46 protein-coding genes (2 of these 46 cut by a window edge) are annotated in these 57,671 nt (G+C 45.4%); 37 read left to right on the forward strand and 9 right to left on the reverse strand.

The features are described from left to right. The 7 genes from AC1DM9_RS11585 to thiI form a co-directional block, all read left to right on the forward strand. Positions 1–468 carry the 3' portion of a response regulator gene (locus AC1DM9_RS11585; protein WP_477510056.1) on the forward strand. Its footprint begins 231 nt before the window's first position, so only the last 468 of its 699 coding nucleotides appear in the window; its start codon lies beyond the left edge, outside the window; it ends in the stop codon at positions 466–468. A gap of 83 nt (positions 469–551) precedes the next feature. Continuing rightward, positions 552–1,262: a YwaF family protein gene (locus AC1DM9_RS11590; RefSeq protein WP_477510057.1), complete on the forward strand. Its 711-nt coding sequence runs from the start codon at positions 552–554 to the stop codon at positions 1,260–1,262. A 42-nt stretch (positions 1,263–1,304) separates the two neighbouring features. Then, entirely contained in the window at positions 1,305–2,918 is a 1,614-nt protein-coding gene (locus AC1DM9_RS11595; protein ID WP_477580082.1) for a DUF2339 domain-containing protein, read from the forward strand. 170 nt (positions 2,919–3,088) lie between these two features. After that, entirely contained in the window at positions 3,089–3,691 is a 603-nt protein-coding gene (locus AC1DM9_RS11600; protein WP_339208690.1) for a nitroreductase family protein, read from the forward strand. A 289-nt stretch (positions 3,692–3,980) separates the two neighbouring features. Continuing rightward, positions 3,981–4,658 (forward strand): lytic transglycosylase domain-containing protein, encoded by a 678-nt coding sequence (locus AC1DM9_RS11605; RefSeq protein ID WP_477510059.1) that lies wholly within the window; start codon positions 3,981–3,983, stop codon positions 4,656–4,658. A 92-nt stretch (positions 4,659–4,750) separates the two neighbouring features. Further along, complete coding sequence (locus tag AC1DM9_RS11610) at positions 4,751–5,899, forward strand: cysteine desulfurase family protein (protein ID WP_477580084.1); 1,149 nt, start codon at positions 4,751–4,753, stop codon at positions 5,897–5,899. Between the two features lie 2 nt (positions 5,900–5,901). Further along, on the forward strand, positions 5,902–7,122 hold the full coding sequence (gene thiI, locus AC1DM9_RS11615; RefSeq protein WP_441882935.1) for a tRNA uracil 4-sulfurtransferase ThiI: 1,221 nt from the start codon (positions 5,902–5,904) through the stop codon (positions 7,120–7,122). Between the two features lie 60 nt (positions 7,123–7,182). Here thiI and AC1DM9_RS11620 read toward each other — a convergent pair whose 3' ends face one another. The 5 genes from AC1DM9_RS11620 to AC1DM9_RS11640 form a co-directional block, all read right to left on the reverse strand. Beyond that, positions 7,183–8,742: an ABC transporter substrate-binding protein gene (locus tag AC1DM9_RS11620; RefSeq protein ID WP_477580086.1), complete on the reverse strand. Its 1,560-nt coding sequence runs from the start codon at positions 8,740–8,742 to the stop codon at positions 7,183–7,185. A 49-nt stretch (positions 8,743–8,791) separates the two neighbouring features. Continuing rightward, positions 8,792–9,682 carry a carbohydrate ABC transporter permease gene (locus AC1DM9_RS11625; RefSeq protein ID WP_441882939.1) on the reverse strand — a complete coding sequence of 297 codons (891 nt, stop codon included), beginning with the start codon at positions 9,680–9,682 and terminating at the stop codon, positions 8,792–8,794. Positions 9,683–9,699: 17 nt separating this feature from the next. Beyond that, the gene (locus AC1DM9_RS11630; protein WP_441882941.1) at positions 9,700–10,677 is read right to left on the reverse strand and encodes an ABC transporter permease; all 978 of its coding nucleotides are present in this window, start codon (positions 10,675–10,677) and stop codon (positions 9,700–9,702) included. A gap of 211 nt (positions 10,678–10,888) precedes the next feature. Next, positions 10,889–13,225 (reverse strand): helix-turn-helix domain-containing protein, encoded by a 2,337-nt coding sequence (locus AC1DM9_RS11635; protein ID WP_477580088.1) that lies wholly within the window; start codon positions 13,223–13,225, stop codon positions 10,889–10,891. Positions 13,226–13,255: 30 nt separating this feature from the next. Continuing rightward, a complete protein-coding gene (locus tag AC1DM9_RS11640; protein WP_477580090.1) occupies positions 13,256–15,328 on the reverse strand; it encodes a right-handed parallel beta-helix repeat-containing protein in 2,073 nt (690 codons plus the stop codon). Between the two features lie 203 nt (positions 15,329–15,531). On the opposite strand from AC1DM9_RS11640, the gene galA reads away from it, so the two are divergent. The 3 genes from galA to AC1DM9_RS11655 all read left to right on the forward strand — a co-directional run bounded on the left by galA (position 15,532) and on the right by AC1DM9_RS11655 (position 23,895). Beyond that, positions 15,532–17,895 (forward strand): beta-galactosidase GalA, encoded by a 2,364-nt coding sequence (galA, locus tag AC1DM9_RS11645; RefSeq protein ID WP_477550781.1) that lies wholly within the window; start codon positions 15,532–15,534, stop codon positions 17,893–17,895. A gap of 53 nt (positions 17,896–17,948) precedes the next feature. Continuing rightward, entirely contained in the window at positions 17,949–20,210 is a 2,262-nt protein-coding gene (locus AC1DM9_RS11650) for a glycoside hydrolase family protein (RefSeq protein WP_477580092.1), read from the forward strand. Between the two features lie 298 nt (positions 20,211–20,508). Further along, positions 20,509–23,895, forward strand: coding sequence for an NPCBM/NEW2 domain-containing protein (locus AC1DM9_RS11655; RefSeq protein WP_477580094.1), 3,387 nt, complete (start codon positions 20,509–20,511; stop codon positions 23,893–23,895). Between the two features lie 69 nt (positions 23,896–23,964). Here AC1DM9_RS11655 and AC1DM9_RS11660 read toward each other — a convergent pair whose 3' ends face one another. Beyond that, complete coding sequence (locus AC1DM9_RS11660) at positions 23,965–24,672, reverse strand: TerC family protein (RefSeq protein WP_477550784.1); 708 nt, start codon at positions 24,670–24,672, stop codon at positions 23,965–23,967. A gap of 139 nt (positions 24,673–24,811) precedes the next feature. On the opposite strand from AC1DM9_RS11660, the gene AC1DM9_RS11665 reads away from it, so the two are divergent. The 7 genes from AC1DM9_RS11665 to AC1DM9_RS11695 all read left to right on the forward strand — a co-directional run bounded on the left by AC1DM9_RS11665 (position 24,812) and on the right by AC1DM9_RS11695 (position 30,157). After that, complete coding sequence (locus AC1DM9_RS11665; RefSeq protein WP_441882955.1) at positions 24,812–25,474, forward strand: TerC family protein; 663 nt, start codon at positions 24,812–24,814, stop codon at positions 25,472–25,474. Between the two features lie 168 nt (positions 25,475–25,642). After that, the gene (locus AC1DM9_RS11670; RefSeq protein ID WP_054027942.1) at positions 25,643–26,125 is read left to right on the forward strand and encodes a hypothetical protein; all 483 of its coding nucleotides are present in this window, start codon (positions 25,643–25,645) and stop codon (positions 26,123–26,125) included. A gap of 39 nt (positions 26,126–26,164) precedes the next feature. Then, a complete protein-coding gene (gene typA / locus AC1DM9_RS11675; protein WP_441882957.1) occupies positions 26,165–28,006 on the forward strand; it encodes a translational GTPase TypA in 1,842 nt (613 codons plus the stop codon). Positions 28,007–28,185: 179 nt separating this feature from the next. Next, positions 28,186–28,497 carry a YlaH-like family protein gene (locus AC1DM9_RS11680; RefSeq protein ID WP_076268136.1) on the forward strand — a complete coding sequence of 104 codons (312 nt, stop codon included), beginning with the start codon at positions 28,186–28,188 and terminating at the stop codon, positions 28,495–28,497. Further along, the gene (locus AC1DM9_RS11685; protein WP_430060796.1) at positions 28,494–28,766 is read left to right on the forward strand and encodes a hypothetical protein; all 273 of its coding nucleotides are present in this window, start codon (positions 28,494–28,496) and stop codon (positions 28,764–28,766) included. The genes AC1DM9_RS11680 and AC1DM9_RS11685 overlap by 4 nt, the downstream gene beginning before the upstream one ends. Before the next feature lie 17 nt (positions 28,767–28,783). After that, positions 28,784–29,833 carry an LCP family protein gene (locus tag AC1DM9_RS11690; RefSeq protein ID WP_475448788.1) on the forward strand — a complete coding sequence of 350 codons (1,050 nt, stop codon included), beginning with the start codon at positions 28,784–28,786 and terminating at the stop codon, positions 29,831–29,833. 81 nt (positions 29,834–29,914) lie between these two features. After that, positions 29,915–30,157 (forward strand): hypothetical protein, encoded by a 243-nt coding sequence (locus tag AC1DM9_RS11695; RefSeq protein ID WP_477550785.1) that lies wholly within the window; start codon positions 29,915–29,917, stop codon positions 30,155–30,157. A 39-nt stretch (positions 30,158–30,196) separates the two neighbouring features. Here the strand turns inward: AC1DM9_RS11695 and AC1DM9_RS11700 are convergent, their stop codons facing one another. After that, positions 30,197–30,733 (reverse strand): YhcN/YlaJ family sporulation lipoprotein, encoded by a 537-nt coding sequence (locus AC1DM9_RS11700; RefSeq protein WP_441882964.1) that lies wholly within the window; start codon positions 30,731–30,733, stop codon positions 30,197–30,199. A gap of 118 nt (positions 30,734–30,851) precedes the next feature. On the opposite strand from AC1DM9_RS11700, the gene AC1DM9_RS11705 reads away from it, so the two are divergent. Beyond that, on the forward strand, positions 30,852–32,183 hold the full coding sequence (locus AC1DM9_RS11705; protein WP_076268141.1) for a PhoH family protein: 1,332 nt from the start codon (positions 30,852–30,854) through the stop codon (positions 32,181–32,183). A gap of 122 nt (positions 32,184–32,305) precedes the next feature. Further along, positions 32,306–33,595 carry an ABC transporter substrate-binding protein gene (locus AC1DM9_RS11710; RefSeq protein WP_477580096.1) on the forward strand — a complete coding sequence of 430 codons (1,290 nt, stop codon included), beginning with the start codon at positions 32,306–32,308 and terminating at the stop codon, positions 33,593–33,595. A 74-nt stretch (positions 33,596–33,669) separates the two neighbouring features. Here AC1DM9_RS11710 and AC1DM9_RS11715 read toward each other — a convergent pair whose 3' ends face one another. After that, positions 33,670–34,776 carry a coiled-coil domain-containing protein gene (locus AC1DM9_RS11715; RefSeq protein WP_477580098.1) on the reverse strand — a complete coding sequence of 369 codons (1,107 nt, stop codon included), beginning with the start codon at positions 34,774–34,776 and terminating at the stop codon, positions 33,670–33,672. 73 nt (positions 34,777–34,849) lie between these two features. Here AC1DM9_RS11715 and AC1DM9_RS11720 point away from each other — a divergent pair, with 73 nt between their 5' ends. After that, entirely contained in the window at positions 34,850–36,004 is a 1,155-nt protein-coding gene (locus AC1DM9_RS11720) for a class I SAM-dependent methyltransferase (protein WP_477580100.1), read from the forward strand. A 185-nt stretch (positions 36,005–36,189) separates the two neighbouring features. Here AC1DM9_RS11720 and AC1DM9_RS11725 read toward each other — a convergent pair whose 3' ends face one another. Then, positions 36,190–36,426 (reverse strand): DUF2626 domain-containing protein, encoded by a 237-nt coding sequence (locus AC1DM9_RS11725; RefSeq protein WP_053375484.1) that lies wholly within the window; start codon positions 36,424–36,426, stop codon positions 36,190–36,192. 276 nt (positions 36,427–36,702) lie between these two features. Here AC1DM9_RS11725 and AC1DM9_RS11730 point away from each other — a divergent pair, with 276 nt between their 5' ends. The 17 genes from AC1DM9_RS11730 to murB all read left to right on the forward strand — a co-directional run. After that, complete coding sequence (locus tag AC1DM9_RS11730; RefSeq protein ID WP_477510071.1) at positions 36,703–37,353, forward strand: RsfA family transcriptional regulator; 651 nt, start codon at positions 36,703–36,705, stop codon at positions 37,351–37,353. Positions 37,354–37,531: 178 nt separating this feature from the next. Further along, positions 37,532–38,533: a ketopantoate reductase family protein gene (locus AC1DM9_RS11735; protein WP_477580102.1), complete on the forward strand. Its 1,002-nt coding sequence runs from the start codon at positions 37,532–37,534 to the stop codon at positions 38,531–38,533. Between the two features lie 6 nt (positions 38,534–38,539). Further along, on the forward strand, positions 38,540–38,935 hold the full coding sequence (locus AC1DM9_RS11740) for a DUF3397 domain-containing protein (RefSeq protein WP_339208710.1): 396 nt from the start codon (positions 38,540–38,542) through the stop codon (positions 38,933–38,935). A 148-nt stretch (positions 38,936–39,083) separates the two neighbouring features. Beyond that, positions 39,084–40,724, forward strand: a complete 1,641-nt coding sequence (gene bshC, locus AC1DM9_RS11745; protein WP_477580104.1) for a bacillithiol biosynthesis cysteine-adding enzyme BshC — start codon at positions 39,084–39,086, stop codon at positions 40,722–40,724. Between the two features lie 20 nt (positions 40,725–40,744). Then, a complete protein-coding gene (locus AC1DM9_RS11750) occupies positions 40,745–42,010 on the forward strand; it encodes an adenosylhomocysteinase (protein WP_477580106.1) in 1,266 nt (421 codons plus the stop codon). A 175-nt stretch (positions 42,011–42,185) separates the two neighbouring features. Further along, positions 42,186–43,196, forward strand: a complete 1,011-nt coding sequence (locus AC1DM9_RS11755) for a DUF4349 domain-containing protein (RefSeq protein ID WP_477580108.1) — start codon at positions 42,186–42,188, stop codon at positions 43,194–43,196. Between the two features lie 142 nt (positions 43,197–43,338). After that, entirely contained in the window at positions 43,339–43,776 is a 438-nt protein-coding gene (gene mraZ / locus AC1DM9_RS11760; RefSeq protein WP_076268151.1) for a division/cell wall cluster transcriptional repressor MraZ, read from the forward strand. A gap of 29 nt (positions 43,777–43,805) precedes the next feature. Then, on the forward strand, positions 43,806–44,756 hold the full coding sequence (rsmH, locus tag AC1DM9_RS11765) for a 16S rRNA (cytosine(1402)-N(4))-methyltransferase RsmH (RefSeq protein WP_179089802.1): 951 nt from the start codon (positions 43,806–43,808) through the stop codon (positions 44,754–44,756). Between the two features lie 23 nt (positions 44,757–44,779). Then, positions 44,780–45,172: a cell division protein FtsL gene (gene ftsL / locus AC1DM9_RS11770; protein ID WP_256710903.1), complete on the forward strand. Its 393-nt coding sequence runs from the start codon at positions 44,780–44,782 to the stop codon at positions 45,170–45,172. A gap of 98 nt (positions 45,173–45,270) precedes the next feature. Beyond that, positions 45,271–47,520, forward strand: a complete 2,250-nt coding sequence (locus AC1DM9_RS11775; protein ID WP_477580110.1) for a penicillin-binding transpeptidase domain-containing protein — start codon at positions 45,271–45,273, stop codon at positions 47,518–47,520. Between the two features lie 137 nt (positions 47,521–47,657). Further along, complete coding sequence (locus AC1DM9_RS11780; protein ID WP_339208717.1) at positions 47,658–49,598, forward strand: stage V sporulation protein D; 1,941 nt, start codon at positions 47,658–47,660, stop codon at positions 49,596–49,598. A 74-nt stretch (positions 49,599–49,672) separates the two neighbouring features. Continuing rightward, positions 49,673–51,160, forward strand: coding sequence for a UDP-N-acetylmuramoyl-L-alanyl-D-glutamate--2,6-diaminopimelate ligase (locus AC1DM9_RS11785; RefSeq protein WP_477580159.1), 1,488 nt, complete (start codon positions 49,673–49,675; stop codon positions 51,158–51,160). Continuing rightward, complete coding sequence (locus tag AC1DM9_RS11790) at positions 51,157–52,572, forward strand: UDP-N-acetylmuramoyl-tripeptide--D-alanyl-D-alanine ligase (protein ID WP_477580112.1); 1,416 nt, start codon at positions 51,157–51,159, stop codon at positions 52,570–52,572. Before AC1DM9_RS11785 ends, AC1DM9_RS11790 begins: the two co-directional genes overlap by 4 nt. A 4-nt stretch (positions 52,573–52,576) precedes the next feature. Then, positions 52,577–53,536 (forward strand): phospho-N-acetylmuramoyl-pentapeptide-transferase, encoded by a 960-nt coding sequence (mraY, locus tag AC1DM9_RS11795; RefSeq protein ID WP_076268158.1) that lies wholly within the window; start codon positions 52,577–52,579, stop codon positions 53,534–53,536. A gap of 75 nt (positions 53,537–53,611) precedes the next feature. Beyond that, a complete protein-coding gene (gene murD, locus AC1DM9_RS11800; protein ID WP_477580114.1) occupies positions 53,612–55,051 on the forward strand; it encodes a UDP-N-acetylmuramoyl-L-alanine--D-glutamate ligase in 1,440 nt (479 codons plus the stop codon). 46 nt (positions 55,052–55,097) lie between these two features. Next, entirely contained in the window at positions 55,098–56,195 is a 1,098-nt protein-coding gene (spoVE, locus tag AC1DM9_RS11805; RefSeq protein ID WP_076268160.1) for a stage V sporulation protein E, read from the forward strand. Positions 56,196–56,780: 585 nt separating this feature from the next. Then, on the forward strand, positions 56,781–57,671 hold the 5' portion of the coding sequence (murB, locus tag AC1DM9_RS11810) for a UDP-N-acetylmuramate dehydrogenase (RefSeq protein WP_477580116.1). It continues 15 nt past the right edge of the window; 891 of the gene's 906 nt are visible here — the first part of the coding sequence; the start codon lies at positions 56,781–56,783; its stop codon lies beyond the right edge, outside the window.

The following is a 57,671-nucleotide window of genomic DNA, read 5'->3' on the forward strand; positions in this document are numbered from 1 at the left end:
GCAATAGCTACCGGAGCAAGGGTCATCATGCTTACGTCAATGGAGGAGAAGGAGCTTATCTTTCGATCGTTCCAAGCGGGAGCTATCGATTACCAAATCAAATCTGATTTTGAAAGCTTGCCTGAAGCTGTACGCTCGGCATACCGGAGTCAATCCCCCATTAATGCGGCTGTAGCAGAACGGATGCGCGAGGAATTCCGCCGACTGAAGCAGATGGAGCGCGAGTTCGAGGCGAAGAAGCTCGGTGATCTGATTACACCGTCTGAGCTTCAGCTGCTTGATTTAATTGATCAAGGATATACCCAGCCGCAGATTGCCGACAAGCTGGTTGTATCGATTCGTACCGTCAAAAACCATGTTAATCATATATTAAAAAAGCTGAATTTAAGCGGGTCGCGCGAAGCAGCAAATAAAGCCAAAGAGATGGGCTTATTTCATAAGAAAAAGGACGAGGATAGTACCATGTAAAGTTGGTACTATTTTTTTTATGTCATTTTTTACAAAATAGATAGTAGATGAACGCTTACATCAACAGATTGGAGGCATACCCGATGGATTTTGAAATGTTCTCGGCTGCTCATTTTGGGGCATTGGCGATTCTCGTTGCAGCCATTATCTGTATTATCGTTTTCCGGAAGCGAATGAGAGTGCCGAGAATAAACAAGATGGTACGAGTAGGACTGGCTATTTTGCTAATATGCTGCGAGGTCTCGCTTCAGCTATCTTATATTCTCAATGATAATTGGGGAGTAGGCTCTCTGCCATTTCAGCTTTGCAGCTTAATGCTTTTGGTTAGCGCGGTCGTATTGCTTTGGAATCCAAAAAGCCTGTATGATGCTTTATTTTTTCTTGGAAGCATGGGGGCGCTGCAGGCGCTGTTAACTCCTAATTTAGATGAAGCGTTTCCGCATTTTCGTTATTTTCAATTTTTCATCGCACATATAGGTATCGTTAGCGCAGCGCTATTTATCGTCGTAGTAGAACGCTATCGACCGACTTTCTTTTCCGTAGTGAAGGCTCAACTTTGGCTGCATGTATTCGCTATTCCGGCTGCGATTACGAACGTGGCATCGGGTAAAACAAACTTTATGTTTTTAGCTGAAAAACCGGGAACAGCCTCGTTGCTTGATATGCTGGGGCCATGGCCATGGTATTTACTGCAGCTGGAGCTTATTGCATTTGTTATATTTTTGCTGCTATATGCCGCTGTAAGGCTGCTCGATCGCTTAATATTCGTTAAACCAAGCAGTTCTGCTCAGTAACATCATATAAGATCTTATTATTAACAGAGAGAAGGTGGGAAAATGAAAGAGATGCAGGAAATGGTGAATAGACACTGGACTTCACTGCTTGGGGTATTGTTCGTTATGGCTGCTTTTATTACGTTGTTCAAATATTCGATAGATCAAGGCTGGATTACGGAGTCGATGAAAATTGGCTTTGGTATGATAAGCGGAGCGGGTGTAGGCGCAGCCGGTTTGAAGCTCGCAAGCCGGCTGCCGCGCAATCCGATTGGTGAAATCTTGATTGGCATGGCGGCTTGCATTTTGTATGCCACGTTTTCTTTTGCGGGAATTTATTACCGGCTGTGGGATCCAATGACCGTCTTGCTTGGAATGAGTGCAGTAACCATTGGAATATCCGTTTATGCGTATAAGTTTATGTCTCGGCTGCTAATGAATATAGCGATGCTGGGTGGTTTATTATCTCCGCTGCTTATGCGGCCGGAAACAGATCAAGTATTTGCTTTATTCCTTTATCTTCTTGTATTAAATGTTGCATTCCTATTTCTTAGCATCTCGCGCAATTGGCATGAGCTGCGGTTCATCAGCTTTATCGGATCATGGCTGATGTATATCGTATATTTCATTCATTATAATCCATCGACTGAAGGTTTTTGGAGTATGCCGTTTCGATATGCGCTCGCAGCTTTTCTCTTTTATACAATCGGACTAATGGTCTCTTCATGGAGCAATAAGTTATCCTTTGAGGGAATCGATTTGTATATGAACGCGATAAATGGCATTTTATTTGGATTTTGGGCACTATTCATTTTGAACGGTGAAGTGGCTTATGGGTACATACTCTCTTTTATCGGAATCGTTTATTTAATCGGTGGTTTCGTTATTTATATGTTAACAAACAAGATTACGCCATCCTCAGGCGTGTATTTCCTTGGCGGTTTGCTGTTGATTCTCGTGTCGGTAAGCAGCATTGGCGGCGGATATGAGTCAAAGCCTTTAATTACGGTGCTTCTATGGGGCTGCATAGCTGCGATAGCAGCAGCAATCGGCTATGTTAAGCGCTGGATCCTGCTGAGCATCGGCTCGCTCATTATCTGGTTTGTGGTCGGATGTTATTGGTATGTAGTCACTTGGGACACTCCTCGCGGCGAATGGTTTGGGATGTACATCCCGTTTCTGAATTGGGGGGCCGTTGCATGGATGGTGCTAGCTGTACTGGGTTTCTTCTTTTCTAGAAGGCTTGTCATTCCTCAGCTCACTGATCAAGCGAATCGGATGCTTGCTCGTGTGTATGCGCTGTTATCCCATCTCATCGTCGGCGGATTGCTGACAAGGCAAATTGAAAATATGTTCACAGAATATATGTATGATTCCGCTTCAAGTTATTTAGGTTTGGCTTTGTCTGTTTCTTGGGGCTGCTATGCATTGCTGCTAATTTTGTGGGGGGCATATTATCGCGAGCTGCTGTTTCGTGCATTCGGTTCAGCGGTACTTGTTATCGTTGCAATTAAAGCGATGTTTATGGATTTAAGCGGGCAAGAGGCACTTTACAAGGTGGGTGTACTGTTAATACTAGGAGCGATTTCGTTTTTTATTACGTGGATAAATAGCAAATGGCGTGTTAAGAATGGAGAAATTAATGGCAAAGGTGAAGAGGCTGTCACTGAATCATAATTAAGAACGCAGGGGGAATAATGAACCTGTTGGTCTTGACAAGTGTACTCCAATACAATAAAGTTACTTACGTAAAGTAATTAAATTTATTTGGATTTGTAACTGCCTTTTAAGGCGGATACTTAGTTCACAGATGGAAGACACACAACATGTGAGAGGCAGGAGAAAAAATGACATCACAAGCTTTTTTGGAAGCAGTAAGTAAAAGACGCTCGATCTACGGCATTAGCAAGGAGGCCGTTATCTCCGATGACAAAATTGTAGAATTGGTACATGAAGCGGTCAAGCATACTCCATCATCATTTAATTCACAAAGCACTCGTGTAGTTGTATTGCTTGGTGAAAATCATGATAAATTGTGGGATATTACGACGAATACGCTTCGCAATATGATTGCAGCAGATCAATTCGAGGCAACTGAGCAAAAAATGGGCGCTTTCAAAAGCGGATATGGTACCGTATTGTTTTTTGAAGATAAACAAGTCGTTGACGGCTTGATGGCCAACTTCCCAGCATATGCTCACAACTTCCCGATCTGGTCGCAGCATACTTCAGGCATGCATCAATTTGTAATCTGGACGGCGCTTGAGAATGAAGGTTTCGGCGCTTCGCTTCAGCACTACAATCCACTTATTGATGAAGAAGTAAAAACGACATGGTCATTGCCGGATTCTTGGCAGCTTGTTGCTCAAATGCCATTTGGCAAACCAACAGCAGCTCCAGGCGAAAAAACGTATCAACCGATCGATGAGCGTGTGAAAGTATTTAAATAAGCACTATATTATATAATAGCTTTGAGCCAAAGATCGTTCCTATTTATAGGGGCGATCTTTTTTTTATGCCGTATGGACGCCTATTTGGTTGAATCCCAGAAAACAGCTGCCTCTTGCGGAGGATGGGCGTGTGAAATATTTGGAGTGTCAAACGATAAAACAGGTAATGCCGCTCATTGAAAGGATTCATGAGGAGAAACTGGCTGTTTGCTCTAAAAACATGTACAATTAAAACCGATATACTTAAAGTACACTTAACAAACTTACATAATGATTCAGCTAGGAGGATATGATGAGTATTGACCCTCGGATAATCAAAACATTATTGCAGCTTCAGCTTTCACCAAATGTAAATTTACAAGCAGCGACTAATCCGTTGCAAGCGACAACAGGCGATGGCTCGGCATCCTTATTTGATACTCTTTTATCCCAATATATGACCGATACTTCTTCTGAAAATAATGCATTGGCGCAAGTCATGCCAGCAGATGCGCTCGCGCAACTGAGTTCACTTAGCGGCATGCCTAACGTGTCGTTCAGCAGTCAAGGCGCGTCTAACAGCTCTCCTTCTGCTTATGACGAGCTTATTCAACAAGCATCAGCCAAATATGGCGTAGATTCTTCATTAATTCAAGCGGTAATTAAAACTGAATCCGGCTTTCAAGCAGATGCACAATCAGGTTCAGGCGCTAAGGGCCTTATGCAGCTAATGGACGGAACAGCAAGAGGTCTAGGCGTAAGCAACTCCTTTGATCCCGCGCAAAACATTGATGGCGGAACTAAATATTTATCGATGCTGCTAAACAAGTATAATGGACATGAGCAGGTTGCGCTAGCTGCATACAATGCAGGCCCGGGCCGAGTGGACCGTGCAGGAATAAAAACGAACGAGCAGCTAATAGAAAATCTTGAAGCGCTGCCAGAAGAGACGCAGCGCTATGTTGCCAAGGTGCTTCAGGCCAAGTAGAACGACAGCAATAAGATCACGATTTAGCGATCCGTCATGCAGGCGGGAGCAATCGATGATCTTTTTCTTTTTGAAAAGGAGATAAATCGAAAATGTTATATTTTGATCATTGTGCTTCATCACCACCGTATGAAGAAGTGGTTCAGACCATGATGGAAGTGATGAAGTCGCAGTATGCGAACCCTTCCTCGCTGCATCGTGCAGGTACTGACGCTGACAAGTTAATTGAACGCTCGCGTGCTGTTCTAGCCGAGCAGATGCAAACCTCTAAGGGGAAATGGGTATTTACTTCCGGCGGTACAGAGTCAAATAATATAGCGATAAAGGGTGCTGCTCGTCAGTACGCTGGACGAGGCAAACATTTGATAACGACACAAATTGAGCATGCCTCCGTGTACGAATCTTTTGCTCAGCTGGAGCAAGAAGGCTTCAGAGTCACCTATTTGCAAGTAGGCAGGTCGGGTCATGTAGAGCTTGAGCAATTGGAAGCGGCAATTACTGAGGAAACGATTCTCGTTAGCGTGATGCATATTAACAACGAGATCGGTTCCATTCAGCCAATCGAGAATATTGCAAAGTTGCTTAAACGATATCCGAAGGTCATCTTGCATGTCGATGCCGTTCAGAGTATTGGGAAGCTGCCGATTCATTTGGAAAAGTGGGGCATCGATTTGCTTAGCGGTTCGGCTCATAAGCTTCGTGGTCCCAAAGGCGTAGGTTATTTGTACGTGCGTGATGGCATTACGCTGTCCCCTTTGTTTAGTGGCGGCTCGCAGGAGTTTGGACATCGCGCTGGAACACAAAACGTACCCGCTATCGTTGCGTCAGCGAAGGCGCTGCGTATGTCGCTTGCTTCGATGGAGCAAAGATCAAAGCGATTGAAAGTGCTCAAACAGCAGCTATTAATGCTTATTGAGCAAATTCCAGAGCTTAAGCTGAACGGGGCAGAACCGTCAGCTTCCCATATTATACATTTCTCCTATCCGGGCATGAAGCCAGAGGTTGTCATCCATATGTTAGAGCAACGTGGTATAATGGCTTCAACGAAATCGGCATGTTCTTCTAAGGATGACAAGCCGAGCCGCGTGCTTCTAGCCATCGGTGCAAGTCATGAGCAAGCGAGCAGCGGCATTCGGATTAGTCTCGGAGACGAGCATGGAGAGCAGGATATTGCGGCCTTAGGAGCTGCACTGCGTCATGTTGTCGAACAACTTAAGCCGCTTGAGAGGAGATTGACTTAATTTTGCTTTATGATCAGATCGTGCTCCGTTATGGAGATTTAATGGTAAAAGGAAGAAATCGGAACAAATTCGAGAAACGAATGCTTGATCAAGTAAAGCAGGCATTAATTTCTTATGATAATATTACTTATTTCAAATCGTTTGGACGTCTTTATGTCAAGCTGAATGGACATCCCTATGAGCCTATAGCGGATCGCTTGAAGGACTTGTTCGGCATCGTTTCTTTAAGTCCAGTTGTCAGCACAGAGGCTGATCTTGAGAAAATAAGAGCAGCTGCGCTAGCTCTTATGCAAGCATTGCCTGAGCAGCCCAAAACGTTCAAGGTGAGCGCGAAACGTGCTTGGAAAGAGTTTCCTCATAATTCGCAGGAAATGAATCATTTGGTGGGCGGACATGTTCTACGTGCGATGCCGGGACTTAAAGTTAACGTCAGCAAGCCGGAAATTGAGCTGCGGGTGGATATTCAAGCGGAAGCTACTTACATCTTCTACGATGTCATCCCTGGCGCTGGCGGATTTCCGTTTGCATCGAATGGTAAAGCTATGTTATTGCTCTCCGGGGGCATAGATAGCCCTGTAGCGGGCTGGCTAGCACTGCGTAAAGGTCTTGAAGTGGAGGCAGTGCATTTTCATAGCTACCCTTTCACGAGCGAGCAGGCGAAAGATAAGGTAATTGAGCTTGCAAAGCGATTATCCTATTTCAGCGGGGAGCCGATTAAGCTTCATCTTGTTCCGTTTACCGAAATTCAAACTACGCTAGTACAAGCGAAGAGCGATAATCTGATCATTACATTAATGAGAAGGGCGATGCTTCGGATCACAGAGCAGCTGGCAGAACGCAATGGGGCAAACGGTATCGTTACTGGCGAGAGCTTGGGGCAGGTTGCGAGCCAGACGCTGCCGAGCATGAATGTCATTGGTCGAGCAACAGATCTGCCGCAGCTTAAGCCGTTAATTATGATGGACAAGCATGAAATTATTCGGATGGCGGAGAGAATCGGGACGTTCGAAACGTCGATTTTGCCATATGAGGATTGCTGTACGTTATTTTTGCCGAAATCGCCAAGTACGAATCCGAATCTTCGTATCGTCGAGAAGATTGAGGCTCTAATTCCCAATTATAATCAATTGCTTACTGCCGCTGTTGACGGCACGGAGGAAGTTTTATTGTCACCGCAGCTTCAAACGGCTGCCCAAACCGCTGGCGAGGATAGCTGGTTTTAATTGCGAATGAAGAAGCTTTGCAGGCGTATAGTTCCTGCAAAGCTTCTTTTTGTATCGCTATTATTTTACTAGCCCTTTTTCTTGCTTGAATTTATCCCATTGCGCTGCGATTTCCGTTTGAATCTTTTCTTGACCGGAGGCAATGAGCTTATCTTTGTATTTTGGCAGCTCCTTAGCGGGGTCCACCGAACCGGATTCGAGAGCGGCCTGATATTCGTTGTTAACTGCCGTTACGTTAGCTATTTCGGCTTTGATGTTCTCTTCGTTCACGCCGAAGCCATTAGTCGCAGGCACAAGGGCGCTGTCATTAAGCGCGATCGTCCGCTCCCATGTATCAGCGGCCTGACCTGGTTTAAGGAAGGCGTTGAACTGATTGCCGAATACCCAGTCGCCGTTTGGCGCATAACCTGAATCTTTAATCGGTTCGATATTTTTATCATCTACTCTATTATAGTGTTTGCCTTCAATACCATTGCAAATTAAGTTGTAGAGGTAGGAGTCCGTATTAAGCAAATTAATAAGCATCAATGTGCGTTCAGGGTTTTTGGAGCTTTTATTAATGACATGCATCGCTCCCGCAATTCCTGTAAAGTAGCTGTCGGCGATTGGAGCATACACGACTTCGTTGCCGCCGTTTATAGCCATCTCGCCAACTTCACCGCCTGGTTTGGACGTAAACTCCAGCGAGACCGCAACATTGCCTTTGCCCTTCAAGTCATTGATGTTCTGTATAATTGGCGCATCTTCGTTAATGTAGCCTGCTTGGTACCATCTTCGCATATCATCGTAGTATCCTTTTTTCTCATCAAGCGTTTGCAATGTCCCAATATAACTAAGCGATGCATCGTCTTTCGCATAGCTTAGTACAAGACCGTCACCTACTTTTGTGCGATCGCTGTACAAGCCCCAAGAATTTTGTGCAAGTCCGAGAGGAATAATGCCGGGTTCATTTTCTTTTAATGTTTTTAGGAAAGGCTCGATATCCTTGTAAGATTGAATCGTGCTTACATCAAGATTGTATTTATCGATGAAGCGTTTTTGGATAATTAAGCTTTTTGTTTTTGCCGCTACCTGATAGATTGGAAAACCATACACCTTGCCATCAACAGCAAGCATATCCGGCCAAAATTTATCAGGGATGTTAGCGCGCGCTTCTGGTGCATATTTGCTGATCATATCATCTGTAATTTCTAGATAGGCACCTCTATCAATATAAGGCTGATAATTGCCAAGCCAGCCCTTCGAGCTCCACGCAAGGTCAAATTCTTCACCAGCTGCGAGCATGGCATTAAGCTTAGGCTCGTATTCATCGAACGTCAGCGGCTTGAGCACAACGGTCGCATTGATTTTCTCTTTTAAATATTTATTAATCTCATCATTAACTAGCTTTTGATCCGGGCCGGGATTTGCGGATACCGGATAAATGAAGGTCAGCTTAGCCTCAGGAAGGGATGGTTCTGCTGAAGCAGTCGCATCCGGCGTGGTCTCTGCCGTTTTGCTTGGCTCATTGGTGCTTGGGTTTGCAGGGGTATTGCCATTGTTCGAGCATGCTGCGATCATCGCCAAGCAAAGCATTAGAGCGAAGCACTTGAGTAGTAACGCTGCTTTTGTTGTTTTCACATTAAACCCTCCATGTATATGATTTTATATATGGCACAGTAGTCATTCCTTATCCTTTCAAGGAACCTACCGTAATACCCTTTACGAAATACTTCTGAAAAAAAGGAAAAATAATTAGCATCGGCCCGCCTGCAAGAATTGCCATTGCCATGCGAACGGATAAAGTCGGGAAATTGGCATAAGCCAGCTTGTCGGCTACCTGAGCGAGCGGAGAATTAGCCAAAAACTCAATTTGAGACAGAATGCGAACAAGCAGCAATTGAAGCGGGATATATTTATCATTGTCTATGAACAGCAGGGCATAAAACCATTCATTCCAGTAGCCAAAAGAGATGAACAAACCTAGCGTTGCTAGAGCAGGTGTCGACAAGGGTAAAATAATTCGGAAGAAGATTCGGAATTCTTTGGCGCCGTCTACCTTTGCTGATTCAATGATTTCTTTGCCGATCTTATCTAGAAAACCTTTCATAATCATAATGTTGAAAGGGCTGAGCAGCGTTGGAAGAATCAAAGCCAACAAAGAGTTTTTTAGATGCAAATATTGCGTCATCATGATGTAGAACGGAATAAGCCCGCCGTTGAACAGCATCGTAAAGAAAATGTAGAAGGTAATTGGACGGTTGTAACGGAAGTCCATTCGGGAAATAGGGTACGCCGTCATCGCAGTCAGCAGGAGGGATAAGACCGTACCGACAATTGTAATGAGGATGGTGACCAGATATCCTTTAAGCAGTGGGTCGGGTTTTTGAAAGACGATACGATAAGCTTCCATACTCCATTCCTTGGGAAAAAATTGATAGCCATTCTGTACAAGGCTGTTCTCAGAGGTCAATGAAATGATGATAACGAGAACGAATGGAAGGGCAATCATAAGACACAGGATGGTTAGAAAGATGTTAATGAACCCATTCATCAGGTTAAAGCCTTTAGTATTTGGCATAAAAGATTCCTCCATTTTTAAAACAATGCATTATCCTTATCCGCTTTGCGCACCAAATAATTTGCAGATACTACGGTAATTAATCCAACGACGGATTGCAGGAAGCCGACAGCAGCTGCTGAATTAATGTCTCCCAGCTTAGTTAAAGCGCGGTATACATAGGTATCGATAATATCCGTTGTAGGAAAATTCGGTCCGACGTTATTAGGGACAAAATAATGCAAGCCGAAATCACCGCGGAATATGTTGCCAAGGCCCAATATGAATAGGATAATGACAAGCGGTTTAAGCAGCGGCAAAGTAATTCGCCACATCATCTGAATGCGAGAAGCGCCGTCTAACCTAGCTGCTTCGTAATAATCGGTGCTGATACCGGTAATTCCTGCGTAATAGACCAAAGTGGAGAAACCAATTCCTTTCCATAAAGCAACGAGCGGCAGGATGAAGATCCATGGCGTTGTTTCTAAATACCACTTGTGAGGCTCTAATCCGAACCAACCGATTATGGTGTTGAGGAAACCTCCCTTATGATCCAGAAAAGCGTTCGTAATGTAGCCGACTAGCACAAAAGAAATAAAGTAAGGGAGAAACATGGTAGTTTGGTAGAGCTTGATAAGCTTCCCGCTAAGCTCATTAAGAAGAAGGGCGAGCAGAAGAGCGGCAACGGTTCCTAGAACGATGTAAGAAATGTTGTAGAGCAGCGTGTTGCGGATAATGCGAATAGCATCTTGGGCTTTGAATAGAAACTCGAAGTTATCGAATCCGATCCATTTGCTGCCGAAAATTCCTTGATCATACCTGAAATACTTAAAGGCAAGGATGAGTCCAATCATAGGAATGTAGGCGATTACAAATTTAAATAATATGCCGGGCATAGCGAGCAGCAGCAGCTCCCGGTTTTTTTTCAAATGCTTCCATTCCTTGCTCAGCCATCCGACCTTGTTCTTCGAGCCCCTTGTCGATAGCTCAGGAGCTCCGAGCTCTGTTTTGGCCACTTGCGATCTCCTCCATCTGAAGCGTTCCTGTTCTGATGCCCATCATGCCACGTAGAAACGACGGCGGGTAGAATAGGTTTTGCGAATTACTGTATTTCGTGAGTGTAAAATATTCGATTTTGTGAATATTCATCGATATCACAGGAAATAGAAAGATCCCTCGCTCACTGAAAGCAGTGAACGAGGGACCTTTTTAGCGGAATACATGGACTTATGAGATTGATTTCTTCATCCGATATTCCTTTGGCGTGCTTCCGACCTTTCCTTTAAACAAGCGGAAGAAATAGCTTTGATTAGCGTATCCGCATTTATCCATAATTTCTGTAATCGTATAGTTGTTTTGCTCCAAGAGAGATTGGGCATGACCTAGACGAACCTCATTAATATATTCCGTAATCGACATATTATAATTCTCTTTGAAGAGCTTGCCGATGTATGCGGAAGATAGCTTTACACTCATGGCAATGGATTGCTGGCTAAGATTAATGTCAGGAAATTTCTGCTCAATCAGCTCTTTGACCGTCTCGAGCATCATTTCATTTCGTTCCATATTTGCTGGGCGCTGATTTTCGCAGATTTTGGCACAAAGCGAGAGCAAAGAGAGGTACATTTCCTCGAGCGTTTCTTTCTCTTGCGAAATCTGTTGAATGTAATCCAGATCAACAGAGAAAGGAACGATCCGATTATCGTTTATTTCGCTTGATGCATTTTTAATGACCCATCCTAGATTGGATACCGCCCGAATCATATCATCATACTGAAAGGTGGAAATGAGGGAGAATGCCTTCTCAAGCTCATTGCCGGCATTCGTTAGCTGACCTTTCTTGAGCGCTTCAGTTAGCTTCTTCTCGATCGAATCGGGCAGCGACATTTGCTTGCTTCCCAGGTTTTCTTTAATGTCTTCCGACGTAATAATCGCTTTGAACCCTTTTACAATCATATACTGGCTAAACCGCAGAGCCTGCGTATAAGCCGTTGATAGGTAACTATACTGTGAAATGATGTCGCTGATTCCGCAGGATAGTGAAATATGGTAATAATGTTCAATCATTTGTTGAATCTCGCGCAGCTGTCGTACCACTTGTGGAAATGACAATGTCGTACCCTTAGCGCTGCAGGATAAAATGAGTACGACATGATCGCCTCGAATCTCGACAGCTTCGCAAAGATAATGCTCACGAATAATTTCTTGAGCAATATTAATAATGGCGAAATTATACAGCTTTTTCGAAGCGCCTGTGATGCTGTTGTCATAGGCAGCAAAGTGGTCGATCTTCAACACGCAGACAAGCAGCTCATCTTTGACGGAAATGTTTAAATCATGTTTTTCAATGAGATGCTGCATATCATGGTCGGAGAAAAGCTGACTGTCCGATAAAAATCGGCGAATATAATATTTGCTCACGATTTGCTCGGAGCTAATTTCACTCAGCTTCTCTGACAGCCTCATATAATTATCGCTCATCAGGAGCAGCTCATCGCTTACGCCGGATGCATTTTGTTTCTCACCTTGAAGATGAGGACGAATTCGCTTCAGCATATTTTCAATCGGATTATACAGCTTGTAAGAGAGCCCTACCGACAATCCGATCGCGAGCAGCAGGAACAATGCTGACAAAAGCAGCGATTGATTCCGTGTCTGGCTCACCTCGCCCATCAGCTTGTCATAGGACTGGATATAGAGGATAGTCCAAGCGCCGAGACCGTCTTCCATATAGGTGACCATTTCTTTTTTCCCTGAAAGCTTGCCGATAAAGAACCCTGCGGAATGGCTTTCATTTGTTTTGTGAGCAAGGACAAGCTCATTCACCTTCGCTTGATCTTGTGAAGCAGTGAATGGTGCACTCGGATCGGAGGACAAAAGCTTTCCGTTTTGCGTTTGAATATATATTAATCCCTGATCTCGATCACTAGCGACATTCATTTTTTGCAGGCTGTCGAATACCCAATCTGATTTAATAAACAATATGATAGCTGAATTATTTTTTGTAAACGGTTTCAAGGAATCGGTGACTATAAACGCAAAAGTATCGATTAGTCCATCATTTTGCTCAAGGCTCATCGGAATTAAACGATTGGTTGGCTGTGGCTGTTTCGGGTCCAGCAGCATGCTCCTGATACGCTGATCCGTAATGCCGCCATCAAGCAGAAGGCTGCTGCTTGTGCCATATAGCTTGGATTGTGATTTGTTATAAATGACCATGGAGTGCAGAAAGGAGGAGCTCTCCATGATATTGGACATTTGTCTATGGCCGCGAATCAGGTCCATTTTTGGCAAGTCATCGTTGAACATAAGCGGAATTAGAAAGTGATCGCGATATACAAAGTTCGATAGCCTCGTAATAATATCGTTCATGTAGGAAAGATTGTACTGAATTTGCGAGAGCACCTTTAAATTGGACTGTTCTTGAATGTTCTTAACCGATTTTTCAAGAATGTATGTGTTGGTTATCGATGATGCAACAAGCACAATGACCATCGTAGCCATAATGGAGAACATGACTCGCTGCAAATATTTTTTGGATTTGTAAAATCCGAATACTTTCATCCGATCCAGGCCTCCCTATTATGATCCTGATTATTTGGGTCCGATTTTCTCGAACTCGATATCGCTCCACCCTAGCTGATAAGCAGGCGAGCTTGAATGCAGGCGGTAATCGCCATCCTTAGCACACTGGAACAGTGGCTCCCCGTGAATGGTATGTTTATCGTATTTGCCTTGAGCGAGCAATCGCCACTGCTCCCAGCTGTACTCCTGTCTTCCAAGGGCATCATCTCCGCTTGCGAGGAGTGGGAGATTACCTGCTATTATGCATGGTTTATTGTTCATCCAATAAAGATTGCGGTCGGAGGAGCTGAACCGTTCATCGCTATAATTAACAAAATAATATAAATATCCTGAATTGTATATGATATTGCTGCATATTTCGATATGTTTGTTTTCTTCATCAGCCATTTCCTGAGAGCCGATTGCCGAGATTGCATCAGGATTAGCAACAAGCAGATTGTTTTTTATGCGATTGCCGATTCCTTTCGAGAAAATAAGCATCCACAGCTTGCCTTCGCCAGTGCTGTAAAGAGAGTTGATTATGTTGTTCGTAACTGTAAAATCATCGGCTGCATCATCCAAATAAATGCCAAACCCAAAAGAAAAATGGATGCCGCTGTCATGGAGATAGTTGCTATGAATGACATTGCCTCTCCCAACACCCCATGCTTCAATCAAACCTCCATCTTGACTGTCTGTCATCACTTTAGAGATATCATTATAAGCAATAAAGTTGCTTCTGCTGTGAAGGAAATCCCAATGATTTTCCCAAGTGACGGGAATTCCGTAAAGTTCAGAGGGCATCGTTTTATGGCGAAGACCCTTCAAGGAAATGCCGTATCTTGGCATATTGGCAATCAAATTGTTCGTAATCTCATTGTTTCCGCTCTGGTAGAGCAGAATGCCGCAGCCATGTCCAACGAGCTCGCCGCCATGCTCGATCCGATTGTTCTTAATCTTGTGATAACTATTTGTATAAGAGGCTAAAGGGCTTGTGAATGGACCAGTTCCCGGTGCAAAACCATTCAAACTAATGCCGATGTAGCCGAAATGTTGGATGTCATTGCTATCTATCGTTATGTCATATGTGTAGTGGTCCAAATAAATGCCGCAGCTTCCGGACTGTTCCAGCTTACAGGAGGTAACTTGGATATGCCTCGCATGGTTGATATAGATTAAGCCCTCGCGGTGTTCGGCTTGCTCGACATTATCATCCATCATGCGATATTCGCGAAAAAAATCGGTGCACGCAAAAGTCAGTCCTGTAAAGCTAATATTTTGCACGGGTTCCTGCGGGCTTTCCCCGTTAATATCAAGCACACGTTTAATTGTTGGCGCAATGATAGTCTGTTTATTTGGATCTGACACGTCATCGGAAACATAGTAGTAAAGCGTGCCAGAGGCCTTATCAAGATGAAATTGACCAGGCGCTTGAAGGAAGTCGAGCGAACCTTGTATATAGTACCTCGAACCTGCTCCAATGGGCCATGTGGCGTCACTTTCGAATAGCAATTGCTGGAGCTCTGCATGATTGGAGGCGACTGGCTTTGTTTCCGTGAACCAATTCCATTCTCCTTCACCTGGCCAGACGTAAAGCTGAGTCCCTGTCAAATCATAATGAGAGGGCAAGTCTTCGCTGCGATAGTGAATGCCTTGTTTATTATTCTGTTCATCATGGTGAACAGAGGGCTTTTCGGTCTCAAAATAACCAATGGCTGGAAGCCGAGCTTGATGAATTCGATGGCCATCAGCATAAAGGGTATGGAAGTGCATGCCGCACTCCAGCTTAGCGATCCAAACCTTTCCTTTATATGGCGTCCAACCTGTAATTTGTTTGCCGCCAGCAATTGTCGCTCTCTCACCCGGATAGCTGGTGTACTGAACATGGCAGCGGTCTCTGCCGGAATCTCTATTATCGAAACGAAGCGGGGCATCTAGTTCATAGAGGCCGCCTCGCAGAAAAATCGAAATGTCATGACTCATTCCGTTCTTGATTTGTTCACGTACTTCTTCCTGCGCTCTCTGTATCGTCAGGAATGGATCATCCAAGCTTCCGAGTGCGTTATCGTTACCATTTGGTGCAACATAATAGTTGGTAATCATTTTTTTAAGACCCCCTTGTAGGAACTGTACATTATAGTTATAAAACCGAAGTCCTATTTGTTGCAAGGGCTTTCAAATAAAGTACACTTAATCGTTTTTTTCACAGTAGACTGCTGTCAAATCCCGTGTTAACTTAACCTTCGATCGATCGAAAAAGAGGATCATGGCCATTGCAGTGAAGCTTTTGAATGGAGGAGAAGGCGATGACATTAATAGAAAGAAGCAGAGAAAGCTTTGATGAAAACTGGTTTTTTCACAAAGGTGATATTCATATTCCTTATGCAGTTAAAGGGGGAATGACAGGCGGCCTAACGGATTGCGCCAAGCGGGAGGAAGGGGAATGGCTGGATATTGCCTATGTAGATAAGGAGGCGCAGCAGGCTCAAGAGGGCTGGGAAGCAGTTCGCTTACCGCATGATTGGTGCCCAGATGGATCTTTTATAAATGACCCTTCAATGGGCTCGCGAGCAGGCAGTCATGGCTACTTGTATACGGGGGTTGGTTTTTATCGCAAAATGTTTACTATTCCAGCTGATCAGCTGGGCAGAAAAATATCCTTATGCTTCGATGGCGTTACAGGCAGGAGCACCGTATGGGTAAACGGGCATTTGATCGGTGAACGCTTTGGCGGCTATACGAGCTTTGTTTACGATATTACCGATGTACTTCGGTATGGCTCAGAAGGAGACAACATCGTACTCGTGAAGGTAGATGCAACTGATTATGAGGGCTGGTGGTATGAAGGCAGCGGCATTTACCGCCATGTATGGCTGCAATCGACGGATTCGCTCCATGTTGCTCAGTGGGGGACGTTCATTACGGCAACAGAAGTTTCCGAAAGTCATGCAGCAGTCAAAATAGAAACGAAAGTATTGAACGAATCTGCTTCAAATCGAGCTTTTGAACTGATTACCGTTATGACAGAGCGAGCAGGTGGGCGCAAGGTTGCCGAGCAAGCTGTTCGATCAAGTGTAGACGGCTTGGATGAAATAACGGTTGAGCAGAAGCTTACGATAACAGAGCCTGAACTTTGGTCTCCAGAGCACCCTTACCTCTATGCAGCTGTTACGGAGCTGTATGAAAATGGGGTGTTGATTGACCAATTCGATACCAGCTTCGGGGTTCGCACGATACATTTTGATGCTGAACGAGGATTTTTGCTAAATGGAAATGTTTATCCGATCAAAGGCACCTGTAATCATCAGGACTTCGCCGGCGTCGGCGTTGCCATGCCAAGAGCGCTGATTGCGTATAAGCTGAGCTTACTAAAGGAAATGGGCTGCAATGCATATCGAAGCGCCCATCATCCTCCTTCGCCTGAGTTGCTGGAACTTTGTGATGAGCTTGGCTTGCTCGTCATGGACGAGAATCGGAAGCTCGACAGCAGCTCACGAGGCATGGACGAATTAAAAAGCATGATTTTGCGTGACCGCAACCATCCATCGGTTATTTTATGGAGCTTGGAGAATGAAGAGGTTCTGGAAGGAACCGTTATGGGCGCGCGCATCTTGAAATCAATGACAGAGCTTACGCATAAGCTCGATCCGACCAGACCGACGATGGCTGCGATGAATCATGGCTGGAGCAGCGGCGGATATGCGGACGCTGTCGACATTGTAGGCTATAATTACGGCCACAGAGGTGCAGATGTAGATGGACGTAGAAAATATCCGAACCGCCTTATAATCGGGAGCGAATCATCAAGCTATACGACGACGAGAGGCATCTACGCAGATGATCCGAACAAGGGGTACTGCTCATCTCATGGTACGAACATTCCATCATGGGGCTGCAGTCCTGAAAAATCGTGGTCCGATGTGATGGAACATCCTTATTTGACTGGCATATTCGTTTGGACGGGCTTTGATTACAGAGGAGAGCCTACGCCGTATGAGTGGCCTTGCATTAACTCACATTTTGGCATAATGGATACCTGCGGGTTTCCGAAGGATGTTTATTATCTCATGAAAGCATTATGGACCGAAGAGCCGCTCGTTCATTTGCTTCCGCATTGGAATTGGCCGGAGCTAATCGGACAGACGATTCGAGTGACGGCATATACCAACTGCGATTCGATTGAACTATTTTTAAATGGCCGCTCGCTTGGTGAACGGGTTGTTAAGCCGCACAGAAGTCTGGACTTTGATATCGCCTATGAACCCGGTGAGCTTAAGGCAGTCGGTAAAATAGGCGGGGTTATAGCAGCAGAGGGTAAGCGAGTTACAACAGGTAAACCACATGCGATTCGGCTTGAGCCTAATCGAACAGCTATACAAGCTGATGGTCTGGATGTTGCTGCTGTCCGGGTAAGCATAGTGGATGAGAACGGAAATGTAGTGCCTTACGCAGACTCTCATGTAGATTTCTATGTGGAAGGATCAGGTGCGCTGATCGGTGTAGGCAATGGCAATCCAAGCAGCCATGAATCAGATAAAGCAAGCAGCAGAAGAGCATTTAACGGCCTCGCCCTCGCGCTATTGCAAGCAGGAGCGGATGCGGGCAGCATAACGCTGAAGGCTATCTCCGCCGGGTTGCAGTCTGCAGATGCAATCATTGAGGTCAGCTAGTCACTAAACTAGTCAGATCTTAATTCATAGAGCGAGAGAAGGAGGGGAGCCGGATGTCAAATAAGGGATTACCGCTGGATTTGGATGACCTAAAGCTTACAGGCCATATCACAAGGTACAGCAATGCAGAACCGCTTGAAGATTGCGATGTTGTATGGAACGGGGGGAAAGGAAAAGGTGCAACTGCAGCTGGAGCGGAATGGCTCGTAAAGCTCGAAACGAAAGGGTTTATTGACCATTCAGCGGGGCTGGAGCTGAATGCTGAGTTCCAATCGGTCGGGTATTCAGAGCAGTCGGCTGTGTCACTAGCGTTTCACTATAGCGAATGGTCGGAGAGAAACTATGTACTTGTACCTGGTGCTGTATATGCCGGCAATCGATTTGGCGTGCGTGAGCTTCCTTATGCCCCATGCTGGAGTAAGCTTAGCGACCAAGGTCCTGAGGTACCAACGCTGATTACGGATGTTCCACGGCTATCGTTAGACGAAGGCAACCATTCCGCCTTTCATTTGCTGACGGGCGATGCAGCTGTGCCTGCTGTTGGCATTGCAGATGAAAGCTCGGGCATAGGCTGGTTGTTTATAACAGAACAAGCGACTGCACTTGGGAATACTTCGATGCATGTCGAGGAGAGTGAAGATCGTAGGACTGCTAAGATTTCATTTCAAGCGCCTGGAGTTAGAGCTAAGCTGAAATATGAAATGGCTACAACGAAAGTGCCGAGCACAGATAAAGGATATGATTTCAAGCCGGGAGATAAAGTGACGCTGAGAATTCGGGTATATCGTTTCCCATGCACACGGGTTAACGAGTTGTTTCATTATTTTTCCATTGTAAGGCAGAGTGGTCAGCCCAAGACAACTCTAGCTGCTAGCTTGCCTTTCTCCGCTGCTTGGGAAATTCAAGAACAGAAATACAATGCGATGAATTGGAATGATCAGCTGGGTTATTATGCGGTAGGAACGATCGATATGAAGCATCAGGATTGGCAAATCGGCTGGGTTGGCGGCGGTATGTCAAGCTATGCACTGCTGCTTGAAGGTACTGAGCTTTCGTTGCAACGTGCGCTAAGGACGCTTTCGTTTATGTTCAGCAGTCAGACCGAGTCAGGATTCTTTCATGGCGTATGCTACAAGGGGCAATGGTACGGCGATGAGTTCAACGACGACCCGAATCGGAATGCCCCCGAGCAGTGGCATATTTTACGCAAGAGTGCGGATGCTTTGTATTTTATGATGAAGCATATCATCGCTTTGAAGCATATTCGACCTGAATTCGTTGTACCTGAGCTTTGGATTGAAGGTGCAAAGCGGCTTGCTGATGCGTTTGTTAGACTGTGGAATAATTATGGCCAATTCGGCCAATGGGTCCATACCGGTACTGGAGATATTCTAGTTGGCGGTTCAGCGGGTGCAGGCATAGCCCCAGCTGGACTCGCTCTATGCGGTGCTTATTTTGGAGAGGAAGCTTTTATTGAAGCAGCTAAACAATCGGCGGACTATTTCTATAACGAGTTTACCTTAAAGGGGGTTACAACAGGCGGACCAGGCGAAATATTGCAATGTCCGGACAGCGAATCTGCTTTTGCTCTGCTCGAGTCTTATATCGTACTTTTTGAAGAGAGCGGCGACCGCATATGGCTCTCGCGTGCGGAGGAAGCTGCTTTGCAATGCATAACCTGGTGCGTTTCCTATGACTATCAGTTTCCGGCAGGATCAACCTTTGAGAAGCTTGGCATACGAACGACGGGTTCGGTTATTGCCAATGTTCAGAACAAGCATAGCGCCCCAGGAATATGTACTTTATCCGGGGATTCATTGTTCAAGCTATACCGTGCTACGGGAAATGAGCAGTATATAGAGCTGCTAAGAGAGATTGCTGGGAACTTGCCGCAATACTTATCGCGTGAGGAACGGCCGGTTAAAGGCTGGGATGGATTGAACATGCCGCCTGGTTATATGAGTGAGCGAGTAAACATGAGCGATTGGGAGGGAGCAGCTTGCGTCGGCGAGGTTATTCCTTATTCCTGCTGGTGCGAGGTAGCGTTAATGTTATCTTATACAGAGCTTCCGGGCATTTATGTAAATAAGAAGACAGAACAGGTTATCGTAATCGATCAGGTAGATTGCCGCCTTCAGGGAAGTGTGGATGGCCGTTTAATGCTAACCATAATCAATAATACAAACTACCCCGCGCGGGTAAAGCTATTCGTTGAGGAAGAGGATGCTAGTTTCAATCCTTTAGGACAATGCGCTTCCATCTCGTGGCCGCGAATCAAGTTAAATGCAGGCGAAACGATTCAAATGCCGCTGTAAAAATACAAATAGATCCCATCCCTATAGAAAGGGGTGGGATTTTTTCGAAATGAGCTTCTATGATCTATTCCTCTCATTCCTAGTTAATCCAGTAAACCGTAAATAATATAGTCATCTTTTGCAAGGATTATGTTATTGTACAGTTTTTTTCGTGAAGTAGATTTGACATGATAGATGTAGAGAGAGGCAGGAGTGATACTTTGCTGTTCCATAGAAAAAGGAAGGGAGGATCGTTAATGACATTAGGTCGATAGTAAGGAAGTCGCTTAACATTTGATTAAAGAGAGGATGTAAGAAGATGACTTTAAAATCAATGAAAGCTAAGCTGCTAGGTGTTTCCTTGTCTATTGCGTTGATGCTGCCGTTTGTTCCAGTGCCAGAAGCATTTGCTGCAAACTTAAATGTAACCGCTTACGGCGCGAATGGAGCGGATGGCGCAGACGATAAAACGGCGTTCCAAAATGCGATTAATGCTGCAGTCTCTGGTGATACCGTTTATATTCCAGCAGGGACTTATTATTTGAGCGGAACGGTTACTGGAAAATCAGGTGTTCATATTAAAGGAGAAAGCCGCGATACGACAATAATTAAGTCAACCTCGACAGGGCAAGAACGAATGTTCAGCTTTTATAATCTATCCAATGTACAAATATCTAACCTGACACTCGATGGCAACAGCAATAATACGATTTTGTCAGCGGTTGTTTCTGAGGGCGGCAGCAACAATAAGATGAGCCAATTGCGCGTAAAGGATTTTACAGCCTCTGCGGGGTTTGGACCGTTTGCGCTGTATGCAATCGGCTCTCCAAATATTGAGATTAGCGACAATATCATCACAAATATTGGCGTTAACTCCGCATGGGGCGGTGCGGTAAGAGCAGGCTGGGGCTCGAATGGCGCTCAAATTTTGAATAATACGATTCAAGATACGGGGCGAGGAGGCATTTTTGCTAATGACGGCTGTCAATACGTAGTCGTCCGAGGCAACAATATTACAGGAACGGGCCATCATACGGAGGGATTAGGCATCGAGCTTCACACCGATTGTGATTATTCCTTAATTGAGAACAACCAGGTTGACCACTGGATCAGCGCTGTGCGCTCCAAGTATATCGCAGTCCGCAATAATGTCGTTAAGGCTACAGACGGCTCTGTGGGGAATATGGGCCTTGAGGTGATGGTTGAGCATGGCGTAACGACAGGCAATCTTGTTGATGGAGGCCAGCAGGTCGGAATGCAGCAGTCGCCTGGAACGGGGTATCAATATTGGGGCTACAATACGATTCAAAATATAGTCATGTGGGGAATGCAGCTGCAAGGAGAGGGTACCGGCCAAACGGAGCAATATCAATATTTTTACAAAAATACATTTAAGGTCGGTCCGCGCGACAACCCGCAAGCCGCTTATTCTGGTTATGGCGGCAATGCCGTTCGTATCCATGGCAATTCACAGAATCTGACGTTCGACAGCAATCAGATCATCAACAACGGTCGCAAGGGGATCGAGATTACAACCGCATCAGGCATCGACCGTTTGAGCTTCATCAATAATGTAATTACAGGCAATACAGGTGAATCCATTGATCAGTATCCTGCTAGTGCAGCGAATTTGGAGTGGAGCGGCAACACCGTTAGCGGTAACGGCACGAATACGCAGCTGACAAGCCGCGGATTCTCGAATCCGAAGCCGGTGGCAAACTTTACTTCACCGGCTGCTGTTCAATTAGGCACACCAATAACGTTTACAAACAGCTCAACAGATAATGGCTCCATTTCTGAACATTTATGGGATTTCGGAGAAGGTGTACCAAGCACAACGGTAAGCCCTACCTATACGTATCAGAAAGCAGGTACCTACCGTGTTACACTCGTAGTTTGGGACAATGAAGGAAGAGCCAGCTTGAAGGAGCAAACAGTTATTGTAAATGCCGGACCGCCAGATACACAGGCGCCTAGCGCTCCAACAAACCTTGCGTCGCCTTCAAAGACAGACGTATCCGTGAACCTCACATGGTCACCATCCACGGATAATGTAGGTGTAAGCGGCTATGAGATTTATCGAGGCGGTACACTCGCAGGAACAACAACTGGCGCTGGAAGTACAGCATTCTCTGCCACAGGTCTTTCTCCAAGCACAGCCTATAGCTTCACGGTCAAAGCGAAGGATGCTGCAAATAATCTATCGGCGGCAAGCAACACGCTGAACGTGACAACGAACGCTCCTGATACGACTGCGCCTACGGTGCCAGCCAATCTGGCTTCTCCGTCCCATACGGATGTCAGCGTCAGCTTGACCTGGTCACCATCAAGTGACAATGTGGCTGTTACAGGATACGAAGTTTTCCGCGGCGGCGTATTGGCAGGAACAACTGCTGGTGTCAGTTCGACAAGTTTAACGGTAACAGGGTTGACGCCTAGCACAGCATACAGCTTTACCGTTAAAGCGAAGGACGGAGCGGGCAATCGATCTGCGGCGAGCAATACGGTCAATGTAACGACTAACGCTCCGGCAGTCAATACGTATATTAGCGACCTGACGTGGGCATCAGCTACGACGGGCTGGGGCAATGTGCAGAAGGATAAAAGCAATGAACAGCGCACGATTACTTTAAATGGCACAACATATGCCAAAGGAATCGGTACTCATGCAATCTCTGAAATCACTTATAACTTAAATGGCGGCTACTATCGGTTTCAATCCGATGTCGGAGTAGATGACGAGGTACAGGCTGTGAACAACGGAACGGTTACTTTTGAGGTATGGACAGATGGGGTTAAGGCCTATGACAGCGGGGTTATGAATGCCAATACAGCGACAAAAAGTATTGATCTTGATGTTACGGGTGTAAACGTGCTCAAGCTTGTTGTCGGTGATGCTGGTGACGGAATCGGCTATGATCATGCAGATTGGGCCAATGCACGACTTGCATCAGCATCTGGCGGCCAAAATCCAAATCCAGGGGATACTGTATCACCTAGCGCGCCAGCTAATCTAGCATCGCCAAGCAAAACAGATACAAGCGTTAATCTAACTTGGAGCGCATCGACAGATAATGTGGGTGTAACAGGCTACAATATCTATAATGGAAGCAATCTGTCAGGTACGACAACAGGATCAAATGCGACTTCATTTACAGTGACCGGTTTAACGGCGAGCACAGCTTACAGCTTCACGGTGAAAGCCAAAGATGCTGCAAACAATATTTCCGCCGCAAGCAATACCCTTAACGTTACAACAAATGCGGCACCTGGCGGAGGAACCGGCACTGGAAATGGTTTGCTCGGGCAATACTTTGCTGGCGATTTTGGCAGTCTTGAGCTTGAGCGGGTAGATGCTGTTATTGACTTCGATTGGGGCGGCGATCGACCTACCGTAAATGTGCCGGGAGAGTGGTTCACGGCACGGTGGACTGGCAAAGTACAGCCTCAATACACCGAAACCTATACCTTTTATACCCATACGGACGATGGGGTTCGCTTGTGGGTAAATGGCCAGCAGCTGATTAACCAGTGGCAGTCGATGAACGGTGAGCTCAGCGCGACTATATCATTAACAGCGGGAGTTAAGTACGATATTAAGATGGAATATTTAGAAAATGGCGGGAATGCGCATGCCCGGCTGTCTTGGTCAAGCCCATCGCAAGCGAAGCAAATTGTTCCTAATGCGCGGTTATTTATAAACTGAATAAAATGATTTCTAAAGCATGAGAAAAAGCCGTTGTATCGTTGCTGGATGCAACAACACAACGGCTTTTCAATGTTCTCCCTTAGTGGAATCGCTATTTAATTGTTCTGCCTTTTGTTTTTTGCCTTTATTGGTCAATAATCCAGCTGCGATTGTAAGAATAATGACTATGATAACAAAGGACCAGAAGAGGAGTTGATTCTCGAAAAATGCTTTAAACGATTTTTCATGTGTGATCATCTTTGCAGCGGTATATGCAAGAACCGCTGAGCCTAGATAAACGATCCAATTATAGCGATTGATTAGTTTGATGAATATCGTACTGCCCCATACAACAACTGGTACGCTGATGAGAAGCCCAAGAATAACGAGCAAAGTGTTCCCATGGGCTGCGCCTGCAACTGCGATTACGTTGTCAAGTCCCATGGCCGCATCGGCAATAATGATTGTGCGTATCGACTGCCAAAGGGTATTGCCTGATTTGATGCCATCATGTGCATCATCCTGTACGAGAAGCTTGTATGCGATCCATATTAGGAGAAGTCCTCCAACAAGATTAAGCCAAGGAACATTTAGAAGCTGAACAACAAGCAAGGTGGCAATGATTCGTATGATAATCGCTCCAACCGTTCCCCATATAACGGCTTTCTTCTGCTGATCCTTAGGTAGGTTTCGTGCTGCCATCCCAATAACAATGGCGTTGTCACCAGCCAATATAAGGTCGATGAAAACGATGGTCAGCAGGGCGGAGAAAAACTCGACAGAGAATAGTTCCATAAGTCATTTCCACCTTCCATAAAAAGGAATATCTTGAAGTCTACAATAAATACGCTGCACAGTGAAGAGGGATTCAAAAATTTTTATGGACATATTCCTCACAGCTTGTTCATACAGCTGATTAGAGGGGGTATGTAACTTGGACAGCCTTATTATATTTATCGAAATCGTCTTGATTAATGTATTGCTTAGCGGAGATAACGCCATTGTGATTGCAATGGCTAGCGGCCAACTGCCGCCAGAGCAGCGTAAACGGGCTGTATGGTGGGGTGCAATGGCTGCTGTAGGCTTAAGATGCGTGTTGACCGTCGTTGCGATTAAACTGCTTCAGGTGCCTTTTTTACAAGCCGTAGGAGCTTTGCTATTGTTCTACATAGCGGTTAAGCTGCTTGCAGAGGCAGGCGGCAATCAGGATATGCATACGGTGAAAAAAGCAAAAACGATTGGTCAAGCGATATGGACAATTGTTGTAGCCGATTTCGTTATGAGTCTTGATAATGTTCTCGCTATTGCAGCGGTAGCAGATGGAGATATTGTACTTATTTTGCTCGGAATTGCGCTCAGCATACCTATGATTATTTGGGGAAGCCAAATGCTGGGAACGCTCCTTCAAAAATTTCCTGCTCTTTCCTATATTGGGGCAGCTTTACTCGCTTATGCGGCAGGTGGAATGCTAATGCATGACCCTGGCATGAATGATTTGCTGTTTCATGGGTCAAAAACGCTTGCTGAAGCCATTCCTTTGCTCTGTGTTCCGCTTGTCATTGTACTCGCAATTGTCAAAAAAAAGGCTGTTTTATAAGGATTATGACTCGCTCCGTTCACGCAAAATAATGCGGGACGGTTTTTTTTTTGTTAAGACCCTCGCAACGTACTGGTATTTTTGCCTCAGTTCCTATAAACTAATATAGATAAAAACTGTCGTCTTTCGTCAACATATGCGAAAGGCGCTGTAAGGAGCGGAACGCGAATGCCTAATAACAAATATTCCGCTGGAATCATTTTGCTGTTAGCCGGGGTCGTTATTTTGTTGGGCAAGTTAGGTGTATTCAGCTTTCTGGGCGCAATCTTCTGGCCGCTGCTCGTCTTAATTCCCGGCGTGCTTCTGCATGTTCTCTACTTCGGCAGATTAGTTCCGGCGGTCGTGCTCGTCCCAGGCGGAATGCTCGTCGTATATGCCCTGCTGTTTGTCGTTTGCAACCTTTTTGGATGGGATAGTATGAAATATTTGTGGCCGCTGTTTATCTTTGGAGTGGCAGCTGGTCTTTACGAATATTATTTGTTCGGTTCATCCAGACCGCGTGTTGTACTCACGGCATCGATTGCGCTTGCTGCCGCATCGGCTGTGTTTGTCATTCTTGTGCTTTTGTGGAGCTGGGGGATTTATGCGATTGCTGTTGCGTTAATTGCAGCAGGTGTTTGGATGATGCTAAGCAAACGCAAGCGTTGGTAAAAGATTTAAATAAAAAACAATTGGAGTGGATTACAAGTTATGCAAGCAAGAGAGAATTTACGGAATATCGCAATTATTGCCCACGTTGACCATGGTAAAACGACATTGGTTGACAAACTGCTACAACAATCAGGCACGTTCCGCGACCATGAAGCAGTGCAAGAGCGCGCAATGGACTCAAATGACATTGAGCGTGAACGCGGTATTACGATTTTGGCAAAAAACACAGCAATCAATTACAAAGACTATTTGATCAACATTGTTGATACGCCTGGACATGCTGACTTCGGCGGCGAAGTTGAGCGTATCATGAAAATGGTTGACGGCGTTCTTTTGGTTGTTGATGCATTTGAAGGCTGTATGCCGCAAACGAAATTCGTTTTGCGCAAAGCGCTTGAGTCAAACCAAACGCCAATCGTTGTAGTTAACAAAATTGACCGTCCAAATGCAAGACCTCAAGAAGTTGTAGATGAGGTTCTTGACCTGTTTATTGAACTTGGTGCAAATGACGCTCAACTTGAGTTCCCAGTAGTTTATGCATCTGCATTGATGGGTACTTCAAGTCTTGACCCAGAAAAACAAGATGAGAACATGGAAGCACTTTACGAAACAATCGTAAGCAACATCCCGTCCCCAACTGAAGATACAGAACAGCCATTGCAATTCCTTGTAACTTTGCTTGATTACAACGAATACCTTGGCCGTATTGCCATCGGTCGTGTTAACCGCGGCATGATTAAACAAGGTCAAACTGTTGCCGTTATGACTCGTGAAGGCGGAGTTAAGCAAGCAAGAATTGAGAAACTGTTTGGTTTCGTTGGTTTGAAGCGTGTTGAGATCGAAGAAGCAGGAGCGGGCGATATCGTTGCGATTGCTGGTATTCGTGAAATCAACATCGGAGAAACCATTGCAGATCCACAAAATCCAGAAGCGTTGCCGGTTCTAAAAATCGATGAGCCAACACTTCAAATGACTTTCCTCGTTAATAACAGCCCGTTTGCAGGCCGTGAAGGAAAATGGGTAACTTCCCGTAAACTTCGTGAGCGTCTATTCAAAGAGCTTGAGACAGACGTAGCCCTTCGCGTTGACGAAACAGACAGCCCAGATGCTTTTGTCGTTTCAGGTCGCGGTGAGCTTCACCTTGGTATTCTTATCGAGAACATGCGTCGTGAAGGTTTCGAGCTTCAAGTATCCAAACCTGAAGTTATCATTAAGGAAATCGATGGTTCGAAAGTAGAGCCTTACGAGCGTCTTCTTATTGATTTGCCTGAAGAGAGCATGGGCGCAGTAATGGAGAGCCTAGGAACTCGTAAAGCAGAAATGATCAACATGATCAACAACGGCAATGGCCAAGTGCGTCTAGAATTCAAAATCCCTGCTCGCGGCTTGATTGGCTACCGTACACAATTTTTGACTTTGACACGCGGATACGGCATTATGAACAACGCTTTTGACAGCTATGGACCTCTAGCTGGCGCTGGTGTAGGCGGCCGTCGTCAAGGTGTTCTTGTTGCAAGTGAAAATGGTGTATCAACATTCTACGGCATGATGGGCGTAGAGGATCGCGGTATTCAGTTCTTGGAGCCAGGTACAGAAATTTATGAAGGTATGATCGTTGGCGAGCACACTCGCGAGAACGACATCATCGTAAACATCTGTAAAGTAAAACAACTGAACAACATTCGTTCAGCAGGTAAAGACGATACCGTAACATTGAAGAGCCCGCGTCTATTCTCACTTGAGCAAGCGCTTGAGTACTTGAATGATGATGAGTATTGTGAAATTACACCGAAGACGATTCGTCTTCGCAAGAAAATTTTGAACAAAAGCGAGCGCGAACGTGCGGACAAAAACCGTAAAAATGCGCAAGCAAGCGTGTAAGATTAGTTTTCTAAATGAACGTAAGGTTTTGCTCTGCAAAGCCTTACGTTTTCTTTAAAATATAAGTGGGATTATAAGTTGCTTAACTTATAATCCCACTTATATTTCACAGTGTTATGCGTACTGTGCAACTAAAGCACGGCGAAAGCCGTTTACAATGAATGAGGGAGGAATACGATATGCAAGCATGGCTAAGCGATCATAAGCTAGTCTCTTATTTAATCATTCTGGGTTTTACGATATACATATTCAATAAAGTATTTCGTGCACAGCAGAAGCTTCCGTTATTTAAAGAAATTTTAGTGTATGCATTGATTGCCTTCGGCTCTTTCGTTCTAATGATTTTGCAGGTGGACAAGCTGCCAATCATTCAATGTATGGGAGTAGCCGTTCTTATGATGCTTATGCTCCGTGGTCGTCAATTGTACGACAAATGGAAGGGCAACAAACCAAATGACAGTCAATCTCCAAATGCGGAATCCGGCAAATGAAGTTCGAGGACGCACTATTCAACTGGCTTCAAATCAAGCTGGTTGCTGATGCTCGTCCCGATGACAATGCAGCATTTGAGACACTAACGTTTTTTGAGCAAATATTGACAGAGGATCATGGGTTGACGGAATTTGTAATTACGAAGACCGATGATACGATGGTTCATGTGAAATACGAGAAGGATGGCCGTACCAAACTTCAGCTTTATCCTCGTGAGCTGGGTGAACAGCTCTTGACGGATATTGAATCCAATCCCAAATACAACTGAACTTGAAGGTGGATCATATGAGTAAAGGATCAACAGCATTACCACCAAGAACGGGCTCTCGTCCACCGGCAAAACCAAAAAAGCAGAAGCCGCGAAAAAAACGTTCGGCAATGAAAATCTTTTTTACATTGCTATTTTCAATACTTCTGATCGTAGCAGCGGGTTTAACTTATTTGGTCTTGCAAGCGGATAAAGCCATTGATGAAATTTCATCGCCAGTTGATGAAGAGGTCGTTATACCGCCTGGAGAAGCTGTAAATGAGAAGGCAGTTGCCATGCTTCTGATGGGAATCGATGCTCGTGCTCATGGAGGAGGTTTGAATACAGACGTTATGATGGTCGCTGTATTTAATCCGAATTCGAAGAGCGCTACTATCGTTACCATTCCTCGGGATACTAACATTGATATCGAAGGATACCGAGCTCGCAAAGCCAATAGCTTTTATGCTGATTTCTATATGAATGCGCTCAATAAGAAGAAATTAAGCAAAGAAGCAGCTTATGCGGATGCGAAGCAAGAAGTGCGGAATGTTATGAGCAAGCTGTTCGACATCGACATTAAATACTCTGCAGTCATTAATTTCCAAGGATTCGCAGATGTTGTTGATGCGCTTGGCGGCGTGACAGTGGATGTAGATAAGCGTATGAAATACAAGGACTCTGCTGATGGCACAAATATCGATTTGGAAGCAGGCGTTCAAACGCTAAGCGGTGAGAAAGCTCTAGACTTTGTTCGTTACCGCAAATCAAATAATGGGAAAAACATGTCAAGCGACTTTGAGCGCAATGCTCGTCAAAGCCAAGTTATCGGAGCACTAACGGACAAGATGAAATCATTTGACGGCGTTACGAAGATTGGGTCCGTCATGCAAGCAGTCGGTAAAAACTTGACGCTGGATATGCCTTCCAAAGAAATTAAAAATATGATGACTACTTATTTGGGTTTAAGCCGCAATGATATTACATTCATCCCTCTTGAAGGAACTTGGAGAAGTCCTTATGTTTATATGGACGAAGAGAAGCTGAAGGAAGCTCGGGCTGCACTCCAAGCAAAAATGGCTGAATAACCGTAGACTATAGCTAATATTATAGCTATAATAAATCTACAGAGGCCATTTTTGAAATCTGTTCAGAAGGAGGTCATGCGAATGACCAATACCGTATCCTTAGTATCCGAGCTACCGATCGAAGTTTTGCATAAGCAATCTATCGTTCTAATGCACAGAATTGATGCGGTTTCTGACGGACTGGCCTTGAACTTTTCTGGTGGGCTTAGTGCGAACGACGACGTCGTAAGCTTGTCCACTACCCTTGCGTGCGAGGAACCGAATATGAATATTGCTGCGAACACCTTTGTTGTACAGGTTCTCGTAGCTGTGAAGAAAGCCTAGTGATAGCTCACTAGGCTTTTTGTGTCTTCAGGGATGCCTTTACAATTTCTTATTCATTTTTGGAGCTTGTTTCTCGAGTTCCTGAGGGATGACATCACGCGGCATTTGTGGAATTACTCTGCCGATAATATCGGCCATCTCCTCGGCAAAGCCGGATATCGGTTTGCCACGTCTAATATCGGCGCCGATTTCATTGATTCTCTGGGACATATCGATATCTGCAGTCACGAGTGCATCTATACCGTATGGATCTTTACGGAATGCTTCGGCTACGGCATATTTGATTGTACCGACTCTAGAACGCTCCATCTTGGCGTCTACATCGATGCCAACAATTGCAGTATTCCCGAACACGACACAGTGCGCGTTCGTAACTCCGTCAATTCCTTTGGCCAACTGCTCCAGATGTACCGCAACCTGTTCTGAGTTTTTAATTTCTTTTTTCCTTGGCTCGGTTTGCTGCGTATGGACACGGCCATCATTTCGTGGAGAGGGTGATGTTTCATTACGTGCGACGGTGCTGCAACCTGTCGCAACAATCGCAACAATGATCGCAGAAGTAAGCCATTTGTACATGTTTGACACCTCTTTTTCTCGATGAATAGCTGATAGTCACCTGTCCGCCATAGTTTACCCGCAGCAGCGATATGCTATGTATGGCCTCTAATGAATATCCAACACCGGGAGGGTTCTCATGAAAAAAATATTCGTGCTCGATACAAATGTGCTGCTTCATGATCCGCAAGCGATTTTTGCTTTCGATGATAATGAAGTCATAATTCCCGCGGTTGTGTTGGAAGAAATTGATTCAAAGAAGAGGTTGGCTGATGAATTAGGGCGAAATGCGCGTTCGATCTCGCGTCTGCTCGATAAGATGAGAGAAATAGGCCACTTGCATGAAGGGATTGAACTGCCTAGCGGCGGCTTGCTCAAGGTAGAATTAAATCACCGCAGCTTCATGCGAGTACAAGAAATGTTTGGGGAAATGTCCAACGATAATCGGATTTTGGCGGTTGCGCTGAATTACCATATAGAACAGGAAAATGAGCCGGAGAAACAAAGTATCGTATTAGTTAGCAAGGATGTACTCGTTCGTATCAAAGCTGATGTTCTAGGCTTGCAGGCTCAAGATTATTTATCTGATCGGGTTGTTGTTTCGTCGGAGTTTTATTCGGGCTATATGACGCTTTATGTTCATCCCGCAGTCATAGACGAGTTTTACACTTATCGCTTCCTTACAGTTAACAACATGCACCTAAATATTCGATTAAATCCGAATGAATTTGTGATTTTGCGCGATGAAATGGGAACCTCGAAGTCAGCGCTGCTTAAGGTTAGCCAAGACGGGGCGAGGCTTGAGCCTTTATTTTTAAGCAATGATCCGGTTTGGGGAATAACCGCTCGCAATGCTCAGCAGCGCATGGCGCTTGAGCTGCTTCTAAATGACGACGTGCCGCTCGTGACACTTACCGGCAAGGCTGGTACGGGTAAGACGCTTCTCGCGCTGGCAGCGGGTCTTCTGAAGACGGAGGATGAGCATAAATACAAGAAGCTGCTAATCGCAAGGCCTGTTGTACCTATGGGGAAAGATATCGGATATTTGCCAGGCGAGAAGGAAGAGAAGCTGCGGCCATGGATGCAGCCGATTTATGATAATTTGGAGTATTTGTTCGATACGAAGAAATCAGGCGACATTGATAAAATATTGATGGGAATGGGCAGCATTCAGGTCGAGGCTTTAACTTACATTCGTGGCCGATCTATTCCCGGGCAATTCATTATTATTGATGAAGCACAGAACCTTACGAAACATGAGGTGAAAACGATTGTTTCGAGGGTCGGTGAAGGAAGTAAAATCGTCCTAATGGGAGATCCCGAGCAAATAGATCACCCTTATCTGGATTCGATCAGCAATGGTTTAACCCATATTGTGGAGCGCTTTAAAGCAGAAGGCATCAGCGGCCATATGACGCTTGAGAAAGGCGAACGCTCCAAGCTAGCCCAATTGGCAGCGGATTTACTATAACGATTGTGCCCCTCTCTGGAGAGGGGCTTTTTTTATTTGCAAAAATATAAGGTTTTTTGGACAAAAAAACAAATTATTGTTATCCTATTTTTAGTAGATTTAAGGATGAAAGGAAGAAGGCTGTGACTCCCAGAAAATACGTGTTGGTTTTATTCGGCACATTACTGTTAGCAGCATTATTACTTATCCCATTCTCACGAAATGCAAACCCTGCAAGCACTGGAAAACCTGACGGGAAAACAAATGTTCAACCCGCTCCCGGTACTCTAGTTGTTGATCAGCTGTCTGACATTACTGTAAGCGTTTCCTTGCCGAACATGCAATATCAACAGCTGCAGGAATTAAACCGGAATTTTATGATGAAATACCCTCATATTCAAGTTGAGCTTTCAAATGAGCCGAATAAGGAAAGAGCATACGATCTGTGGACGCTTCAGAGCCAGCAGAGAGAAGCCGCAGATATTATGCTGTTAGATAATGGATGGGTTAGATCATTTGCTGTACGAGGGTTTCTAAAGCCTGCAGACAGCATGATGACAGGTGACACGCTGACCGATCAAATGACAGGATTGCTCGATTCGCTCAGATGGAACGGTTATTTATGGGGCGTACCAAAGGACTTAAACCCGTATATCATCGTTTGGAACTCTGCACTGCTTAAGGAGACAGGCCTTAAGGAGCCTCCTTCTGACTTTGCTTCCTTTCAGGCCGCCGCTTCAAAAATGATCGAGCTTCACCCGCAAGCGAGTATTGTAAACTGGAGTGCAGGCGATTTGCAGCAGCAGCTAACTTGGTTAGCCGCGTTTCAAACGAAACCAGCCAACTTGTTGAAATTGCTTCCGCTGAGTGAACAGCAGACTCAGCAGCTGGAATGGTTTCAACAAATGGAAGTGAATTTGAGCAGAATCGATGTGGATGCAATCAATCAATTAGCAGAGGAGTTTCAAAATAATAATCTGTTTGCAGCTGTAATTCCGTGGAATCAATACGAGCGTTTAAATGAGGATTTGCGAATGAAATTAACGATTGATCGTGAGCAAGTCTATTATCCATGGTTGAATGGACGAAGCTACGCGATTTCCTCAAACAGCGATGAAGAAGAGGAAGCGATGCTTTGGATTGGGGAAATGACCGAATTAATGAATCAACAGATGACCTATGACCGATTTGGCTTTTTACCTGCAAGATCATCATTATATTCGTTTAACAGCACCCTTCAAAGCGAGCAAATTCATATCCCGCCTGCTTGGTGGAAAAATGCGCTGAACACTAAGCTCGCAGATGAAAATCTCCCGATTTCAGATCCCATTTGGCCTGAGAAATGGCGTCAAAGGGAGAAGTTATGGGGAATGTTTTCCGATGGCAATTTTCAATTGGCTGAATATATGAAGTCGCTTGCCGCTTTAGAGTAAAATGAAAACAGCCGGCCTCATTTTGCAATGATGGCAGGCTGTTTTTTTGCTTAATAGATGAATGATGACAGCAGCTATAACTTTAGGCTAAGCTTGATGGTCAGTTCTCCGTCTTTCATTTCAACTGCGTTCGCTTTAAGAAATGAAACGATTAAATCAGGATAAAATCCGAGATCAAATTCCTTCTCGAGCGCACTGCGTGTCGTGTCAGGAAGGGAGAAGCCATTAAATATGAGTTCATCGACATGAAATAAGATGGCGTTTTTGGGATCATTTTCGATCGTGTAGTGACCGCTGATTTTTATTTCCATGTTGTCGCGTTTTCCTTGAGCAATGACCTTGTCATCAATGAATTCAAAAGAGAAATGATTGAAGATATCATTTTGCTCGCGAAGGAATGTATTTAAATCATCTTCGGGCACGCGAATGGTGTATTGAAAACCTTTTATTTCGAGCAGCTGCTTATTTTCTTGTACCCAGCTTGGCAGCTTCTGCATAGCCTTCGAGAGTGCTCGGAAATATTGTTTCACTTCAGCTATTCCTGCTGTTTCCCAGTAAGAAGTAAGCTCCTTCATCAGAATGCGTATGCGATCGGCATCTGATCTGCCAGCTAGCTGCTCGTCAAGCTGCTTCTCAAGCGCAACTACGCGCGCTCTCTGCGTTTTGAGCTGTTGTTCAATCGTATTGAGCTCATTCTGCCTAGCTTCAAGCTTCTCGTAACCCACTTTAACTTTCTTGTATTGCTCGACATATGTATTCAAGGTATGCTTGTCATGAGTAAGTATAATTTCGGCATAATCCAGCATTTGAAACAACTCCGATAATGAATCGAACGATAAAAGAGCGCTAAGCAAAAAATCTCGTTCTCCCATATAGTAAGCGCGCAGCACATTTCCTGCTTCTTCTTGCTTGTCCGCTATTTGCTGTTCTTGTATGAGCAGCTGCTTCTCCGTGTCCGTCATCGTCAGCATGAGCTGCTGCTTCTGTTCTTGTATGCGGATGATTTCTTTATCGATTTCCACGACTGACAAGCTTTTCTCAAGCAGTTCATGCATATCCGCCTCATCAGCCGGCAGAGGCTCAGCCCAAGCGGGAAGCCGAAACAGGAACAAAAAGATGAGTAGCATCGAAGTGGCTGCGATAGAAAATCGATTGCGCCTGGCTGGCAATGTCAACGGCATCGTCCCTCCTCAGCATTCATTTTATGCGGCAATCCATTCTATTATATCTTACAATTGGAAAAGGATGAACCTTATGATGATGGAAAACGAGCTCGCAGCCTCAATTGCGGAAAAAATAGCAGGTGCAAAAACGTATGGCAAGTTTGTAGATGAGGATGGAGGCTGGAGTTCAGTCAAATGCCTCTCTTTTTTTCAATATATGCAGGCATGTCTATATGATCCGCAATATGGTTATTACCGTTCAGGGCCAATTAGAGTGGGCAAGGAGGGGGATTTTTATACGAGCTCAGGCATTGGGCAGGTGCTTGCTGAAGTTCTAGCGAAATATGCGCTGGACTACGCGGGATTAGTGGATAAACCGCTAAAACTGATCGAGTGGGGAGCAGGAACGGGGCGATTGTCTGCTCAAATTGCGGCTGCAGGTTGTGAGCGAGACTTGGATTGGAAAAGAAAAATGCAGCCAATTCTAATTGAGGATCATCCTGCGCATGCTGAGGCAGCCCGGCATGCTTTTGCAGATATAAGCTTATCGGGTGCAGAACCGCTGCTTTCATCATCAGATGATGCTTGGGGGGAAACCTGGCTTAAGCAGCCAGCGATTGTGCTCGCAAACGAGCTGTTTGATGCTTTTCCCGTACACCGTGTGCAGCTAGTGAATGGAGAACTGATGGAGTTAGGCGTTGCTTATCATGATGAGCGTGGCTTCTTTGAGGTTCAAATGCCGCTTACCGATACTCGGATTACAAATTGGCTTAAACGGGATCATATTCAATTGCTTGAAGGGCAGCAAACGGAGGTGCATGCTGGAGCAGTCGATTTGCTTAATAAGCTTGGAGCCGTGATGACTAGGGGACGTGTCGTCATTATTGATTATGGGCATAAAGCTGAGGAATATACGGCGGAGCACCGGATGCTTGGTACACTTATGTGTTATTCGCGGCATCAGACGAACACCAATCCGTATAGTCGAATCGGGGAGCAGGATATCACTTCACATGTCCCCTTTACCTTTATACATCATTCCGCTGAAGAAAGCGGATTTTGCGTTGCAAGCTATATGACACAAAAACAATTTTTAATTGAGCACGGCGTAATGGATATGCTTCAAAATCACAACAGCACTGACCCTTTCAGCAAAGAGGCGCGAAGGAATAGAGCGATTAGGCAGCTGCTGCTAAGCGATCAGATGAGTGAGACGTTTAAGGTGATGGTTTTGGAAAAAGGATGAACGATGTACAAAAAAAGTGTCAGCCCTAAAGGGGCTGACACTTTTTTGTTTAAGGAAAAGAACTCATATGTACTCTTGTTTGTTCTTACCTTAAGCGCATAACGAACCATTATCATTTAGGATAATGGCTGTTCTTTCATGGCTTTGATTAAAGCTTGCCTTAGCGTATTTCGCTGACGCCTTTGTTAGAACGGCAAGTCCATCTTGAAGACCGACCAATACGTGAAACCCACGAATGAAATGATCATATATCCCCAGAACATTACAATGTAAGTTCTTTCGGAGAAATTCAAGTAGCCTAGAAATACGAAAGCAACGGCTTGTGCAAAAAACAATAGCGCAAATTCCGTCATATGGCCTGCGAAAGCCATAAGTCCGATTACCAGGGTCCAAAAGCCAAGTACCCGATACATACGTGCCATGATAACATCCCCCTTTCGCTGCGACCCGATTTTCTAATGATCATTATAACGTTTGGTGTAATAAGTGTAAACCAAAATACGTGAAGAAATCGCAAATTTTTTGTTTGCATCTAATTAACTCCTGTTGACTTAGATATAGTTTGCTCAAATATAAGAGCTAACATGTATGAGTAATTGAAAATTTGGTTATACAAATTAGTATCCAATAGATTCTATGAACTCTACCAAGGGCATAGAGATAAAGTAAGCGCCTTTACGTTAGGAGGTTTTTGTTGCATGACAGCAGTTAGACAAGATGCGTGGAGTCCGGACGATGATTTAATTCTCGCCGAGGTTACACTACGCCATATTCGCGAAGGTAGTACTCAGCTTGCAGCATTTGAAGAAGTGGGCGAACGAATTGGGCGTACATCCGCAGCATGCGGATTCCGCTGGAACAGTTGCGTTCGCAAAAGGTATGAGGATGCAATACAAATCGCTAAGCAGCAGCGCCAGAAGCGTAATTATTTAAAAAAACAAACGATTATCGCAACGCCGCATGTTTCATCGATTGCCGTTTTTGAAACGGAAGAACGTGGATTCAAGCAAGAGAGTGGTGCAATCGAGGAAAGTTTATCGGTAGATGCTGTTATTCGTTTTCTCCGTGGATGGAAGACGACCTATCAGGATTTAACCCGCCAACTCAAATGGTATGAGAAGGAACTGAAAGAAAAAGAGGAAGAGCTATACCGTTTGCGTGATCAGAATGAGAGATTGTCCAAAGAGGTTAACAATGTTCAAACGGATTACCGTGCTGTGAACGACGATTACAAGACACTTATTCAAATTATGGATCGTGCAAGAAGGCTTACCGTTTTAACGAATGACGATGAAGCTAAGCCGAGATTCAAGATGGATGCTAATGGAAATTTGGAACGGATTGAATAGGTTATAATGCGTAAATAAGAGGAGCTGGCCATTATATGGCCGGCTTCTTTTTCTTTTGCGCTTTTTTTATAGAAGAGTCTAGTCGGCTAAACTTGTATCAGTTGCAATATTTTCGGAAAATTTGATACGATGTTTGCTAATATATTGATGAGCAGCAGCTGGTCGGAAGGAGTATAAGGTGCAGATAGATGTAGTAGGTGGGGGCGCGTTAGGACTGCTCTATGGAGCGAAGCTAGCAGAAGCAGGGGCGGATGTTACGATTTGGACGCGCAGTGAGGAACAGGCTGATGTGCTTGCTAATCAAGGCATTAGGCTTAAGGAGCTAGATGGAGCAAATGAGAAATCGATTCGTATCAAAAGTTTATGGAGCGGGTCTGTTTCAGAACATAGAGAACGTTATGACGTCACAAAACAGAATGCCGACTATCGCTGGGTGCTGCTGAGCGTTAAACAATCGGATTTGGATGAAGCTTTTCTAAATATGCTTGCTTCGCTTCTTGCCAGCTATGATGGAGAGCGTGTGGCAGTCGTATGTATGCAAAATGGAATTGGACATTTAGAGCGAATTAAAAGCAAACTTCCTACCTATCCGCTATTTGCAGCGGTGACGACAGAGGGGGCGAAACGACTTGATGTTCGTTCTGTTGAGCATACGGGGAAGGGGCAGCTTTGGCTTGGTGAATGGGGAGAAAATGAGCGCAATCAAGATGATTCTCTCGATAACTCGCAAAAAATGTTGATTTCTTTGCTGGAAACGGCAGGATTTACCTCTTTTCTGTCGAAAGACTTGGAGAATCGAATTTTTAATAAGCTGCTTATTAACGCAGTCATTAATCCATTGACGGCAATATTGGATGTGGAAAATGGACAGCTGCCGCTCCATCCTGTCGGCGTGAAGCTTATGCAAGCGCTATATGAGGAAACCGAGTTGGTGTTAGTAAAAGCTGGAATGAGCTTGCCGGAGAATGGGTGGGAGCTCATTATAAAGGTTTGCAGGCAAACCAGCAGCAATATTTCTTCTATGCTTAGTGACGTAAGAACTGGCAGAGCAACAGAAATCGATGCCATTAATGGCGGAGTCGTACTGCTGGCTGAGAAGAATGGGCTGCAAGCGCCGTTAAACCAAGCAATAGTTACGATGATTAAAGCACTAAATCTTAAGTCGACTATGAAGGAGTGAAGGCCGATGGAAATGATTTGGGAAAGCATCAAACATGCATACGCTTATTTGGCTGTAATTCCAATCATACCCTTCACCATCATTTTGTTTGGATATGGAGCATATATTCAGGATCGAAAAAAAGCGTTCCGATTGGCAATGGATGTTACGACAGCCTTATTAATTGGCTGCGTTGCTGTATTGTTTGATGAGCTGTTTAACAGCAGATTCGGGATTTACGGCATATTGCTATTCATGCTGCTAGGCGGAGGTTTGCTTGGAAACGCCCAATTTCGCAAGCGCGGCGCAGTGGATGCCAAAAAGATATTTCGGACGATATGGCGGCTAAGTTTTTTTACGATGAGCGTGCTGTACATCGTTTTTATGTGCATCGGCATCGGCAAAATGTTTCTGACGGCTTAACTCAAATAATAAATTGCTAAACGCCTCTCCCGAGCAGAGGTGTTTTTGTTTTGACGGACGGCTTCACCATTGTGTACAATTAAAATGTTCAGTTTTAAAATATGAAGTCGTACAAACGACTATTAAGCGGGAGGTTACGGGCTGCGCTATGAGAACAGATACTTATGCATTGCCTATTGCACAGCCTTTGACAGAGGCTTATATACATCAAAACGATGACCGCATTGAAGCTTTATATGGCTATCATGCGGGAGTTGATCAAGATTGGGTTAAACGCTTTAATCGTTTGGAGCATAGCGGAGAGGTTAGAGCTGATGCAGCTCAAGTAGCTCGCGCGCTTCGTGCTTACAATGAAGCGATTAACGCTGATCCAGAAGTTTTTGCTTCCATTTCTGCGATGGCGGAGGGGGCTCCGGTCGTGGTTGGAGGTCAGCAAGCTGGTTTATGGACGGGTCCGCTGCTTGTCATACATAAAGCGGTATCCATTATAAGTGCTGCCAAAGCTGCAAGTGAGCAGCTGGGGCGGACGGTTGTTCCTGTATTTTGGGTAGCCGGTGAAGATCATGACTGGGATGAAGCGAACCATGCCTACGTTATTACAACGGAGCAGGAGCTTCGCAAGTTGTCAGTTGCGCGTCCTGAAGGTGCGCGTACAGCTGTAAGCCGTACGATGATTGCAGCAGAAACTTGGGAAGAGCTGCTTGTTGAGCTTGAACAATCGCTTCCGCATTCAGAGTTTAAACCTGTGATGCTAGAGGAACTGCGCCAAATGTCGAAGCAGGCCAAATCATTATCAGATTTTTTTGCAATGATTTTGAGTCATTTATTCGGGAAACACGGCTTAGTATTAATGGATGGCGATCATGAGGATATTCGTCGTATAGAAGCGCCTATGTTCAGGAAGCTGATTGAGAAGAACGATGAATTAGAGAATGCTTATGCTGCTGCTGCAGATAAGGTGAGAGAGCTCGGTTACAGTCTTCAGGCGGATGTAACGGCTGGCAGCTCGAATCTTTTTCTCTTTAATTCGGATAACGGCGAAGAAAGAACGCTTCTTCACAAGAAGGATGGAAAATTTCAAGACCGTAAAGAGCAATTGTCGCTAACGGAGGAACAGCTCCTTCGGATCGCTGACGAACAGCCGCAGCAGCTTAGCAATAACGTTCTGACGCGGCCGCTTATGCAGGATTATTTATTCCCTGTTCTTGCGACTGTGCTTGGTCCTGGGGAAATTGCCTATTGGGCTTTAACTGGAGAAGCATTCTGCACGCTGAATATGGAAATGCCCATTATCGTGCCGCGTATGTCTTATACTTTAATTGAAGGAACAGTTGCCAAGCACATGGATAAGTATGAGCTTTCCTTTGAGGATGTTATGGAACATTTCGAAGAGAGCAAAGGGAAATGGCTGAAGGCACAAGATGGCTTGTCCATTGAACAGCAGTTTGCCGAAGCAAGAGATACGTTTGAGCAGCTATATAAACCGCTTCTTGAGCTTGCAACTTCCGTTCAACCATCGCTCTCTAAGCTTGGGGATACGAATTTGCAAAAAATAGTAGAGCAAATCAACTACATGGGCTCAAAAACGGTAGATGCCTTCAACAAACAATTTGAAGCATCCACACGTCAGCTTGATCGTATCCATCTGTCGATTAACCCGCAGAACAAGCCGCAAGAGCGAGTGCTTAATATGGCAGCCTATTGGAATCGTTACAGCCTGATTTGGCTCGATAAGCTGCTTGAAGCGCCATTTAGCCGTACTGGTGGACATGAAATCGTTTATTTATGAAATATAAGGAGGCAAATGGAATGAGTACAGCAAATAAAAGCATCGTAGCCGATCTATCATTGGCACCTGAAGGCCGTTTGAAAATTGATTGGGTAGCTGCGCATATGCCGGTATTGAATACGATTCGCGAGCAATTTGAAAAGGAACAGCCTTTTAAAGGACTGAAAGTTACAATCGCTCTTCATTTGGAAGCGAAAACCGCTTATTTGGCTAAGGTTGTTAAGGCGGGCGGTGCTGAAGTTACTATAACAGGCAGCAACCCGCTATCAACACAAGATGATGTTTGTGCCGCTCTCGTTGAGGATGGCATTACTGTATTTGCCAAATATAATCCAAGTGCTGAGGAATTTAAGGCACTTAATATTAAAGCGCTGGAGTGGAAGCCTGATCTTATCATTGATGATGGCGGCGATCTTGCAACGATTCTAAATTCGGAGCATCCAGAGTTTGGCGAGAATCTGCGCGGCGGCGCGGAAGAAACGACGACTGGCATTATTCGATTGAAAGCGATGGAGAAAGACGGTTCACTGAAATTCCCTATGGTCGCTGTTAACGATGCATATTGCAAGCATCTTTTTGATAACCGCTATGGTACTGGGCAATCCGTATGGGACGGTATTAATCGCACAACGAATTTGATGGTAGCGGGCAAGACCGTCGTTGTTGTCGGTTATGGCTGGTGCGGAAAAGGTGTAGCCATGCGTGCGAAAGGTCTTGGCGCAAATGTTGTCGTAACTGAGATCGATGCGATTAAAGCGGTCGAAGCTTATATGGACGGTTTCGCGGTAATGCCGATGATCGAAGCGGCTAAGGTTGGTGAGTTTTTCGTAACGGTTACCGGGAATCGCGATGTTATTCGCGGAGAGCACTACAAGGTGATGAAGGACGGGGCGATCATTTCCAACGCAGGTCACTTTGACGTCGAAGCAAACAAACCAGAACTTGCAGCATTATCTTCAAGTGTACGGACCGTTCGCCGCAACATTGAAGAATATAAGCTGGAGGATGGACGCAGCATTTACTTGTTGGCAGAAGGCCGTCTTGTTAATTTGGCTGCTGGCGACGGTCATCCTGCAGAAATTATGGATATGACGTTTGCATTGCAAGCTGTTGCACTAAAATATGTAAATGAGCAGTACAAAGCAATTGGCAGCAAAGTAGTCAATGTTCCTTATGAGCTCGATGAGCAGGTAGCGAGACTGAAGCTGCAATCTCTAGGCTTTGGCATTGATCAGCTGACAGCGGAGCAATCGGCATATTTGGACAGCTGGAAAGAAACAGAATAAAGCATTGAAGAAGCCGCGAGCAATCGCGGCTTTTTTTTATGTGGAGATAAAAGAAGCAATTGATTCATTTACACCGATGATTAGATCCGGCGGATGTTGGGTTTTGATGGACAAAGTTGTAACCTTTTATTCCCAAATTGCGTCTAGAGGTAAATAAAAGCAAGGGGGTATTTTCATGTATAGACATAAAAAAGGGATATTTGCATTTATTTCAATTGTATCTCTGGTTGTTCTGCTTGTTGGATGCGCTTCCTCAGATGGGGATACGAGCAGCTCTAAAAACTCGGCTTCTGAACAGTTGTTATCAACAACAGCTTCTAGAAACGTAGAAACTGAGATGAGCTATACCTTGAATGACAATGCTGCTAAAGCGGAAGAGGCTCCAGCTGAGGGATCGGGCGAGAGCAAAGCATCTGGCGGGGGAATTGATGCTCAGCTGGCCATCGGCACGGATGGATTCAACCAGAAAATTATTTATACCGCTAATTTAAGTATGCAGGTGGACGATTTAGCTTCTGCAGCAACCTCGCTGCGCAATGCCATTCATCAAAGCGGCGGTTATCTTTTGCAATTTCAAGATACGAAGCACGAGGGAGAAATCGGATCAAGCTATACGATTAAAGTTCCTGCTGCAGGGTTTATGTCGTTCATTGATCGGATTGAGCAAATTAAACATAATGAATTTGAACGCAATATCGGCGGCAAGGACGTATCTGAGGAATATGTGGATCTTGAATCCAGGCTGAAAGCGAAGCAGCTTGTTGAAGCTAGACTGCTCACCATGATGGATAAAGCGACAAAGGCTGATGATCTGTTAAAGTTTTCACAGCAGCTCTCAGGGGTGCAGGAGGAAATTGAACGAATCAAAGGAAGAGTTCGCTATCTGGATAATAATGTAGCTTTCTCGACGGTGGAGCTGCGTATGTACCAAACGAATCAAACACTAAAAAATAAAAGTATGGAAAAACCACATTTAGGTGGCAGGATGTCGGACGCGCTAGTTAACAGCACAAAAGTAGTTTGGGATGCCATCAATCTATTGTTAGTTATTTTAGCAGGTGCATTGCCTGTATTAGCTATATTGGCTGTTATTTCAATCCCAATCATTTGGTTCTATCGAAGAAGGAAAGAGACGGCGCCGAAGCCATCCAAGCCTGAAGAAGAGCAGCCGCCAACGCTGGAATGATTAATAATCTTTAATAGTGTGAAATATTTTAGAAAATCCTGCTCACTGAGCAGGATTTTTATTTTAGGTGGCGAACTACTGTTACTAGGTGGGGAAAAGTGGGGCAAAGTGGTGGAAATAGGGGAAGGGGTGGTTCAAAGTCATGTTTATGGGTGAATATCAACATAGCATTGATGAGAAAGGCCGAATCATCATACCTTCGAAATTCCGCGAATCGCTTGGAGCCTCGTTTATTGCAACCCGTGGATTAGATAATTGCTTATTCGTATATCCCATGAGTGAGTGGACCGTTTTGGAGCAAAAGCTGAAAACATTGCCTCTTATGAAATCAGATGCGCGAGCATTTACCCGGTTTTTCTTTTCCGGAGCAACCGAATGTGAGCTGGATAAACAGGGAAGGGTAAATATACCTAGCCATCTTCGTGAATATGCGAAGCTGGACAAGGATTGCATGGTGCTCGGCGTTTCTAGTCGCGTGGAAATTTGGAGCAAGCAGACTTGGGACGGTTATTACGAACAATCCGAACAAACCTTTAACGAAATCGCCGAAAAGCTCGTTGATTTCGATTTCAACTTCTAGAATAGACAACAAGAATGGAGGGCTTAGGCGTGTTTCAGCATATTACAGTACTTTTAGAAGAAGCGGTTGACGGTTTGGCTATAAAGCCAGATGGCATCTACGTCGATTGTACGCTTGGGGGTGCAGGTCACAGCGAATTAATAGCCTCCCGGTTAGGCGAAGGAGGACGGTTAATCGCTTTCGATCAGGATGACTGGGCGCTGGAAAATGCTCGTGTTAGGCTTGCTCCTTATTTAGATAAGGTTACACTCGTAAGAAGCAACTTCCGCGATTTGGAGCAGGAGCTTAGAAATTGCAACGTTCCTATGCTGGATGGCGTTCCGCAAGTCGATGGCATATTGTTCGACCTTGGCGTATCCAGTCCGCAGTTAGACGAAGCTGAGCGCGGCTTCAGCTATAACCATGATGCCCCGCTCGACATGCGCATGGATCGCGAGGGTGATCTAACCGCTCATGAAATCGTCAATACTTGGGACGAACGTGATATATCCCGCATTTTGGATCGTTATGGTGAAGAGAAATTCGCTCGGTCCATCGCTAGAAATATTGTGAAGGCAAGAGAAAAGGCGCCAATTGAGAAGACTGGTGAATTAGCTGAATTGATAAAAATATCGATTCCTGCTGCAACTAGGCGCACAGGCGGACATCCCGCCAAACGCTCCTTCCAAGCGCTTCGTATCGCAGTAAACGATGAGCTGGGAGCGGAAGAAGAAGCTTTGGAACAAACGATTCGCTGTTTAGCCCCTGGCGGCAGAGCATCGGTGATCACTTTTCATTCGCTTGAGGATCGTATTTGCAAGCAATTGTTTGCAAAGTTTGTGGAGAAATGTACATGCCCGCCCGATTTTCCGTTATGTGTATGCGGCAATGCTGGGAAAGTGAAATTAGTCAATCGTAAGCCGATCGTACCTTCAGAGAGAGAGCTAGAGCTCAACCCGCGTGCAAGGTCGGCCAAGCTTAGAGTTGCAGAAAAATTGTAAGAGGGGGATTTGAATTGGCGTATGTGAATGGCAATTTAGCGCTGCAGCCTAAGCGAAAGCAGGATCAGCAACCGGTTATCAAGGAAACGAAGCGGCTTGTTAAAACTCGTAAATCCTTACCGGTTCAGGAGAAGTTGTTGTATATGTTTACTGTATTAATGTGCGTTGTAGTTGCTGGTGTCATTATTTTACGCTACGCGCAAATCTATGACATGAGCCTCGAAATTAAAAAGTTGAATAGCGAATACCAGACGATGAATGTAGAGATGGAAGACTTGAAGAAACAAGTAGAGATGCTCAGTGATTCAGAACGTATACGCAAGCTTGCAGAGACCCAAGGGATGGTTAGCTCTATTGAGAGTGGAATTACCGTAAATACAGGTGACGACGCGATAAAATCAGCAATGAGTGAATAGGGTGAGCGATGATGAAAAAAAGAATTAGATTGCGGACACTATTGTTTGGAGGGGTAATGACCCTCCTTTTTCTTGTTTTAATAAGCCGAATTTATATTGTGCAAGTAGTAGAAGGCGCCAAATGGTATGGACTTGCAAAAGAAAGATGGTCAACAGAAGAAAAGATGCTGGCCAAGCGGGGCACGATCGCCGATCGTAACGGGAGTGTTCTGGCAATGGATACGATCGCTTATAATGTGACGTTAAATCCGAAGCTGATTAACGATCAGGAACTTACAGAAGAAATTATAAATGGTTTGCATGACATCCTTGGCACTTCTAAGGAAGAGCTCCGGAAAAATGTAACTGCTAAAAAAGAGGACGGGAATTACTTTGTATATCGGGAGGTGCGTAGCGGAGGCTGGCAAATTGACAAAGCACATGCCGATAAAATTAAACAGTTCCGTGAAGATTTAGCCAAAGAAAAGGAGGTATATAGCGTCGGCATCGATTTGCAAGAAAATTTAAAACGGTATTATCCTAAAAATTCTCTAGCTGCACAGCTTGTCGGTTATTTGGATAAAGAGGGAGTCGCCATGACTGGCGTTGAAGCTTCATTCAATGAGCAGCTATCTGGTGAGGACGGCTATATCAAGTATGAGAAGGACGGAAAACGCGTTCAGCTCACGGAGGGTGAAGTAGACTACAAGCCAGCCAAAGACGGTCAATATGTACAGCTGACGATCGATAACGAAATTCAGCATTATGTAGAGGAAGCGCTGCAGGAAATTATGAAAACCTATTCTCCTAAGAGCGCTACAGCGATTGCGGCTGATCCAAATACGATGGAAATTTTGGCGATGGCAAACATGCCGCAATATAATCCGAATGAATATTGGAAAAACAACTCGAACTCTTACAATCATGCGATTAAATCTTTATATGAGCCCGGCTCAACCTTCAAAATTGTAACGCTGGCTTCAGCGGTTGAAGAAGGTTTGTTTAATCCAGATGAATTATACAAATCAGGTCAAATCAAACTGAAAGGTGTACCTAATCCAATCCGTGATATTAAGCGTGAGGGATGGGGAACCATTTCATTTTTGGATGGCTTGAAATATTCAAGTAACGTTGCCTTCGTCAAGCTTGGTTATGAGAGATTAGGGGAACAGAAGCTGAGAGAATATTACACGAATTTTGGATTTGGGCAAAAAACAGGCATTAAGCTTGGGAATGAGCTAAGCGGTACGATTAACTTTAAATACCCGAGTGAGATTGCGAATGCTACCTTTGGACAAGGGGTAGTTACGGTTACGCCTATACAACAGGTTGCAGCTGTCGCAGCAGTAGCTAACGGCGGAAAGCTGTTTCAACCACAAATCGTAAAAAGCATGACAGATCCGTCGACCAAAACGACGACGACTTTCGAACCGAAGATGGTTCGCCAAGTGATCTCAGAGGAAACCTCTAAAAAAGTCGGTGAGTATTTGGAGCAGGTTGTATCGGATCAGGATAAGGGGTCCGGTAAAAACGCTTATATCGAGGGTTACCGAGTAGCAGGTAAAACAGGAACCGCTCAAAAGGTTACTACGGTAAATGGAAAAAGCGGCTATTCTGATTCCAAATATGTTGTTTCATTTATTGGCTATGCGCCGGTTGATAATCCGAAAATCGTCGTTTATGTCGTCGTAGATGAGCCGAATACTACTTTTGCTTCCGGGGGAAAGATCGCTGCTCCAGCTTTTAAACAAATCGTTCTCAAAAGCTTGCGTAAAATGGGAGTAGCTCCTAACTATCCGGCTGGTTCTGCAAACTCGAAGAAGGAAGCGACAATAACGGTACCAGATTTAACAGAGTTTAAAGTTCAACAAGCGAAAGCAGAATTAACAGCGAAGGCCATGACATTTGATTTGATCGGAAATGGTAAAACCGTGCTGCAGCAAATACCTGCTCCCGGTTCAGCCGTACACCCGACACAGCGAATATATTTAATAACGGAGCAGCGTGAAAAGCTGGCTATCCCTGATCTGACTGGGGTTTCCCTGCGGGATGCTCTTGAATTAACCTCTCTTATCGGCATTCGGCTCATTCCGGAGGGGCAAGGGTTTGTTGTGTCTCAGAAGGAAGAGACTTTGAATAAAGTAAGAGTGCTCAAAGTTGTACTTGCTCCTCCGACAGGTAAAGAAGGCCAATCCGGCAATGCGGAAACAAACCCTGATGCGGCAGAAGGCGGCGATAAGGGTAGTGAGGCTGGAAAAGAAGATGAAGCTGGCACCAACGGTGGAACCTCCGAGGGTCAGACAACTTCAAATGGGGATCAGGCTGCTAATTCCAATACAAGCAGTAATGGTAACGCTGCTCCTGAGTGATCCATATATCGAATTATTAAGGGATCTAATATGATGTTGCTTAAAGCTTGTTCTATCATCCGCTTGTCCCGAATAATCTGGGAATGAGCGCAATTGAGCGCTCCTTTCGAAACGGTCAAGCGGAGGGGGAACAAGCGATGAAGGTATCTAATGTAACGGTTAGACGACGTTTATTTATCGTGCTCATACTTGCTGGGGTGTCATTCCTAGCATTATGTGTGAGACTTAGCTTTGTACAACTATGGCAAGGTGAGCAGCTGGCGGATAAAGCAGAGGATTCATGGAGACGCAACATCCCATACGTAGCCAAGCGAGGTGAAATCGTTGATCGCAACGGTATTCAGCTCGCCTACAACGTAAGCTCACCTACCGTGTATGCGATTCCTGTCCAAATCAAGGATCAACAGGCTGCAGCAGCAGCACTTGCCCCTTTGCTCGACATGTCGCAAGAAACGCTCTATAAAAAAATTAAAACACGAGCGCTGATCGTTAAGCTTGGCCCAGGCGGGCGAAAAATTACGATTGATAAAGCTGAACAAATACGAGAGCTGGGTCTTGATGGCATCGTTGTAGCTGAAGACAACAAACGATTTTATCCCTTCGGCAGTTTAGCAGCGCATGTGCTAGGTTTTACGGGGATCGACAATCAAGGCTTAACCGGTGTAGAAGCAAAATATAATACAGAGTTAAGCGGTATCGGAGGCAGCGTATCCTTCTTGTCAGATGCAGCAGGCAGACAAATGCCTAATTCTTCGGACACCTACGTGGAACCTAAGGACGGGCTTACGATGCAGCTTACGATCGATAAGCAAATTCAGACGGTTATGGAACGTGAGCTTGATCAAGCGATGACGAATTTACAGCCAAATGGTATAATCGCGATTGCGATGGATCCGAATAACGGTGAAATTTTAGGCATGGCGAGCAGACCTACTTACGAGCCAGACAAGTATCGAGAGGTTCCAACTGAGGTTTATAATCGAAATCTTCCTATTTGGATGACATACGAGCCAGGCTCTACCTTTAAAATAATTACGCTTGCTGCAGCTCTTGAGGAAAAAAAGGTTGATTTGAAAAACGAGCGTTTTTTTGATCCAGGCGCTATTGAGGTGGGCGGTGCTAGACTTCGCTGCTGGAAAAAGGGCGGACATGGCAGTCAGACTTTCCTTGAAGTGGTTGAAAACTCCTGTAACCCGGGGTTTGTAACGCTTGGTCAGAGGCTGGGCAAGGACAAACTATTTGATTACATTAAGAACTTTGGCTTCGGGACGAAGACGGGCATCGATATTGGCGGCGAGGAAAATGGGATCTTATTCAAGCTTAGTCAGGTCGGTCCGGTGGAACTTGCCACTACGGCCTTTGGCCAAGGGGTCTCCGTTACACCAATTCAGCAAATAACGGCTGTATCCGCAGCAATTAACGGCGGAACGCTGTATAAACCCCATGTAGCAAAAGCATGGATAAACCCGGAGACGGGAGCGACTGTAGAAACGGTAGAATCGGTTGCAGTTAGGAAGGTTATTTCGGAGGAAACGTCCAAGCAGGTGCGTGAAGCGCTTGAGAGCGTCGTAGCCAAAGGAACAGGCCGCAATGCCTTTATTGACGGGTATCGCGTAGGCGGCAAGACGGGTACTGCTCAAAAGGTTATTAACGGACGTTATTCCCCTAATGAGCATATTGTATCTTTTGTTGGCTTTGCCCCGGCAGATGATCCGAAGATCGTTATTTATGTAGCGGTTGATAATCCGCAAGGGATTCAGTTCGGCGGAGTCGTTGCAGCGCCAATCGTTCGCAATATGTTGGAGGACGCGCTCACCATTCTGGAAGTTCCGGCTCGTGAGAAGCAGATCGACCGTATTTATAAGTATGGAGAAACACCTATTGTTACAGTTCCGAACTTGATTGGCAAGACGGTGTCGGATTTGTATGAGGATATGAATATGAATTTCAATCTGACTTCCGCAGGTTCTGGGAAAACGGTCATACGCCAAGCTCCAGCTGCTGGAACCCGTGTAGATCGCGGATCAACGATTCGGATCTATTTGGGCGAAGAAGATAATATATCCCACTCGCATTGACTATAATGGTAGTTAACGAGGGTGCAGCAGGCGGGGAAGTTTGTCCGCCGGCGCATAAGGGAGGAGCTGGGCAGATGCGATTAAAGGATGTTGCGGAATTGCTTATAGCCTCACGGCTGATAGGCGATGGGGAAACGGAACTGACTGGCATTGAGACGGATTCACGAAGCGTAATTGAAGGGCAATTGTTTATTTGCTTGAGAGGCCATACCGTTGATGGTCACGCGTTTGCTTCGGAGGCGGTTGCCGCCGGAGCAGCAGCGCTAATAGCAGAACGAAAGCTGGACCTGTTGGTGCCGCAAATTATTGTAAGAGATTGCCGCCTTGCCATGGCTGTAATTGCTAATTATTATTATAGACAGCCTAGTCAAACCTTGAAGCTTATCGGTGTAACGGGGACGAATGGCAAGACGACAACAACTTATTTAATTGAGCAAATCCTAAATGACCAGAGTAAGCCTACCGGTGTGATCGGTACGATTGAACGTCGTTATGCGGGAAAATCGTTCCCTATGACCAGTACGACGCCTCAAACGCTGCAGCTTCAAAGCTATCTCGGGGAGATGCGTGATGCGGGCACGCAATATTGTGCAATTGAAGTGTCCTCCCATGCTCTCGAGCAAGGCCGGGTGAAGGGCTGCAGATTCCGAACGGCAGTATTTACTAATTTGACGCAGGACCACTTGGATTATCATGAAACGATGAGTCGATACGCTGCGGTAAAGGGATTGTTCTTCTCGCGACTTGGCAATGTGTATGCATCTACGGAAAACGAAAGATCTTATGCGGTTCTTAATGCAGACGATGCTTTATCCGCAGAATATGCCGAGCTCACAGCGGCAGAAGTCATCACTTATGCAATTGATAAAGAGGCAGACGTTCGGGCAACGAATATTCGAATAACTGCACAGGGTACGACCTTTCATGTTGACACATTCAGAGGCGAGCAGGACATAACATTGCAAATGGCTGGGAAGTTCAACGTATACAACGCGCTTGCCGCTATAAGCGCTGTGCTTCTTGAAGGCGTGGAACTAGAGGCGATTGCACACAGTCTAAGCAAAATTCCCGGAGTACCCGGACGGGTTGAAGCGGTTAATGCGGGTCAAGATTTTGCCGTAATTGTAGATTATGCCCACACGCCGGATGGGCTTGAAAATGTACTCAGAGCTATTCAACAATTTGCAGAAAATCGAATTATTTGTGTATTTGGCTGCGGCGGTGACCGTGATCGCTCCAAGCGGCCGCTAATGGGGAATATAGCAGTGAAATACGCGGATTACGCTATCATAACATCGGATAACCCACGTTCGGAGCCGCCTGAGTCTATATTAAAGGATATTGAAGCTGGATTAATAAGCAGCAGGGTTGATCCTTCATTTTATAAATTAATCGTTGATCGCAAGGAAGCAATTGAAAAAGCGGTTGAAATGGCAAGCCTCGGCGATGTAGTATTGATTGCGGGGAAAGGTCATGAAACCTACCAAGATATTAACGGAGTCAAATATCCATTTGACGATCGAAAAGTAGCGAAAGCAGCGATAAGGGGAATCATACAGTGATTAAACGTACTATTAAACAAATTGCCGAAATGAGCGGCGCTAGATGGAATGGAAATCATGCAGAGCTTAACATAACAGGAGTAACAACTGACTCGCGGCAAGCTGCTGCGGGCCAGTTGTTCGTTCCGATCGTAGGCGAGCATTTTGACGGGCATGCCTATTTGGAGCAAGCTATTGCAAATGGAGCGGTTGCTGCGCTTTGGCAGAAAGGCCGCGAGGTTCCAGCATCTCTTGAGGGAGTGCCGCTTCTTATTGTTGGGGATACGCTGGTTGCATTGCAGCGCCTTGCAACAGCTTATCGCAGTGAACTTGTCACTCGTGTTGTTGGCATTACAGGCAGCAATGGCAAAACAACGACAAAGGATATGGCAGCTGCTATTCTTGGCACAACTTATAAAGTGCATAAGACTGAAGGCAATTTGAACAATCACATCGGCTTGCCTCTGACGGTGCTGAGGCTTGAAGAGGACACGGAAGTAGCCGTGCTCGAGATGGGAATGAGCGGCTTCGGCGAGATCGAGCTGCTGACGAAGATCGCACAGCCTGATGCCGCTATTATTACAAATATCGGCGACGCGCATATGCTCCAGCTTGGCTCAAGAGCCGGTATTGCGAAGGCGAAGCTTGAAATAGCGCTCGGGCTCAGCGAGGATGGTTTACTGCTATACAATGGCGATGAACCACTTCTTGAAGCAGAGCTTGAGTGTTCAATACTTCCAGCAGGCATCGTTCGCCGTACATTTGGGTTATCGAAGCAGAATGAATGGTCAGCATCTGACATCAGCATTGAATCGGAAGCGACGACCTTTACAGCTATTTATAATGGAACTGCCAGTGGCCTCGGAACTGTTCGAATTCCTGTTCCAGGGCAGCATAATGTCAGCAATGCGCTCGCTGCAATAGCGATTGGCCGCTTCTTCGGAGTTCCAGCTGCAAAAATTGTTGAAGGTCTAAGCCATCTTAAGCTGACGGGCATGCGCATTCAGCCTGTTCGCGCGTTTAATGGCACTATGTTATTGAACGATGCTTATAATGCCAATCCGACTGCCGTTCGTGCGGCGATTGATCTGGTAGAGCAACTGGACGGCTATAGCCGCAAATGGATCGTGCTTGGCGATATGCTTGAGCTCGGGCCAGAGGAGCAGACGCTTCATTTTGAAGTAGGTGCATATATAACGCCAAGCAAGGCGGATGCGGTTCTTACCTTCGGACCTTTGGCAAAACATATTGCTGAGGGCGTGAAATCGCAATTTCCTAACGCAGGCGCGAATGATGTGATTAAACATTTCGAAGATAAAAATGAGCTGACGCTGTGGCTGAGGGAGCAAATGCAGCCAACGGACATCGTGCTCATAAAAGGTTCACGCGGCATGCAGATGGAACAGATTGTCCAAGCATTGGAAGTGGGGTGAGGAAATGGATATGATGGTCATTTTATTTTCGATTGGCGCTTCATTCCTGCTAGCGGTTCTACTCGGACCATTGTTCATTCCAGTGCTCCGCCGCTTAAAGTTTGGGCAGCAGATTCGTATGGAAGGTCCGCAAAGCCATTTGAAAAAAAGCGGTACGCCAACGATGGGCGGCATTATCATTATGGTTGCTCTAATGATCGCGTTCCTGAAGTTTTCTGATAAAACGGCTGAATTTTGGGTGCTGCTGACCGCATCGCTTGGATTTGGTCTTGTCGGCTTTTTGGATGATTACATCAAAATTGTATTTAAACGTTCTTTGGGACTAACGGCAAGACAAAAGCTTTTTGGTCAACTTCTATTTTCTATAATTGTGTGTGCAATGCTCTATAATATGGGGCACAGCACCGAAATATCCGTGCCTGGTACAGGCTGGGGAATTGATTTAGGCTGGTTTTATTATCCGCTTGTCGTCATCATTCTTTTTGCAGCAAGCAATTCAGTTAATTTCACCGATGGTCTTGACGGTCTGCTGGCTGGGACGAGTGCCATCGCATTTGGTGCCTTTACTGTAGTTGCTCTACAAACGTCAGCTCATGAATCAGCAGTATTCTCGGCAGCTATGGTAGGCGCAGTTTTAGGTTTTCTAGTATTCAACGCACATCCAGCAAAAGTGTTTATGGGAGATATGGGCTCGCTAGGCATAGGAGGCGGTATTGCAGCAGTCGCTATTTTGACCAAAACAGAGCTGCTCCTTATCGTAATCGGCGGTGTTTTTGTACTTGAGATGCTTTCTGTTATATTACAGGTAGGCTCCTTCAAGCTTAGAGGGAAGCGTATTTTCAAAATGAGTCCCATTCACCATCATTTCGAGCTCGTTGGTTGGTCCGAATGGAAGGTTGTTACTGTGTTTTGGTTTGTAGGTATCGTGTTTGCAGCAATTGGTTTACTATTTGTTATACTATAGAGATAAAGCTTACGAAAAAGCGGCTTTTATTTGATTAAGAGCCGCTTTATGCATACATAGAAGGGACTGTCAGTTATGAATCATCCGGCATCTTATGAAGGCCGCCGAGTTGTTGTCTTAGGCTTGGCTAGAAGCGGGGTAAGCGTCGCAAAAGTATTTCATCAATTAGGCGCAGAAGTTGTAGTGAACGACATGAAGGAACGTGAATTATGCCCCGAAGCGGACGAATTGACTGCTTTGGGCATTTCTGTGCTATGCGGTTATCATCCAGATGACCTAATTACAGAAGAAACAGCGCTCCTTATCAAAAACCCTGGTATCCCATATACGTCACCTCCAGTGCAGAGGGCGGAGGAGCTTGGCGTTGAGGTCATTACGGAGGTAGAAGCTGCTTATTGGCTTTCTCCTGCACCGATAATAGGCATTACAGGCTCAAACGGCAAAACAACAACGACGACTTGGATCGGCGAAATATTAAGCGCAGCTGGCTTGAATCCCATCGTGGCAGGCAATATCGGTCGTCCTCTATGCGAAGCAGCCTTGGAAGCGACGCCCGATCAATGGATCGTTGCTGAGCTAAGCAGCTTTCAATTGAAAGGAACAAGCGAGTTCCGTCCGCATATTGCGTTATTGCTTAACATTGCAGAGACGCATTTGGATTATCACGGCGATATGGATGACTACGTCAATTCAAAAGCAAAACTTTTTGATAACCAAACGGAAGATGATGTTGCTGTTGTCAACTGGGATGACCCGGAATGCCGCGCGCTTTCGGAGTTTCTTATCGCACAGCTGCTGCCTTTCTCTATATATGAGCGACTGGATGCGGGCATTTACATTGATCCGCCATATGAGCGGGACAACGGTGACGCACAAAATGATGAAGCCGCTGTGGATAGACAAATTGTATTCCGCCAGTCTGAGGACTCGGAAATTAACATTTTACCAGTTTCAGAGCTAGGCATACCAGGCCGCCACAACGCCGCTAACGCGCTTGCTGCCATTGCGGCGTGTTTGGCTGCTGGAGTTGCGCCAGAGCGTCTTGTAGAACCGCTGCAGTTGTTTAGAGGCGTGGAGCACCGTCTGGAGTTCGTCCGTGAAGTGAATGGTGTCAAATATTATAATGATTCGAAAGCGACAAACCCGGTTGCAACGATGATGTCCGTTCGCTCGTTATCCGCACCGATCGTTCTAGTGGCTGGAGGACTTGACCGCGGCTCTGACTATATGGAGCTTGTTCCATTATTCCGCGACCGCTTAAAGGGTCTTGTTGCTTTAGGCGAAACGAGAGAAAAGCTCTCCCGTGTAGCAGAGCTAGCAGGTTTAGCTAAGGTGGAAATCGTCGAACCTAGTGAGGACGCCGAGTCCGTCCTTCAGCAGGCGGTGAAACAAGCTGCAGCTATTGCAGAGCCAGGTGATATTGTTTTATTGTCGCCTGCATGCGCAAGCTGGGATATGTTTACATCGTATGAGCATAGAGGGCGCATTTTTAAAGATTCGGCGCATACCTTGTAAGTAGGGGGCATGTCCCTACTTTCCCATGCTAAGAGGTGTGTTCGCTATGGCCAAAGCGCGTTCTGCCCCGGATATTTGGATGCTGACTGCAATTGGGCTCATTCTCGCTATCGGGTTGATTATGGTGTACAGCGCTAGCGCAGTGCTTGCTTTTCATGAATTCGGTGATCGTTTTTACTATGTAAAGCGTCAGGTGCTATTTGCTGGACTCGGTATAGGCGCGTTGTTGTTTACAATGAATACGCATTATACGGTTTGGAAAAAGTGGGCGCCAATGGCATTATTGGTTTGCTTCGGCCTTCTTCTGCTCGTGCTGATCCCTGGTGTCGGCGTCGTTCGCGGCGGCGCACGCAGCTGGCTTGGCATTAGCTCCTTCGGTATTCAGCCTTCTGAATTTATGAAGCTGGCGATGATATTATTTTTAGCAAAATGGCTCTCTGAGAAGCAGCAAACGATTACGCAGTTCACAAAAGGGCTTATGCCGCCGCTAGGGCTTGTTGGACTAGCCTTCGGACTCATTATGCTGCAGCCTGATCTAGGTACTGGAGCGGTGATGGTTGGCGCCTCTTTAATTCTGATTTTTACAGCTGGCGCTAGATTATCTCATTTAGGCGGCTTGGCGCTCATCGGTGTCGCAGGTTTTGTTGGCCTTATCATCGCTGCGCCATATCGATTAAAGCGAATAACGAATTTTCTTGATCCATGGGCAGACCCGCTCGGAGGCGGCTATCAAATTATTCAATCCTTATATGCGATCGGACCAGGTGGACTCGTTGGGCTCGGTCTAGGTATGAGCCGACAGAAGTTTAGTTATTTGCCTGAGCCGCAAACCGATTTTATATTCTCGATTTTAGCGGAAGAGCTTGGCTTCATCGGCGGAGTTACTCTTATACTATTATTTCTAGTTGTCATCTGGCGGGGGATACGCGCTGCTATTGCAGCTACGGATACATTCGGGAGCTTGCTGGCAGTCGGCATCACAGGCATTATCGGTGTACAAGTATTGATTAATATTGGTGTCGTCATTGGCATGATGCCCGTTACGGGAATTACGCTGCCGCTTGTTAGCTACGGGGGTTCATCCCTAACGCTTCTCTTAACTGCACTGGGGATTTTGTTGAACATATCTCGTTATTCGAGGTGAGGCTTCATGCCTAGGGCATTAACCAGCAGCTGCTTAGTAGAAAAAAACAATAAACGTCCGGCTTGGATAGCTGCAGGTTGCATAACAGCAGCTGCAACTATCCAAGCCGGATATTGTTGTTTACAGGAAAATTTGCTCATTTAATATGATGAGATATTGAATACACTTTTATTTGAAAGAAACAGTCAATTCGCTAAAGCGGCAACCAGCTTTGAGTTCTGGTCTGCTGCACAGACCAATCAGTGAGCCAGTTGGCTCGATATAGGCCATTGTCACACAAGAGCCTATATGGGCATAAGATACACTATATTCGTGACCGTCACCCGAAAGGAGCGGTGATTACAACAGAAAAACCGGCAGCAGCGATTCAGACTGCTGAAGGGGAATTTCTTTTTCTTCTTACACAGCTAGGCATGTGCTTAAGGAGTATGCTTTGCTGCGCAAAACCGAAGCATTTGCTTACGAAGTAGGTTTTGCTGCGCAAAACCGAAGCGATTGCTTACGAAGTAGGTTTTGCTGCGCAAAACCTAAGCATTTGCTTACGAAGTAGGTTTTGCTACGCAAAACCTTAGGGAGGTTCAACGAATGGAAGCTTTTAAAGCGGAATTGGAACAAGCTAATCTTGGCGAAGTTTTGTACAACGAACCGCTATCGAACTATACAACTTGGAAAATCGGCGGTCTCGCTGATATCTTAATCCTCCCTAGTAGCAAAGATGAATTGGTATCGGCGGTACGTTTGGTGCAAAAACATCAAATACCCTGGACTAATTTAGGCAGAGGCTCGAACATGCTGGTAAGTGATAAAGGGATTCGCGGCGTTGTAATAAAACCGCACAGAGGGCTCGATTACTTGCGTTTTGAAGGATCGACAGCAATAGCCGGTGCTTCATATTCTTTCATTAAGCTATCAGTCATGGCTGGGAAACAAGGTCTGACCGGACTTGAATTCGCGGGGGGAATCCCAGGTACGGTAGGCGGAGCCGTTTATATGAATGCTGGCGCGCATGGATCAGATGTGTCACGTATTTTTAAGTCAGCTGATATTGTACTGGAAACAGGAGAATTGGTTCGCTACGATCGTGAGGCTATGAACTTCGCTTACCGCCATTCCATACTTCACGAGCAAAAGGGCATTGTCATTGAAGCTGCCTTTGAGCTGGCAGAAGGGGATAGGCAGGAAGTACTCGCTAGGATGGCCTCCTACAAAGAGAGAAGATTGAGAACGCAGCCTTTGCAGCTTGCCTGTGCAGGCAGCGTATTTCGCAATCCGCCTAATGATTATGCCGCTAGACTCATTCAAGAGGCTGGATTAAAGGGTGAAAGCCTCGGAGGAGCGCAAGTATCGAAGCAGCACGCCAATTTTATTGTGAATACCGGGCAAGCAACAGCTGAAGACGTTCTCGCCCTCATGACTCATATAAAAAGCACTGTTCAGGACCGCTATGGCATCCTGTTGGTGCCGGAAGTATTGGTG

The organism is Paenibacillus sp. 01T431, from assembly GCF_056398625.1.

Coding starts and splice junctions, on each gene's coding strand:
- AC1DM9_RS11590 (WP_477510057.1), top strand. CDS start 552: ATGGATTTTGAAATGTTCTCGGCTGCTCATTTTGGGGCATTGGCGATT.
- AC1DM9_RS11595 (WP_477580082.1), top strand. CDS start 1,305: ATGAAAGAGATGCAGGAAATGGTGAATAGACACTGGACTTCACTGCTT.
- AC1DM9_RS11600 (WP_339208690.1), top strand. CDS start 3,089: ATGACATCACAAGCTTTTTTGGAAGCAGTAAGTAAAAGACGCTCGATC.
- AC1DM9_RS11605 (WP_477510059.1), top strand. CDS start 3,981: ATGATGAGTATTGACCCTCGGATAATCAAAACATTATTGCAGCTTCAG.
- AC1DM9_RS11610 (WP_477580084.1), top strand. CDS start 4,751: ATGTTATATTTTGATCATTGTGCTTCATCACCACCGTATGAAGAAGTG.
- AC1DM9_RS11625 (WP_441882939.1), bottom strand. CDS start 9,682: ATGCCAAATACTAAAGGCTTTAACCTGATGAATGGGTTCATTAACATC.
- AC1DM9_RS11635 (WP_477580088.1), bottom strand. CDS start 13,225: ATGAAAGTATTCGGATTTTACAAATCCAAAAAATATTTGCAGCGAGTC.
- AC1DM9_RS11640 (WP_477580090.1), bottom strand. CDS start 15,328: ATGATTACCAACTATTATGTTGCACCAAATGGTAACGATAACGCACTC.
- galA (WP_477550781.1), top strand. CDS start 15,532: ATGACATTAATAGAAAGAAGCAGAGAAAGCTTTGATGAAAACTGGTTT.
- AC1DM9_RS11650 (WP_477580092.1), top strand. CDS start 17,949: ATGTCAAATAAGGGATTACCGCTGGATTTGGATGACCTAAAGCTTACA.
- AC1DM9_RS11655 (WP_477580094.1), top strand. CDS start 20,509: ATGACTTTAAAATCAATGAAAGCTAAGCTGCTAGGTGTTTCCTTGTCT.
- AC1DM9_RS11660 (WP_477550784.1), bottom strand. CDS start 24,672: ATGGAACTATTCTCTGTCGAGTTTTTCTCCGCCCTGCTGACCATCGTT.
- AC1DM9_RS11670 (WP_054027942.1), top strand. CDS start 25,643: ATGCCTAATAACAAATATTCCGCTGGAATCATTTTGCTGTTAGCCGGG.
- typA (WP_441882957.1), top strand. CDS start 26,165: ATGCAAGCAAGAGAGAATTTACGGAATATCGCAATTATTGCCCACGTT.
- AC1DM9_RS11680 (WP_076268136.1), top strand. CDS start 28,186: ATGCAAGCATGGCTAAGCGATCATAAGCTAGTCTCTTATTTAATCATT.
- AC1DM9_RS11685 (WP_430060796.1), top strand. CDS start 28,494: ATGAAGTTCGAGGACGCACTATTCAACTGGCTTCAAATCAAGCTGGTT.
- AC1DM9_RS11690 (WP_475448788.1), top strand. CDS start 28,784: ATGAGTAAAGGATCAACAGCATTACCACCAAGAACGGGCTCTCGTCCA.
- AC1DM9_RS11695 (WP_477550785.1), top strand. CDS start 29,915: ATGACCAATACCGTATCCTTAGTATCCGAGCTACCGATCGAAGTTTTG.
- AC1DM9_RS11700 (WP_441882964.1), bottom strand. CDS start 30,733: ATGTACAAATGGCTTACTTCTGCGATCATTGTTGCGATTGTTGCGACA.
- AC1DM9_RS11705 (WP_076268141.1), top strand. CDS start 30,852: ATGAAAAAAATATTCGTGCTCGATACAAATGTGCTGCTTCATGATCCG.
- AC1DM9_RS11715 (WP_477580098.1), bottom strand. CDS start 34,776: ATGCCGTTGACATTGCCAGCCAGGCGCAATCGATTTTCTATCGCAGCC.
- AC1DM9_RS11720 (WP_477580100.1), top strand. CDS start 34,850: ATGATGATGGAAAACGAGCTCGCAGCCTCAATTGCGGAAAAAATAGCA.
- AC1DM9_RS11725 (WP_053375484.1), bottom strand. CDS start 36,426: ATGGCACGTATGTATCGGGTACTTGGCTTTTGGACCCTGGTAATCGGA.
- AC1DM9_RS11730 (WP_477510071.1), top strand. CDS start 36,703: ATGACAGCAGTTAGACAAGATGCGTGGAGTCCGGACGATGATTTAATT.
- AC1DM9_RS11740 (WP_339208710.1), top strand. CDS start 38,540: ATGGAAATGATTTGGGAAAGCATCAAACATGCATACGCTTATTTGGCT.
- bshC (WP_477580104.1), top strand. CDS start 39,084: ATGAGAACAGATACTTATGCATTGCCTATTGCACAGCCTTTGACAGAG.
- AC1DM9_RS11750 (WP_477580106.1), top strand. CDS start 40,745: ATGAGTACAGCAAATAAAAGCATCGTAGCCGATCTATCATTGGCACCT.
- AC1DM9_RS11755 (WP_477580108.1), top strand. CDS start 42,186: ATGTATAGACATAAAAAAGGGATATTTGCATTTATTTCAATTGTATCT.
- mraZ (WP_076268151.1), top strand. CDS start 43,339: ATGTTTATGGGTGAATATCAACATAGCATTGATGAGAAAGGCCGAATC.
- AC1DM9_RS11780 (WP_339208717.1), top strand. CDS start 47,658: ATGAAGGTATCTAATGTAACGGTTAGACGACGTTTATTTATCGTGCTC.
- AC1DM9_RS11785 (WP_477580159.1), top strand. CDS start 49,673: ATGCGATTAAAGGATGTTGCGGAATTGCTTATAGCCTCACGGCTGATA.
- mraY (WP_076268158.1), top strand. CDS start 52,577: ATGGATATGATGGTCATTTTATTTTCGATTGGCGCTTCATTCCTGCTA.
- murD (WP_477580114.1), top strand. CDS start 53,612: ATGAATCATCCGGCATCTTATGAAGGCCGCCGAGTTGTTGTCTTAGGC.
- spoVE (WP_076268160.1), top strand. CDS start 55,098: ATGGCCAAAGCGCGTTCTGCCCCGGATATTTGGATGCTGACTGCAATT.